56 protein-coding genes and 2 tRNA genes (2 of these 58 only partly in view) are annotated in these 55,987 nt (G+C 68.5%); 23 read left to right on the top strand and 35 right to left on the bottom strand.

Annotated features, from left to right (window positions below; genetic code table 11):
* Positions 1–1,088: the 3' portion of a CHAD domain-containing protein gene (locus OG555_RS25330; protein WP_329475034.1), read on the top strand. It extends 418 nt beyond the left edge of the window; only the last 1,088 of its 1,506 coding nucleotides appear in the window; its start codon lies off the left edge, out of view; the stop codon is at positions 1,086–1,088.
* Entirely contained in the window at positions 1,085–1,831 is a 747-nt protein-coding gene (locus tag OG555_RS25325) for a ParA family protein (protein WP_329475033.1), read from the top strand. The genes OG555_RS25330 and OG555_RS25325 overlap by 4 nt, the downstream gene beginning before the upstream one ends.
* Positions 1,832–2,188: 357 nt before the next feature.
* On the opposite strand, the gene OG555_RS25320 is transcribed toward OG555_RS25325, so the two are convergent.
* The 3 genes from OG555_RS25320 to OG555_RS25310 all read right to left on the bottom strand — a co-directional run bounded on the left by OG555_RS25320 (position 2,189) and on the right by OG555_RS25310 (position 4,060).
* Complete coding sequence (locus OG555_RS25320) at positions 2,189–2,908, bottom strand: phosphatase PAP2 family protein (RefSeq protein ID WP_329475032.1); 720 nt, start codon at positions 2,906–2,908, stop codon at positions 2,189–2,191.
* On the bottom strand, positions 2,845–3,552 hold the full coding sequence (locus OG555_RS25315; protein WP_329475031.1) for a phosphatase PAP2 family protein: 708 nt from the start codon (positions 3,550–3,552) through the stop codon (positions 2,845–2,847). The genes OG555_RS25320 and OG555_RS25315 overlap by 64 nt, the downstream gene beginning before the upstream one ends.
* Positions 3,553–3,625: 73 nt before the next feature.
* Positions 3,626–4,060, bottom strand: coding sequence for a VOC family protein (locus OG555_RS25310; RefSeq protein WP_329475030.1), 435 nt, complete (start codon positions 4,058–4,060; stop codon positions 3,626–3,628).
* 117 nt (positions 4,061–4,177) lie between these two features.
* Here OG555_RS25310 and OG555_RS25305 point away from each other — a divergent pair, with 117 nt between their 5' ends.
* On the top strand, positions 4,178–4,519 hold the full coding sequence (locus OG555_RS25305) for a GrpB family protein (RefSeq protein WP_329475029.1): 342 nt from the start codon (positions 4,178–4,180) through the stop codon (positions 4,517–4,519).
* 62 nt (positions 4,520–4,581) lie between these two features.
* Here the strand turns inward: OG555_RS25305 and OG555_RS25300 are convergent, their stop codons facing one another.
* The gene (locus tag OG555_RS25300) at positions 4,582–5,220 is read right to left on the bottom strand and encodes a muconolactone Delta-isomerase family protein (RefSeq protein WP_329475028.1); all 639 of its coding nucleotides are present in this window, start codon (positions 5,218–5,220) and stop codon (positions 4,582–4,584) included.
* Positions 5,221–5,326: 106 nt separating this feature from the next.
* On the opposite strand from OG555_RS25300, the gene OG555_RS25295 reads away from it, so the two are divergent.
* The 3 genes from OG555_RS25295 (at position 5,327) to dnaN (ending at position 8,149) form a co-directional block, all read left to right on the top strand.
* On the top strand, positions 5,327–5,908 hold the full coding sequence (locus OG555_RS25295) for an AAA family ATPase (RefSeq protein ID WP_329475027.1): 582 nt from the start codon (positions 5,327–5,329) through the stop codon (positions 5,906–5,908).
* 125 nt (positions 5,909–6,033) lie between these two features.
* Positions 6,034–6,888 (top strand): S1 family peptidase, encoded by an 855-nt coding sequence (locus OG555_RS25290; protein WP_329475026.1) that lies wholly within the window; start codon positions 6,034–6,036, stop codon positions 6,886–6,888.
* A gap of 127 nt (positions 6,889–7,015) precedes the next feature.
* On the top strand, positions 7,016–8,149 hold the full coding sequence (gene dnaN, locus OG555_RS25285) for a DNA polymerase III subunit beta (protein WP_329475025.1): 1,134 nt from the start codon (positions 7,016–7,018) through the stop codon (positions 8,147–8,149).
* 29 nt (positions 8,150–8,178) lie between these two features.
* Here the strand turns inward: dnaN and OG555_RS25280 are convergent, their stop codons facing one another.
* Positions 8,179–8,946: an alpha/beta fold hydrolase gene (locus OG555_RS25280; protein ID WP_329475024.1), complete on the bottom strand. Its 768-nt coding sequence runs from the start codon at positions 8,944–8,946 to the stop codon at positions 8,179–8,181.
* Positions 8,947–9,201: 255 nt separating this feature from the next.
* Here OG555_RS25280 and OG555_RS25275 point away from each other — a divergent pair, with 255 nt between their 5' ends.
* The 3 genes from OG555_RS25275 to OG555_RS25265 all read left to right on the top strand — a co-directional run bounded on the left by OG555_RS25275 (position 9,202) and on the right by OG555_RS25265 (position 13,841).
* Complete coding sequence (locus OG555_RS25275) at positions 9,202–9,951, top strand: GntR family transcriptional regulator (protein ID WP_329475023.1); 750 nt, start codon at positions 9,202–9,204, stop codon at positions 9,949–9,951.
* A gap of 163 nt (positions 9,952–10,114) precedes the next feature.
* A complete protein-coding gene (zwf, locus tag OG555_RS25270; protein ID WP_329475022.1) occupies positions 10,115–11,524 on the top strand; it encodes a glucose-6-phosphate dehydrogenase in 1,410 nt (469 codons plus the stop codon).
* 202 nt (positions 11,525–11,726) lie between these two features.
* Complete coding sequence (locus OG555_RS25265; protein WP_329475021.1) at positions 11,727–13,841, top strand: LuxR C-terminal-related transcriptional regulator; 2,115 nt, start codon at positions 11,727–11,729, stop codon at positions 13,839–13,841.
* A gap of 3 nt (positions 13,842–13,844) precedes the next feature.
* Here OG555_RS25265 and OG555_RS25260 read toward each other — a convergent pair whose 3' ends face one another.
* The 10 genes from OG555_RS25260 to OG555_RS25215 all read right to left on the bottom strand — a co-directional run bounded on the left by OG555_RS25260 (position 13,845) and on the right by OG555_RS25215 (position 28,278).
* Complete coding sequence (locus tag OG555_RS25260) at positions 13,845–15,398, bottom strand: GMC family oxidoreductase (protein WP_329475020.1); 1,554 nt, start codon at positions 15,396–15,398, stop codon at positions 13,845–13,847.
* 10 nt (positions 15,399–15,408) lie between these two features.
* Positions 15,409–16,743 carry an NAD(P)/FAD-dependent oxidoreductase gene (locus OG555_RS25255; protein ID WP_329475019.1) on the bottom strand — a complete coding sequence of 445 codons (1,335 nt, stop codon included), beginning with the start codon at positions 16,741–16,743 and terminating at the stop codon, positions 15,409–15,411.
* Positions 16,740–18,599, bottom strand: coding sequence for a glycoside hydrolase family 15 protein (locus OG555_RS25250; RefSeq protein ID WP_329475018.1), 1,860 nt, complete (start codon positions 18,597–18,599; stop codon positions 16,740–16,742). Before OG555_RS25250 ends, OG555_RS25255 begins: the two co-directional genes overlap by 4 nt.
* 63 nt (positions 18,600–18,662) lie before the next feature.
* Positions 18,663–19,703 carry a cytochrome d ubiquinol oxidase subunit II gene (locus OG555_RS25245; protein ID WP_329475017.1) on the bottom strand — a complete coding sequence of 347 codons (1,041 nt, stop codon included), beginning with the start codon at positions 19,701–19,703 and terminating at the stop codon, positions 18,663–18,665.
* On the bottom strand, positions 19,700–21,169 hold the full coding sequence (locus OG555_RS25240; RefSeq protein WP_329475016.1) for a cytochrome ubiquinol oxidase subunit I: 1,470 nt from the start codon (positions 21,167–21,169) through the stop codon (positions 19,700–19,702). The genes OG555_RS25245 and OG555_RS25240 overlap by 4 nt, the downstream gene beginning before the upstream one ends.
* 4 nt (positions 21,170–21,173) lie before the next feature.
* On the bottom strand, positions 21,174–23,519 hold the full coding sequence (locus OG555_RS25235; RefSeq protein WP_329475015.1) for a LuxR C-terminal-related transcriptional regulator: 2,346 nt from the start codon (positions 23,517–23,519) through the stop codon (positions 21,174–21,176).
* A gap of 259 nt (positions 23,520–23,778) precedes the next feature.
* Entirely contained in the window at positions 23,779–24,615 is an 837-nt protein-coding gene (locus OG555_RS25230; RefSeq protein ID WP_329475014.1) for a Gfo/Idh/MocA family oxidoreductase, read from the bottom strand.
* A 1-nt stretch (position 24,616) separates the two neighbouring features.
* A complete protein-coding gene (locus tag OG555_RS25225; RefSeq protein WP_329475013.1) occupies positions 24,617–25,663 on the bottom strand; it encodes a Gfo/Idh/MocA family protein in 1,047 nt (348 codons plus the stop codon).
* Complete coding sequence (locus OG555_RS25220; RefSeq protein ID WP_329475012.1) at positions 25,660–26,667, bottom strand: Gfo/Idh/MocA family protein; 1,008 nt, start codon at positions 26,665–26,667, stop codon at positions 25,660–25,662. The genes OG555_RS25225 and OG555_RS25220 overlap by 4 nt, the downstream gene beginning before the upstream one ends.
* Positions 26,668–27,240: 573 nt before the next feature.
* Entirely contained in the window at positions 27,241–28,278 is a 1,038-nt protein-coding gene (locus OG555_RS25215) for a LacI family DNA-binding transcriptional regulator (protein ID WP_329475011.1), read from the bottom strand.
* Between the two features lie 115 nt (positions 28,279–28,393).
* Here OG555_RS25215 and OG555_RS25210 point away from each other — a divergent pair, with 115 nt between their 5' ends.
* Entirely contained in the window at positions 28,394–29,182 is a 789-nt protein-coding gene (locus OG555_RS25210; protein WP_329475010.1) for a hypothetical protein, read from the top strand.
* A 182-nt stretch (positions 29,183–29,364) separates the two neighbouring features.
* On the top strand, positions 29,365–29,568 hold the full coding sequence (locus OG555_RS25205) for a cold-shock protein (RefSeq protein ID WP_132152442.1): 204 nt from the start codon (positions 29,365–29,367) through the stop codon (positions 29,566–29,568).
* A gap of 45 nt (positions 29,569–29,613) precedes the next feature.
* On the opposite strand, the gene OG555_RS25200 is transcribed toward OG555_RS25205, so the two are convergent.
* Positions 29,614–30,123, bottom strand: coding sequence for a GNAT family N-acetyltransferase (locus OG555_RS25200; RefSeq protein ID WP_329475009.1), 510 nt, complete (start codon positions 30,121–30,123; stop codon positions 29,614–29,616).
* 387 nt (positions 30,124–30,510) lie between these two features.
* Here OG555_RS25200 and OG555_RS25195 point away from each other — a divergent pair, with 387 nt between their 5' ends.
* The 5 genes from OG555_RS25195 (at position 30,511) to OG555_RS25175 (ending at position 34,063) form a co-directional block, all read left to right on the top strand.
* A complete protein-coding gene (locus tag OG555_RS25195) occupies positions 30,511–31,416 on the top strand; it encodes a class I SAM-dependent methyltransferase (protein WP_329475008.1) in 906 nt (301 codons plus the stop codon).
* Between the two features lie 104 nt (positions 31,417–31,520).
* The gene (orn, locus tag OG555_RS25190) at positions 31,521–32,135 is read left to right on the top strand and encodes an oligoribonuclease (protein ID WP_329475007.1); all 615 of its coding nucleotides are present in this window, start codon (positions 31,521–31,523) and stop codon (positions 32,133–32,135) included.
* Positions 32,136–32,216: 81 nt separating this feature from the next.
* A tRNA-His gene (locus tag OG555_RS25185) sits at positions 32,217–32,289 on the top strand.
* A 481-nt stretch (positions 32,290–32,770) separates the two neighbouring features.
* Entirely contained in the window at positions 32,771–33,259 is a 489-nt protein-coding gene (locus OG555_RS25180; protein ID WP_328522619.1) for a SigE family RNA polymerase sigma factor, read from the top strand.
* 15 nt (positions 33,260–33,274) lie between these two features.
* The gene (locus OG555_RS25175; protein WP_329475006.1) at positions 33,275–34,063 is read left to right on the top strand and encodes a hypothetical protein; all 789 of its coding nucleotides are present in this window, start codon (positions 33,275–33,277) and stop codon (positions 34,061–34,063) included.
* A 65-nt stretch (positions 34,064–34,128) separates the two neighbouring features.
* Here OG555_RS25175 and OG555_RS25170 read toward each other — a convergent pair whose 3' ends face one another.
* Positions 34,129–34,674 carry a DUF3592 domain-containing protein gene (locus tag OG555_RS25170; RefSeq protein ID WP_329475005.1) on the bottom strand — a complete coding sequence of 182 codons (546 nt, stop codon included), beginning with the start codon at positions 34,672–34,674 and terminating at the stop codon, positions 34,129–34,131.
* Positions 34,675–34,858: 184 nt separating this feature from the next.
* Between OG555_RS25170 and OG555_RS25165 the strand changes: the two genes are divergently transcribed.
* On the top strand, positions 34,859–37,153 hold the full coding sequence (locus OG555_RS25165; protein WP_329475004.1) for an FdhF/YdeP family oxidoreductase: 2,295 nt from the start codon (positions 34,859–34,861) through the stop codon (positions 37,151–37,153).
* 17 nt (positions 37,154–37,170) lie between these two features.
* Here the strand turns inward: OG555_RS25165 and OG555_RS25160 are convergent, their stop codons facing one another.
* Both OG555_RS25160 and OG555_RS25155 read right to left on the bottom strand, forming a co-directional pair.
* Positions 37,171–38,154: a cation diffusion facilitator family transporter gene (locus OG555_RS25160; RefSeq protein ID WP_329475003.1), complete on the bottom strand. Its 984-nt coding sequence runs from the start codon at positions 38,152–38,154 to the stop codon at positions 37,171–37,173.
* A 46-nt stretch (positions 38,155–38,200) separates the two neighbouring features.
* The gene (locus OG555_RS25155; protein WP_329475002.1) at positions 38,201–39,259 is read right to left on the bottom strand and encodes a hypothetical protein; all 1,059 of its coding nucleotides are present in this window, start codon (positions 39,257–39,259) and stop codon (positions 38,201–38,203) included.
* A 218-nt stretch (positions 39,260–39,477) separates the two neighbouring features.
* Here OG555_RS25155 and OG555_RS25150 point away from each other — a divergent pair, with 218 nt between their 5' ends.
* Positions 39,478–40,212 (top strand): lipoate--protein ligase family protein, encoded by a 735-nt coding sequence (locus tag OG555_RS25150; protein ID WP_329475001.1) that lies wholly within the window; start codon positions 39,478–39,480, stop codon positions 40,210–40,212.
* Between the two features lies 1 nt (position 40,213).
* Here the strand turns inward: OG555_RS25150 and OG555_RS25145 are convergent, their stop codons facing one another.
* Complete coding sequence (locus tag OG555_RS25145) at positions 40,214–41,926, bottom strand: aminotransferase class V-fold PLP-dependent enzyme (RefSeq protein ID WP_329475000.1); 1,713 nt, start codon at positions 41,924–41,926, stop codon at positions 40,214–40,216.
* Positions 41,927–42,018: 92 nt separating this feature from the next.
* On the opposite strand from OG555_RS25145, the gene tenA reads away from it, so the two are divergent.
* From tenA to OG555_RS25130, 3 genes are all read left to right on the top strand, one after another.
* On the top strand, positions 42,019–42,681 hold the full coding sequence (gene tenA, locus OG555_RS25140; RefSeq protein WP_329474999.1) for a thiaminase II: 663 nt from the start codon (positions 42,019–42,021) through the stop codon (positions 42,679–42,681).
* Entirely contained in the window at positions 42,678–44,225 is a 1,548-nt protein-coding gene (locus OG555_RS25135) for a phytoene desaturase family protein (RefSeq protein ID WP_329474998.1), read from the top strand. Before tenA ends, OG555_RS25135 begins: the two co-directional genes overlap by 4 nt.
* Before the next feature lie 59 nt (positions 44,226–44,284).
* Positions 44,285–44,357: transfer RNA gene (locus tag OG555_RS25130), tRNA-Lys, on the top strand.
* 75 nt (positions 44,358–44,432) lie between these two features.
* Here OG555_RS25130 and OG555_RS25125 read toward each other — a convergent pair.
* From OG555_RS25125 to OG555_RS25065, 14 genes are all read right to left on the bottom strand, one after another.
* Positions 44,433–45,857: a helix-turn-helix domain-containing protein gene (locus OG555_RS25125; protein ID WP_329474997.1), complete on the bottom strand. Its 1,425-nt coding sequence runs from the start codon at positions 45,855–45,857 to the stop codon at positions 44,433–44,435.
* A gap of 36 nt (positions 45,858–45,893) precedes the next feature.
* Positions 45,894–46,061, bottom strand: a complete 168-nt coding sequence (locus OG555_RS25120) for a hypothetical protein (protein WP_329474996.1) — start codon at positions 46,059–46,061, stop codon at positions 45,894–45,896.
* Positions 46,058–47,623 carry a replication initiator gene (locus OG555_RS25115; RefSeq protein WP_329474995.1) on the bottom strand — a complete coding sequence of 522 codons (1,566 nt, stop codon included), beginning with the start codon at positions 47,621–47,623 and terminating at the stop codon, positions 46,058–46,060. The genes OG555_RS25120 and OG555_RS25115 overlap by 4 nt, the downstream gene beginning before the upstream one ends.
* A 208-nt stretch (positions 47,624–47,831) precedes the next feature.
* Entirely contained in the window at positions 47,832–48,107 is a 276-nt protein-coding gene (locus OG555_RS25110; protein WP_329474994.1) for a hypothetical protein, read from the bottom strand.
* 91 nt (positions 48,108–48,198) lie between these two features.
* Entirely contained in the window at positions 48,199–49,221 is a 1,023-nt protein-coding gene (locus OG555_RS25105; protein WP_329474993.1) for a hypothetical protein, read from the bottom strand.
* Between the two features lie 2 nt (positions 49,222–49,223).
* Positions 49,224–49,496: a hypothetical protein gene (locus OG555_RS25100; protein ID WP_329474992.1), complete on the bottom strand. Its 273-nt coding sequence runs from the start codon at positions 49,494–49,496 to the stop codon at positions 49,224–49,226.
* The gene (locus OG555_RS25095) at positions 49,493–49,810 is read right to left on the bottom strand and encodes a hypothetical protein (protein ID WP_329474991.1); all 318 of its coding nucleotides are present in this window, start codon (positions 49,808–49,810) and stop codon (positions 49,493–49,495) included. The genes OG555_RS25100 and OG555_RS25095 overlap by 4 nt, the downstream gene beginning before the upstream one ends.
* Complete coding sequence (locus OG555_RS25090; RefSeq protein ID WP_329474990.1) at positions 49,807–50,025, bottom strand: hypothetical protein; 219 nt, start codon at positions 50,023–50,025, stop codon at positions 49,807–49,809. The genes OG555_RS25095 and OG555_RS25090 overlap by 4 nt, the downstream gene beginning before the upstream one ends.
* Positions 50,022–50,726, bottom strand: a complete 705-nt coding sequence (locus OG555_RS25085) for an FtsK/SpoIIIE domain-containing protein (protein WP_329474989.1) — start codon at positions 50,724–50,726, stop codon at positions 50,022–50,024. The genes OG555_RS25090 and OG555_RS25085 overlap by 4 nt, the downstream gene beginning before the upstream one ends.
* A 129-nt stretch (positions 50,727–50,855) precedes the next feature.
* Positions 50,856–51,452 carry a hypothetical protein gene (locus OG555_RS25080; RefSeq protein ID WP_329474988.1) on the bottom strand — a complete coding sequence of 199 codons (597 nt, stop codon included), beginning with the start codon at positions 51,450–51,452 and terminating at the stop codon, positions 50,856–50,858.
* A complete protein-coding gene (locus OG555_RS25075) occupies positions 51,452–51,676 on the bottom strand; it encodes a hypothetical protein (RefSeq protein ID WP_329474987.1) in 225 nt (74 codons plus the stop codon). The genes OG555_RS25080 and OG555_RS25075 overlap by 1 nt, the downstream gene beginning before the upstream one ends.
* Before the next feature lie 137 nt (positions 51,677–51,813).
* Positions 51,814–52,161, bottom strand: a complete 348-nt coding sequence (locus tag OG555_RS25070) for a hypothetical protein (RefSeq protein ID WP_329474986.1) — start codon at positions 52,159–52,161, stop codon at positions 51,814–51,816.
* A 112-nt stretch (positions 52,162–52,273) separates the two neighbouring features.
* On the bottom strand, positions 52,274–52,717 hold the full coding sequence (locus tag OG555_RS42950; protein WP_442914444.1) for a transposase: 444 nt from the start codon (positions 52,715–52,717) through the stop codon (positions 52,274–52,276).
* A complete protein-coding gene (locus OG555_RS25065) occupies positions 52,717–53,532 on the bottom strand; it encodes an IS701 family transposase (RefSeq protein ID WP_442914443.1) in 816 nt (271 codons plus the stop codon). The genes OG555_RS42950 and OG555_RS25065 overlap by 1 nt, the downstream gene beginning before the upstream one ends.
* 130 nt (positions 53,533–53,662) lie before the next feature.
* Between OG555_RS25065 and OG555_RS25060 the strand changes: the two genes are divergently transcribed.
* Positions 53,663–55,228: an IS1182 family transposase gene (locus OG555_RS25060; protein ID WP_329474985.1), complete on the top strand. Its 1,566-nt coding sequence runs from the start codon at positions 53,663–53,665 to the stop codon at positions 55,226–55,228.
* Between the two features lie 190 nt (positions 55,229–55,418).
* Here the strand turns inward: OG555_RS25060 and OG555_RS25055 are convergent, their stop codons facing one another.
* A complete protein-coding gene (locus OG555_RS25055) occupies positions 55,419–55,607 on the bottom strand; it encodes a hypothetical protein (RefSeq protein WP_329474984.1) in 189 nt (62 codons plus the stop codon).
* A gap of 301 nt (positions 55,608–55,908) precedes the next feature.
* On the opposite strand from OG555_RS25055, the gene OG555_RS25050 reads away from it, so the two are divergent.
* Positions 55,909–55,987, top strand: partial view of a GntR family transcriptional regulator gene (locus OG555_RS25050; RefSeq protein WP_329474983.1) — the beginning only. 767 nt of this gene lie beyond the right edge of the window; only the first 79 of its 846 coding nucleotides appear in the window; its start codon is at positions 55,909–55,911; the stop codon falls past the right edge of the window.

Below are 55,987 nucleotides of genomic sequence, written 5' to 3'. Positions count from 1 at the left end.
TTCGGGACGGCGCGCCCGTCGGCGTGCGGGCCACGGTCGAGTCTCTCCGCGGCTACGACAAGGACGCGGCCAAGGTGTGCCGGACACTGGACGCCATCCCCGGGTTCGGGCCGGCCAAGGAGCCGCTCTTCGAGTCGGTCCTCCGGGCCGCCGGTCTCCATCCGCGCAGCTTCCGGTCGAAGCCCGACCTGGAGTTCACCTCGCGGATCCCGGCCACCCAGGCGTTCGCCGGCACGCTCACGCAACTACGAGAGATCGTCCTCGACAACGTCGAGGGCACGCTTCGCGAACTGGACACCGAGTTCCTCCACAATCTGCGTGTCACGGTGCGCCGTGCCCGAGCCGTGCTGAAGTTCGCGCACGGAACGATCGACGAGGACATCCGGGCGAGGTACGTCGTGGAGCTCAAGTGGCTCGCCGACCAGACCTCGTTGAGCCGTGATCTCGACGTGTACCTGCTCGGCTTCGACGAGCTGGTCAACCACGTGTCCGCATCGAGCGAGCTCGAACCGTTCCGCGAGCAGCTCACGCGGCACTGCACCAGGGCGCACGCCGTACTCAACCGTGCACTGCGGTCCGAACGATTCGCCGCGCTGCTCGATGGATGGCGACGGGAGCTGACGGTCCCGGGGCCTGTCGAGCGCCCGGTGATCGAGGTCGCCGACGAGCTGCTGAGCCGCGCCTGGAAGCGCGTCGCCAAGCGCGGCGACGCCATCACCGACGCCTCTCCGGCCGAAGCCGTGCACGACCTGCGCAAGCGCTGCAAGGAGCTGCGCTACCTGCTCGAGTTCTTCGGCAGCTTGTACGGCGCCGACGCCCGAGGCGAGGCCGTGAGTGAGCTCAAGCTCCTGCAGGACATCCTCGGCGAGTTCCAGGACGCCGAGGCCCAACGCATCAGCGTCCACCAGTACGCCGTCGAACTCGCCGAGGCCGGGACGCCCCCGGCGACGCTGATGGCGATGGGTCGCCTCGAGCATCACCTGCGCCTTCGTCAGGACGCCGCGCGTGCCGAGGTGGCGGACAGCTGGCATCGGTTCAACCGGAAACACAACCAGCGTCTCTACGCAAGGATGGTGACCAGCCGATGAGGATCGTCGCGTCGTACAGCATCAAGGGCGGTGTCGGGAAGACGACCGCGGCGGCGAACGTGGCCTGGCTGGCGGCCGAGAGCGGACACCGGGTCCTGTTGTGGGACCTGGATCCGCAGGGCGGTGCGACGTACCTGTTCCGGATCCGGCCCAAGGTCAAGGGCGGCGGCGAGGCGATCGTCTCCGGCAAGCGTGACCTCCGCGACGCCGTCAAAGCGAGTGACTTCGACAACCTCGACCTGCTGCCGTCCGACTTCTCCTACCGCAACCTCGACCTGCTGCTGGACGCGCAGAAGAAGCCGACCCGCCGCCTCGGCCGGCTCCTCGACAGCATGGCCGACGAGTACGACGCCGTCGTACTGGACTGTGCGCCGAGCGTGTCGCTCGTGTCCGAGGGCATCGTGCGCGCCGCGGACCTGGTCCTCGCTCCGCTGGTGCCCGCTCCCCTGTCGGTGCGCACGCTCGACCAGCTGCGGTCGTTCATCGCCGAGGCCAAGGGGCCCGCGCCGGACCTGCTCGCGTTCCTGTCGATGGTCGACCGCCGTCGCCGGCTGCACCGCGACCTGTCCGAGCAACTCCCGAAGGAACACCAGGACGTTGCGAGCACCGTGATTCCGATGGCCTCGGTCGTCGAGCAGATGGGCGTACGCCGCGCCCCGGTGGTGGCCTGGGCCCGCACCTCCCCGGCGTCGGTCGCCTACCGCAGCCTGTGGGACGAAGCCCGGCTCCATGCGAAACTATGAGCCCGTTGAAGTCGAGCACGCTCTACCTCGGTGAATCCCGGTTCGCCGCGAGGCGCATCGAGCCAACGTTGGGTGGGCGGGCCTTCTCACGCCGGCGCCTCGTCGAAGGCTGGCCGAGCGCCGTCCGGACCCCAACGACCGGCGCGCGTCGCTCGTCGTACTCACCGAGGCCGGGCTCGCGATCCGGCCGATGTCCCGCAAAGCCGGAGGCAGTGTCGAGCGCACCTGGGCCGACCAGCTCGGCGAAGACCGACTGGAGGCTCTCCGGACGGCGCTGATCGAACTGGTCGGGTACGACGCAGAGATCTAACTGAGTAAGCCAGCACCTCGGGCTCCGACTACTCCGCTCCGGGTGGGCTATCCATCGTGCGGCGAACGGCGCCGGGTGGCGGCAGCGGGCTGCGGTGCACGGCTGCGTCGCCGACGAGCCGCGCAGTGGCGGTACCAGCCGTATGCGAGCAGGGCGCAGATGGCGCCGTTGATCATCCCCGCGCTGACGTCTGTGACGTGATGCATCCCGCGGTAGAGCCGCGAGAACCCGACGAGCAATGGCATCGCGAGGCAGAGAATCACCGTCGTCCATCGCAGCCACGCGCGTTCGATGCGCAGCGCGAGCAGCGCGAAGGCGAAGTACAGGCCGGTCGACGCACCTTCGTGCCCACTGGGGTAACTCGCGGTCGGTGGTGACGCGTCGAGCTTCTCCACCTGCGGACGATCGCGGTCCACGACTTTGGCCGCGATCAGGAAGTTCAGTCCCTGCATGGCGATCGCCACCGGTGCGACGAGCGCCAGGGGCAGGTCCCGGGTCCGCCACAGCAACAGGGACGACACCACGATGCAGACCGCTATGACCCCCGCGGTGTTGCCGATCTGCGACCAGACCGCGGTGATCGTGTTCCAGGTTCCCGTCCGGTCGGCGGCAAGATCCTTGTTGACCGCCTCCTCGGCGTGGGAGATCCCGTCGAGTGGTCCCTTCAGTGCGAGCCCGAAGCCGATGATGATGCCACCGAGGGCTACGCCGGGTGCGACGGTCCTGGTGAGGAGGTCGACGCCGTCTTGCCGATGAATCCGATCCATGAAGCGAACATAATGCCCAGACCGAGTACGTGCCCGGCGAAAATGTCGGACGGGAAGTGCGCGCCGATGAAGAGCCGGTCCAGACCGACGATCACAGGCACGACGATCGCGAGCGCGACGGCGATGCGGCGCTGGGTGGCGGACAGCAGCGGCCAGAGCAGGAAGACCAGGACGCCGGCCGCCAAGGTGATGTTCAGGGCATGGCCGGAGGGGAACGAGTAGCCCTGCGCATGCGGCACCGAATCGCTGACGACCGGCCGGGCGCGTTGGGCGATGGGCTTGGCTATGCCGCCGATTCCCCAGCCGACCATCATCGTGACGAAGGCCCACAACGCCCGCCCCTTGAGCTTCTTGGACCTCCAGGTCCAGACCACCACCACGGTCGCCACGAGGTACACGAAGATCGGCTGGCTGACGACCTGGATCACGGTCAGCGCCGGTATCAGCCCATGTCGAACGCTGAACCCGGTGGCCGCCCGGATGGCCGCCTCGTCGGCCCTGATCAGCGGATCGAACTGCTGTCGCACCGCCAGCCCGAGGAGCACCACAGGCAGCGCGAACACCAGCATCGCCAAGACACCACGGAGCAACCGCCAACTCCGCGTCCGGACGACCGCAATCACACCTGCCCGCCGCATCGTCATAACCAACCTGTACCCACCAAGTTCGGACTCTGACTGCAAGTCGACTCGCGCAGGTCCCAGGGTTCGGGGCCACTCAGTCGAGACAGAACTCGTTGCCCTCGATGTCCTGCATGTTCTGGCACGACTCGTTGACGCCATCGGCAAGCAGCAGTTGCCCGCGTACTGCGCCGAGCGCGACCAGTCGTACGCATTCGGCCTCGAGAACGGCCAGGCGCGCTTCACCCACGAGCCCGGTGCCCACCCGCACGTCCAGATGCACCCGGTTCTTGACGACCTTGCCTTCGGGAACGCGCTGGAAGAACAGTCGCGGGCCCACACCGGTGGGATCAATGCATGCGAATGCGGAACCCTGCCGCTCCGGCGGCTGCGCGCGATCGAAATCGTCCCACGTCGCAAACCCCTCCGGTGGCGGCGGTACGACGTACCCCAACACCTCGCACCAGAAACGAGCGACCCGCTCAGGTTCCGCACAGTCGAACGTGACTTGGAACTGCTTGACCGACACCATCGGTCCACCATAGAGGCGGGGTCTTTCGTCGTCTCCACGGGACCGGGGGATATTTCGTCGCGCCGGCTGCCGGTGGCTCGTAGCATGCGGCGGGCGGTTCGGCGCGAGACGGAGACGATGAGGGACATCAAGCTGACGGATTGGCAGGACGGCTGGGACGGCGACCCGTCCGCGTGGGACAAGCGCGTCTTCCGTCCCCCGGCGGGCACTCGGCCGGGCAACGTGCACGTCCGTATCACCGGCCGCCCGAACGAGCGGTACGCGCTGCTCTTCCGAGACTTCCTGACCGCGGACCGAGGCTGCCGCGAGGCGTGGGCGCGCTTCAAGCACCGGCTCTCGCTGGCAGTGAACGACTTCAACTCGTACGGCCAGATCAAGGACCCGGCGAGCGACGTACTGATGGCAGCCGCCGAGCGGTGGGCCGCCGAAACCGGTTGGCATCCTCCGCACGCCGGCTAGCGCCGTACAGCTCGCCTTCACATCCGTTGGTCGCAGGTTCGAGCGCTGCCGGGGCGCCTTTGTCAGGCGGCTGGGGTGGCGTGGGCCGGGTCGCTCGGGTGGGTGGTGAGGGGGACCAGGTCGGTCTGCAGCCACTCAGCCAGTGGGAGGGTGTCGAGGACCTTCTGGAGCTCCTCGGCGTCGTCGGACTGCCAGAGGCCGAGGGCCTGTCCGGAGGGAAGGCGCCAGAGGCGAACGAGCTTGCCCTCGGCAGCGAGACTGCGGGTACTGCTCGCCTCGGCCTCCAGCCTGGCCTCGGAGTCCGCGCCCTCCGGGATAGTCAGGGTGAAGGTTGTGAAGTACTCGGTCCAGTCCAGGTGGAGCGGAGTCGGGGACGCCGGGTCGTTCGAGTGCGGTGTGAGCGGCGTGACCTCGTCGTGGCGCCAGATCCGCAATGGCATGGACGCCAGCACTTCCTCCAACTGGACCTCGTCCGCCGCCTCGAAAAGGCCGAGAGTGCGCCACTCGCCAGGCTGGAGCGGTGGGCGCCACAGGCGGAGCAGGTGACCGGCGGCGATCAGCTCGCCGGACCGGACGGACTCACGGGCGCGGACCTCGTCAACCTCTGCTTCCGAGACTCCGGCGGGGACCTGCGTGGTCATCGTGACCAGGTACTGCATGTCGGCCTCCTGAGCGTTCTCCGCGACGGATCGATTCTCCACCTCTCAGCAAATTCCTAGGCAGTTCTCAGGCGTTCTGCGACTCGTTCGCGGAACGGTGTGCGTCTCACCTGCGTTGACGAACGAAAGTTCCGACGAGAGGACGCTGATGCTGGGGATCGCTCACAGGGTGCAGGAGCTGCAGTACCCCGCGCAGGCTTTGGTGGTGCTGGCCGGGATCCCGGGAGCCGGCAAGACCACTCTGCTCCGGCGCCTCTACCCGGTGGGCGGTGAGTACGACGGCGTGCGCGTCTTCGACTCCGAGCGGCTCCGGGCCCGCTGGATGCCGGTGCTCGGTGTCCTCCCCTATGCGTGGTGGAGGCCACTGCTTCATCTCACGTACTACGTGCTCGTCCTGACGGCGATGGGTCGACACAAGGGCCCCATGGTGGTGCACGACTGCGCCACGCGGCCGTGGGTTCGGCAGTTGATCGGATGGCGGGCCAAACGGGCCGGACTGCCTGTGCACCTCGTGCTGCTCGACGTACCGGGTGACGTGGCGCGCGACGGCCAGTGGACCCGTGGCCGGGTGGTACGCGCAGGGAGTATGGCCACCCACTGCCGCCGGTGGCCCTACCTGCTCGAGCAGGCGACGGCGAACCCCGGCCGGGTCGTCCCTGGTGCCGCGTCCGCCACGATCCTCACCCGGGGCCAGGCCAACCAGTTGACGAGGATCGCCTTCAACGACTGACCAGCGGTTGCTCGTAACTCTGCCCGGGCAAATACTCCTGAGTGTCGGCTGGTGGCGACATGTCACCGGCCTGACGGTTCGAGGGACCCCGCCCAAAGGTCCCGTTCACTCCTCAGGAGGAACCAGTGAGGATCGAACGCACGTCCGTCCGCCGCCGCCTGGCCCGGACCGCCCAGCTCCTGACCGCCGTCGGCGTGGTCGCCGCGTCGCTGTACGCCGTACCGGCCGCCGATGCGAAGCAGCCCTCTCCGGCGGCCAGGCTCGCCGCTGCGAATGCCGCAGTGGAGCGATCAGCTGTGAAAGGCATTGCCTGGTACACCGACTCGGCGTCCGGCAAAGTCGTAGTCACCGCGGACAGCACAGTCTCCGCATCCAACGTCGCTGCGCTGAAGCACGATGCCGTTCAGGTCAACCGCACGAGCGGCGTCTTCAGGCCACTGCTCGCGGCGGGTGACGCGATCTACGGCGGTCAGTACCGCTGCTCGCTCGGCTTCAACGTGTCGAAGGGTGGTACCTACTACTTCCTCACCGCCGGCCACTGCGGGAAGGTGGCGAACACCTGGTACACCAACTCGAACCACTCCACGCTGATCGGCCCGACGATCAACTACAGCTTCCCCGGCAACGACTATGCGCTGGTGCGGTACGACAACACGTCGCTGAGCCACCCGGGCGGCTACACCGCGGCCAACGCGGTCGTAGGTGAGACCGTCACTCGCAAGGGCTCGACCACTGGAACCCACAGCGGCAAGGTCACCGCGCTCAACGTCACCGTCCGGTATTCCGGCGGCGGCAGGGTCGGCGGACTGATCCAGACGACCGTCTGCGCGGAGCCCGGCGACTCCGGCGGCCCGCTGTACGACGGCACGAAGGCGCTCGGCCTCACGTCCGGCGGCAGCGGCGACTGCAGCAGCGGAGGTACGACGTTCTTCCAGCCCGTGACCGAAGCAGCGAGCGCGTACGGCGTGACCGTCTACTGATCCGGCTCACCGAAGTACGGCCGCGGCCATCCGGTCGCGGCCGTACTTCTGGCATCGCTGCACCGAGCCGGCGAAAAGTGTCGGTGGCGGCTGATTGAGTCGGGGGACGAGATGGGGAGGAGTGCGGATGAAGGTTCGGGTTGGGCGTGAGGTGCTGGCCGAGGCGGTCGGGTGGGTGGCCAAGGGGCTGCCGAGCCGGCCGAGTGTGCCGATCCTGGCCGGGATGGTCGTCGAGGCGGCGGACGGTCAGGTGACGTTGTCCGGGTTCGACTACGAGAGCTCCGGGCAGGTCAGCGTGCCGGCGGAGGTGGCCGACGAGGGGCGGGTCCTGGTGTCCGGACGGCTGCTGTCGGACATCTGCCGGAGCATGCCCAGGGACACGGTGGATCTGAGCGGGGAAGCGGCTCAGGTCCAGGTCAGCAGCGGGACGTCCCGCTTCGTGCTGCACACCTTGCCGCTGGACGAGTATCCGGCGCTGCCTGAGTTGCCCGCGGCGAGCGGCGTGGTCGATGGGGACGTGTTCGCCCGGGCCGTCGCGCAGGTGGTCAGTGCGGCCGGCCGGGATGACACGCTGCCGGTGTTCACCGGGATCCGGCTGGAGATCCGCGGGGCGACCATCTCCCTGCTCGCGACCGACCGCTATCGGCTCGCCGTACGGACGTTCCCGTGGGAGCCGGTGGATCCGGACCGCGAGGCCAACGCGCTGGTCCCGGCGAAGCTGCTCTCCGACGTGGCCAAGGCGATGGCCGGTCACGACCTCACGCTCGCGCTCGGTTCGACCCGCACAGGGGACGGGTTGATCGGGTTCGCGGGCGGCGGCCGGCGGGCGACGAGCCGGCTGATCGACGGCGACTTCCCGAAGGTCCGCAGTCTGATCCCCGCGGAGGGTGCGATCGCCAGCACGGTGACCGTGGACACGGCGGCGCTCCTCGAAGCAGTCAAACGGGTCGCACTGGTGGCTGAACGGACAGCGCCGGTGCGGATCACGTTCGCGGATGGCATGGCGGCGCTGGACGCGGGCAGCGGCGAGGAGGCGCAGGCGTCGGAGTCGGTCGAGGCGACGCTCACCGGTGAGCCGGTGGTGGCCGGATTCAACGCCGGCTACCTGCTCGACGGGCTCGCCTCGCTCGGCGCGCCGATCGCGCACTTCGCCTTCACCCAGCCGACCAAACCGGCGAACCTCACCGGCCTCCGCTCCCCCGACGAGACTCCGTCCGCGGACTCGGCGTACATCCTGATGCCCATGCGACTACCAAGCTGACGTCAAACTGCCCCGGGCTCCGACCAAGATCACGTAGTCAGGAAGTAGTCCGTCAGAGCCCTCGCGATCGTTTCCGGCGGGAGTGTGTGGAAGGTTCCGTCGTACCCCTCCGCCTTGCCGTGCGGCAGCGCGGCCGCGGTCTGCTTGGCAGACTCCTGCATCCACGCCGGGCTGGCGTTGCTGTACAGCGCCAGCGTCGGCACGTCGATCGACGCCAGCAGCTCGAGCGGTACGGCGCTGTCCCGCAACTGCAGGGCGTCGTACACGAGCGTGTGCGCGATGGCCTCCATCCCGGCCCACATCGGCGTCTCCCGGATCTGGTCGACCACCTGCTTCGGCTGTCCGACCGCCTCGACCATGAACAGCTCGGCCGCGCCACCCGGGTTCCCCGCCGCGACGAACTCCTGCAACCGCTCGACGTACCGCTCCGGCGGCTCCGGTGATCCTTCGACCCGGAACGGCGGCTCCATCACCGCCAGCTTCTCGAACGGCAGTCCGGCCTGGAACAGCACCATCGACCCGGACGAGTACGCGGAGGCGAACCGGGCCCCGGTCGCCGAGCGCACCGCATCGAGGTCCTCCCACTCACGCTCGACCGCGTACGGCAACGTGTCGCCGGAGTCGCCGCGACCACGCCGGTCGTAGTTCACCACGGTGAACGCCGACGCCAGCGCCTCGGCATCGGCCGCGTACCGCGAGCGCTCGGTGAAACCGCCGGCCACGAGCACAAGGCCCGGCCCGCTCCCATAGGCGTCGTACGCGATCTCGGTGCCGTCCTTCGAGGTGACCTTCTCCATCACCACACACCCTTCTCTCGGGATTCCTGCCTATCCGTCGAACGGGATTCACGGGAAACAGACATCCTGTGATCCACATCACACGACACTACCGACACCGCCGAGCCCCATCGGCACCCCGTCCCGGCTCACTACAGCTGGATTATGTATGCAGCCGACTGCACACCGCCGCAGCCTGGCCGGCAGCACACCTGGCACTCGGTAGACTGTCTACCAAGTGCCGTGCTGTTCTCCAGTTGTGTCGGGAAGGACCTCATGACCACCACCAGCCCGGGGGCGGGGCCGGAACCGGCCGGTGTGCGGCACGTCAAGCGGCCGACGCCGTTGCGCGAGTCCGTGTACGAGGCCCTGACCGAGATGATCATCGACGGCACGCTCGAGCGCGGCCGGCACCTCGTCGAGGTCGAGCTGGCCGGCATGCTGGGCGTCTCCCGGCAGCCGGTGCGCGAGGCCCTGCAGCGGCTCAGCAACGAGGGCTGGGTGGATCTGCGGCCGGGCTTCGGCGCGATGGTGCACGTGCCCGCCGAGGACGAGGTCGACCAGCTGCTCGCGGCCCGCGCGGCGCTGGAGTCGGAGTCAGCGCGGCTCGCGGCCCGGCACGCGACCAAGGACGACGTGGCCAAGCTCCGCGAGCTCTGCAAGGTCGGCACGGCGTACCAGGAGGCCGGCGACATCGACGCCACAGTGCGGACGAACGGCGAGCTGCACAGCCTGATCACGCAGATGTCCCGCAACCGTTTCCTGGTCGACTTCGCGGCCCAGGTGGATCGCCGCGTCCGCTGGTACTACACGCCGGTCGCACCCGTCCGCGGCGCCGCCTCCTGGCGCGAGCACAACCGCCTGGTGAAGGCGATCAGCGAGGGCGACGAGGACAAGTCGGCCCAGATCATGCGCGAGCACACCGAACACACCCGCAAGGCCTACCACGACCTCCAGACGGCGTCCGAGCCGATCGAAACACCCGACGAGGCCGCTCCCCGCAAACGCCGCCGTACGGCGAACTGACCCACCCGACGCCGTACGCCACGCCACTTTCACGGCAGCCGAGGACTCCGGAACGGCCGCAGGACGCCGAATCACCCGTCTGGGAGGATGCCGCTCGCCCGGACGGCGGATGAGGATGACCTGTGACCGCAGGTTGATCTCCCGGGCATCGAAGGAGGCCGGCATGACACTGACGCCGACGGGTTCGCAGGCGCCGGCCGCGGACGTGCTGGTGATCTTCGGGATCACCGGTGATCTGGCCAAGGTGATGACGTTCCGCTCGCTGTACCAACTGGAGGCGCGCGGTCTGCTCGACTGCCCGATCGTCGGAGTGGCGGCCGACGACTGGACCCTCGACCAACTGGTCGACCGGGCCAGGACGTCGATCGAGGGCACCGGCGTCACCGTCGACAAGGCCATCTTCGACCGCTTCGCGGACCGGCTGTCGTACGTCGGTGGCGACTTCACCGACGCGTCCGTCTACGAGCGGGTCGGCCAGGCGATCAAGGGCGCCAAGACACCGGTCTTCTATCTCGAGATCCCGCCCTTCCTGTTCGGCCGGGTGGTGCAGGGACTGTCCGAGGCCGGGCTGACAACGGGGGCCCGGGTGGTGGTCGAGAAACCGTTCGGCCACGACCAGCAGTCGGCTCACGACCTGGCCGACCAACTGCACCAGTACATCGACGAGTCGCAGCTGTACCGGATCGACCACTACCTCGGGAAGATGGGGCTGGAGGAGATCCTGTACCTGCGGTTCGCGAACGCCGTGCTCGAGCCGCTGTGGAGCCGCAACTACCTGGACTGTGTCCAGATCACCATGGCGGAGAGCTTCGGTGTCGAGGATCGCGGCCACTTCTACGACCCCGTCGGGGCGGTGCGCGACGTGGTCGTCAATCACCTGATGCAGGTGGTCGCAGCGGCCGCGATGGAACCACCGTCGCGCGGCGATCCGATCACACTGAAGGACTCGCAGGTCGCCTTGTTCCGCGCGATCGAGGAGGCCGATCCGGCCAACTACGTCCGCGGCCAGTACGACGGCTACCTCGCCATCGACGGGGTCGCGAAGGGCTCCACCACTGAGACGTACGCCGCGCTCCGGCTCGACATCGAGAACTGGCGCTGGGCCGGTGTGCCGTTCTTCATCCGCACCGGGAAACGGCTGCCGGTGACCCAGACCGAGCTCCGGCTGGTCTTCAAACGGCCGCCGCGGCTGGGCTTCGGACCCCGCGGGCACATCGCCGAGCCGAACCAGCTGGTGATCAAACTCGACCCGACGACCGGGGTCCGGATCCGGGTGGACGCGCACCGTGCGGACACGAGCCGGATCGCGCCGATCGAGCTGGACATGGAGTTCGCGCAGGAGGGCGGCGAGGGCCCCACGCCGTACGAGGTGCTACTGCATGCGGCGATGACCGGGCAGAGTACCCGGTTCACGCGCCAGGACGCCGTCGAGGAGCAGTGGCGGGTGATGCAACCGTTGGCCGACGCACCGACGCCGATCCACACCTATCAGCCCGGGACCTGGGGGCCGGCCGCGGCCGACGAAGTACCGGCCGGGTTCGGCGGTTGGCGGAAGCCCTGGATTCCGAGCTGACGCCGGGGTCCGAGCGGGACCCCTGGCGCGTTCAGCCGGCTGGCGTATTGTCGGCCGTGTGCAGGGGCCGGACACTGGTTCGGGTGCAGCCTCCGTTCCCGTTGCACCACCGACAGTGACCTCCGGGTTTCACGGCGTGGGGTCAGGAGTCCGTGGTGGGCGTGAGCGCTTGGTCGCGCGGACCGCAGTTATCAGTCGCTTGATGGAATCGCACGAGCCGGTGGTCGCCGTGGTGGCGCCACCCGGCTACGGCAAGACGACCGTGCTGGCCCAATGGATCGAGCGGTTCGGGTCCCGGGTGGCCCGGGTGTCGTGCGAACGCTCCGACAACGACCCGGTCGCCTTGTGGACGGGCATCCTCGACGCCCTCGACCAGATCGAGCCGCTCGGCGGGGACGCGCGCGCTGTACTCGCTGCATCCGGTGGCGGCGTGGACGTGGTACCCCGGCTGGTCGAGTCGATCAGCGCGTTGCGCTCGCCGGTGCTGGTCGTGCTCGACCACGTCGAGGAGATCACCAGTCCCGACTGCTCGACGTCGATCGCCGAGTTCGCGTTCCGGGTACCGGCCGGCTGGCGGCTCGCCGTCGCGTCGCGGGATGCCGTGCCGCTCCCCCTGTCCCGGTTGCGGGTCGACCGCCGGATCGTCGAGATCGGCGTCGACAACCTCGCGATGGACAACGCCGAAGCGGCCGCGCTCCTGCGCCTGGCCGACGCCGAGGTGTCCCCCGCCGAGGTCGACGAACTGGTACGACGTACCGAGGGCTGGCCGGCTGGTCTGTACCTGGCCGCCCTGGCGATCCAGTCCGGCTCGCCGGCGGCCGGCTTCAGCTTCAGCGGCGACGACCGCCTGGTCGACGACTACCTTCGGTCCGAGCTGCTGGCGCGGCTCTCTCCCGCCCAGGCGGACTTCCTCGTCCGTACGTCGATTCTCGACCGGATGAGCGGGCCGCTGTGTGACGCCGTCGTGCGTGGGAAGCAGTCGGCCCGGATGCTCGAGGATCTCGAACGCCACAACCTGCTGGTCGTCCCGCTCGACCGACGCGGCGAGTGGTACCGGTATCACCATCTACTGCGCGAGTTCCTGCAGGCCGAGCTCCGGCGCGGCGATCCCGACCTCGGCAGCGAGCTCCATACCCGCGCCGCCGACTGGTACGAGGCGAACGGGATGGCCGAAGCCGCCATCGATCACGCCGACGCGGCCGGTGACGCCGAACGGGTCGCGCGGCTCGTCCTCGAGCTGATGCAACCGGTCTGGGCCAGCGGCCGGGTCGACACCGTGCGCGGCTGGATGGAACTCCTCGACGGCCGCCCACGGGCACCGCACCACGCCGCGATCGCAGCGCACGGCGCGTTGATCTTCGCCTTGCTCGGCCGGCCGCGCGAGGCTGAGCGCTGGGCCGGTGTCGCCGAGAGTCTCCCCGTCGGCGGCACGTTGCCGGACGGCACCACCGTCGCGGCGACCCTGGCGTACCTGCGGGCCAACCTGTGCCGGCAGGGACCCGCGGCGATGCGTGCGGACAGCGTCCTCGCCCTCGACGGACTCAGTCCGGCCAGCCCGTTCCGCGCGACGATGCTGCAGTCGGAGGCGATGTCCTGGTTGCTCGAGGGGGACCTCGAGCGAGCCGACGCCGGGTTCAACCACGCGTACGACGTGGCGACCGGCTTCGGCATCACCCCACTGGCGGCCCTGGTCCTGGCCGAGCAATCCCTGATCGCGGCCGAACGGGGCGAGCGAGCCGCTGCCGACGCGATGATCAAGCGTGCCGTCGAACTCGTCGACACCGGACACTTCGAGGCGTACTGGACCAGTGCCCTGGTCTACGCCGTCGCCGCGCACGCTGCCGCCCGCCGTGGGGAGATGCGCGAGTCCCGCCAGTTCGTCCTCCGTGCCGCCGAGCTACGACCGCTGCTGACCTACGCCCTCCCGAGCGTGTCGGTCCAGACCCTGCTCGAACTCGCCCGGACATATATGGCCCTCGTCGACCCCTCCGGCGCTCGTGCTGTCCTCGAACAGGCCCACAACATCCTGCGCCGCCGGCCCGACCTCGGCACCCTGCCGGCGGCCGTCGGGCAACTGCACACCCGTGTCGACCAGATCACCGTGTCCGCGGCCGCCGGGATCTCCTCGCTGACGACGGCCGAACTGCGACTGGTCCGATTGCTGCCGACCCACCTGTCGTTCCCGCAGATCGCCGAGCGGCTGTACGTCTCCCGGCACACCGTCAAGTCGCAGGTGCAGTCGGTCTATCGCAAGCTCGGTGCCTCCTCTCGCGGACAGGCGGTCGAGATCATGGCCGAGATCGGCATGCCCCGCTGAGGTCTAGCCAAGGCGCTCCAGCAGGTGGTCACCGACCCGCAGCGCGTTCGCCATCGCGGTCAGCGCCGGGTTCACCGCGCCGATGCTCGGGAAGAAGCTGGTGTCGACGACGTAGAGGTTGTCGAGCTCGTGCGCCTTGCAGTCGCTGTCCAGCACCGAGGTCGCCGCATCGTGCCCGAACCGGACAGTGCCGGCCTGGTGTGCGCACCCGGCGACCGGGATGTCGTTCTTCATGTAGATGCTGCGCGGGATCAGGTGGTGCGGGTGCATGCCCAGCTTGCTCAGGTTCTTCTTGACCCGCTTGTACAACTGCTCCATCGGCTCGCCGTTGTTCGGCGTGTGCGCCAGCACCACGTTGCCGTCGCGGTCGAGCGTCACCCGGTTCTCCGGATCCGGCAGGTCCTCGGCCGACAGCCAGAAGTCGACGGCATGCTCGGCGACGTCGCGCAGCGCGAACGTCGGCGCCAGCAGGGTCTCGACCGGCTTCTCACCGCGGTACATCGGTGCCGACGACTTGCCCACCATCTGCAGGTTGCCCATGGGGTAGTCGAAGTCGGCGTCGCCGAAGTAGTAGTCGTTCATCCCGAGCGTCTTCTGGAACCGGGTGTCGTTCTTCTCGGTCGAGATCGCCAGGAAGGCACGGCTGTTGTGGAAGATGAAGTTGCGCCCGACCTGGTCGGACCCGTTCGCTAGCCCGTGCGGATGCCGGTCATCGGCACTCGCGAGCAGGATCTTGGCCGAGTTCACCGCACCGGCCGACAGTACGACGATGTCGCCGGCGAACCGTTGCTCCTCGCCGTCCACCTCGGCGACGACCGCCGTCACGGTACGGCCGGTCGCGTCGGTCTCGAGGCGCCGTACGAGGGTATTCCGCAGCAGCGTCACGTTGTCGTGCTCGATCGCGGGCCGGACGGCGATGACGTCCGCGTCCGCCTTCGCGTGGACCAGGCACGGGAACCCGTCGCAGGTCGCGCACCGGATGCACGCGCTGAACGCGGGCCGGCTCTCGTCGAGCATCACCCCGCACGGCGCGTGGAAGGGGTGCAGTCCGACCGCGGCCATGTCGTCGAACAGCTTCTGGATCCGCGGCTCGTGCGAGACCGGTGGATACGGGTACGGCGCCGACGCGGGCGGGTCCGTCGGATCCTCGCCCCGGGCACCGTGGACCTGGTAGAGCTGTTCGGCCTGGGTGTAGTACGGCTCCATCACGTCGTACGCGATCGGCCAGGCCGGCGAGATTCCCCCGTGGTGCTTGAGCTCGGCGAAGTCGCGCTCGCGCAGCCGGTACAGCGCGGCGCCGTAGAACTTGGTCGCGCCACCGACGAAGTAGTGCACCTGCGGCTGGAACGGTTTGCCTTCGCGGTCGTACCACTGGTCCGGCGAGACGTAACGGTTGTCGACGAACACGGCCTCGGCGTCCCAGTTCTCGGCCTCGCGCGGGAGCCAGTCACCCCGCTCCAGCATCAGGATCCGCCGTCCCGACGGCGCGAGCCTGTGCAGGAGGGTGCCGCCACCCGCTCCCGATCCGACGATGACGACGTCGTACTGCTCGGCCATGCTGTCCTCCTCAGTTGCCGTCGCCCGGCCTCGCCGAGTCGACGCGGATGTGCGGGATGTCGGCGGAGTCGTCACCCCAGGCGATCCGATGCGCCGTCGCGGACCACTCGACGGTTGCCGCGTGGTCGCGGTCGAAGTAGTCCCAGCCCCAGGCCAGGAACGCGTCGGTCTTGCTGTGCGCACCGCTCAGTAGTAGCGCGTGCACCCCGAGCCAGGCCGCGAAGGCGACCGGGCCCTCCACCTGGTGCCGATGCTTGCCGACCTCGGCGACGGCCGCGTTCCGGCCGATCATCGCCATGATCCCCTTGTCCTTGTAGCGGAACGGCTCGGCCTTCTCGCCGTGCAGCTCACGCAGGATGTTGGCGGCGGCCCACGCACCGGACTGCTGCGCGACCGAGCCCAGCTGCGGCAGGATCGTGCCGTCCTTCGCCGGGATGTTCGCAACGTCACCGACCGCGTAGACGTGCGGCAGCCCGTCCACCGTCAGGTCCGGCAGTACGTCGATCCGGCCGCCACGACCGGTGGTCAGCCCCGCCACGTTCCCCACCACCGAAGCGGCTGACTCGCCGCCGCCCCAGATGACCGTCCGAGTCCGGATCGACGAACCGTCGTCCAACTCGACCCGGTCCGCGTGCACAGCGGCGACTCCCGTCCCCAGTCGCGGCTCGGCGCCCTGTTTGGTGAGCCGCTTGTGCGCGTACTTGTGCGACTTGCGGGAGAACGGTGCGAGCAATGCGCTGCCGCGGTCGACCAGAGTGATCGTCCCAGGCTTGGGTATCCGTTCCGTGGCGACCAGCGCGGTCATCAGCTCGGTGAGCGCGCCGGCGATTTCGACCCCGGTCGGACCGCCGCCGACCACAACGACATCGAGGGCGCCCTCGTCCTCCGGCTCCGCTGCGGAACCCGCGTGGAGCGTGGACTGCAAGTGCCGCCGCAACCGCTCCGCGTCGACGACGGAATACAGCGGGAACGCGTGCTCGGCAGCGCCTGGAACACCGAAGAACTCCGGTCGCGCGCCGGCCGCGACAACCAGGTGCGTGCCTGTGATCCGATCGCCGTCGGACAGCGTCACAGTGAGGTTCCCGGCGTCGATCTCCGCGACATCGGCGGTGCGGATCTGGACCGTCGGGTAGTCGCGGAAGATGGTCCGGTGCGGCCGGGCGATGTCCTCCGCCGGCAACTGCGACGTGGCGACCTGGTAGAGCAACGGCTGGAACTGGTGGTAGTCGTTGCGGTCGACCAGTGTGACCCGGACCCCTTCGTCCCCGAGGCCGAGTGCGCACGCGACCCCGGCCAGCCCGCCACCGAGTACGACGACGTGCGGGCTCTCCATCTGCGCGGTCACAGCGCCAACTCCTCCCGGAAGTCGGCCACGACGATGCGGCCGGCCGCCCCGATCAGGGCCAGGTGCGAGAACGCCTGCGGGAAGTTGCCCAGGTGCCGGGCCCGGTCCACCTCGTACTCCTCGGCGTACAGGCCGAGCTTCGACTCGATCCGCAGCAGCCGCTCCAACTGACTCCGAGCCCGGTCGGTCTCACCGATCATCGCGAGCGCCGAGACCAGCCAGAACGAGCAGATCAGGAACGTGCCCTCCTTGCCGGACAGGCCGTCGTCGGTCTCGTCGGTCTTGTAGCGCAGCACGAACCCGTGCTCGGTCAACTCGTTGTCGATCGCCTCGACCGTCGCCCGCATCCGTTCGTCGGTGGCCGGCAGGAATCCGAACAGCGGGGCCAGCAGGGTCGACGCATCCAGCGCGTCGGTGTCGTAGTGCTGCCGCAGGACGCCGCGGTCGCTCACCCCGTGCTCGAGGATGTCGTCGCGGATCTCCTCGGCCACCTTCGCCCACTGCTCGGCGAGGTCTTCCTCGTCGCGGATCCGGGCCAGCCTGGCCGCGCGGTCCAGGGCCACCCAGCCCATCAGCTTCGAGGAGACGTAGTGCTGAGGATTGCCGCGGGCCTCCCAGATTCCCTGGTCGGGATCGTGCCAGCGCGAGATCGCGCACTGTGCCTGCGACTCGACCAGCGGCCAGAGCCGGCGCGGCAGCCGCTTGCTCCGGACGGTGTGCAGCAGCACCGAGTCCAGCACCGCCCCGAACACGTCGTTCTGCCGTTGGTTGTAGGCGCCGTTGCCGATCCGCACCGGCTTGGCGCCCTCGTAGCCGGTGAGGTCATCCCGGGTCGACTCGGCCAGGTTGCGGCGGCCGTCGATGCCGTACATGATCTGCAGCCCACCGTCCGAGTTCGGCTCCAGGTCGGCGACGAACTGCATGAACTCGTTGGCCTCCCAGTCCAGGTTCAGGTAGTGCAGCGCCTGCAGGGTGAACGTGGTGTCCCGCATCCAGGTGTAGCGGTAGTCCCAGTTGCGTTCGCCACCCGGTGACTCCGGCAACGAGGTGGTGAGCGCGGCGACCGTCGCTCCGGTCGGCATGTACGTCAGGCCCTTGATGGTCAGGGCCGAGCGTTCCAGCGGATGCCGGTACCGGTGGTCGGGGATCCGGGCCCTCGCCAGCCAGTTGCGCCAGAACCGGATCGTCGCGTCGATCCGTGCCTGCGCGTCGGCCAGGTCCGCCGGCGATACGAGACCGTCGGCCCACGAGAGCGCGCAGTACGCTTTCTCTCCCTTGTGCACGACATGCCGGGCCCGGGCGGAGCCACCCTCGATCCCGATCAGCATGTCGGTGGTCAGCCGGAAGGTCTGGCCGGCCCCGGTCGCGTCCGCCGCGTGCGCGTCGTCGCCCACCATCGTCCACTCGCCCGGAACCCGGCCGTAGTCGAAGGCGGGCTCACAGACGAGTTCGATCTCGACCGAGCCGTCGAGGCACTCGATGGTCCGGATCAGCATGTGGTCGGCGTCGTCGTCGGTCGGCGGCCGGGTGTGCGGGGTGACGGTGTCAGGGCCGTTCGAGGGACCCATCGTCAGCGCGTCGTGGACGAGCAGCCAGCCGGCCGGAGTGTGCCAGGTGGTCGTCATGACGTTCGTGCCCGGAACGTACATCCGGGCGGTCGGCTGGTTGATCCCGTACGGCCCGAACCGGAACGACCCGGCGCCCCGGTCCAGCAGGTTGCCGAACGCGCTCGGCGCGTCGAACGCAGGCAGGCAGAGCCAGTCGACCGATCCGTCCGGGGCGACCAGGGCACCGGTGTGGCAGTTCGACAGGAACGCGTAGTCGGCGATCGGCGGGAACGGCGAGGTCGAGGTCATGGCGGGGGCTCCTTCACAGTCGCGGGCCTACCTCCACCATCGGCCGGTCGAACCGAACCTCAATCACCCGCCAGTGATGATTGTGCGGTCACCGGCGTCCTCGGTCTCCTCCTCGCGGAGCAGCGCACGCTGCTCGAGCACGTAGAGCAGGACGAAACCAGGCACCACGATCACCAGTGCCAGCCCGACCGCCACGAGCAACGTCACCAAGGTGCCCTCGGGTGCGGCGGCCGCCGAGACGGTCAGGCTCTCCGGCAGGATGTACGGCCACTGGGCAATGCCCCAACTGACGATGATCAAGGCAACCGCCAGGATGGCGAGAACCCGCGCACCGCGAGCGGCGTACCGCATCAACAGCACCAGGGCACCGAATCCGCAGACCACACTGAGGATCGCGGTCGGGAGTGCTCTCGACGTCAGGCCGTCGAAGACGTGCGGTGCATCGGCGTTCAGGACGAACAGGCCGGCCACCGCGACCACTGCCGCGGCGACGGCGCTCACCACGGCCCGCCGGCGGAAGTACTCGGCCATCGAGAACTGGCGGAAATGCCTCGCGTCCCACACGAGGTACACCGCCGCCAGGTACGCCGCCACCACCACCCCGAGCACCCCGGTCACCACCGACGTCGGATTCAGCCAGCTGTCGACCGGGTCGCCGGCCTTCCCACCCGACGGCACGTGCCCCGATGCGATGCCACCCGCGATCGCACCCATGCAGAACGGGACGAGGACCGACGACAACGCGAACGCCCCGCCGAAGACCCGCCGGAACCGCAGCGTCACCACCACCTTGCGGAAAGCGAAACTCGCACCGCGCAGGACGATCCCGAGCGCCGCCAGGGTGAGCGGGACGAACAAGGTCAGCGCGATCGACTCGTACGCCGCCGGGAAGGCGGTCCAGGTGACGACGAAGATGAAGATCAGCCAGACGTGGTTCGCCTCCCACACCGGACCGATCGACCGCTCGATCACCGCGCGCGGTTCCGCGCCGCGCTCGGGTCCGCCCGCGGTCAGGTCCCAGAACCCGGCGCCGAAGTCGGCTCCGCCGAACACGGCGTACGCCACCAGGGCGAGCATCAGCACGACTGCGATCGCCGTACTCACGGTGCCCGCTCCTCGACCGCCTCGGTCTCCTTCCCGACCTGCTCCCGGCCCTCCTCCACGGCAGCCGCCGGCGCGGGCCCGTACGGCGTGTCGCTGTCGATGAAACCGCCCGACCGGCGGAAGCGCCGGCTCATTCCCCGCAGCACCAGGATCGTCGTGACGCCGAGCGCGGCGTAGAGCACGAAGACGGCGATGAACGTGATCCAGACGCCGGTGTTGGCGGTGGCCGCCTCCTCCACCTTCATCTGGTTGTAGACGATCCACGGTTGCCGGCCGACCTCGGTGACGATCCAGCCCGCCTCCATCGCGATCACCGCGAGCACGCCGGTGCACGCAGCGGCGCGCAGGAACCACCTGCTCTTGGGCATCCGCCGGCGGAAGAGCCACGTCAGCCCGTACCAGACCGACAGGAGGAACAGAGCGGTGCCCAGTCCGACCATGACGTCCCACGCCAAGTGGACGACGTCCGTGTCCGAGATCGTCGGCCGATCCCCGACCGGAACGCTGTCCAGGCCTTGGACGACGGTCGCCGTGCCGGTGCTCGGATCGGACAGCCAGGACGCCAGTCCCGGGATCGGGATCCCACCGGAGATGGTGCCGTCCGGGTTCAGCTTGCCCAGCAGGATCTCGGGTACGTCGGAACCCGTCGTCGGCACGAGCTCGATCGCGGCGAACTTCTCCGGCTGGTGGTTGTACACCCACCGGGCCAGCGCATCGCCGACTCCCATCTGGATCGGCGTCATGATCGCGGCGACCGTGAACGCGATGGTGAGCCCGATCCGGTGGTACCGGTCGTTGCGGCCGCGCAGCATCCCCGTCGCGTAGACCGACGCGACCAGGAACCCGCCGACCAGGTACGCCGCGATGACCATGTGCGCGGCCTGCAACGGCATCGCGTCGTTGAAGATCACCTCGAGCGGTTCGACGTTGGTGATCTCACCGTTCGCGTTCATCGTGAAGCCGGCCGGCGCGTTCATCCACGCGTTCGCCGCAACCACCGAGATCGAGCCGAAGACGCCGGCCAGCACGATCGGTACGCCGGTCCAGAAGTGCGTCCACGGTTTCAGCCGGCGCCAGCCGAAGATGTAGATCGCGACGAAGATCGCCTCGGTGAAGAAGAACAGCCCCTCGAACGCGAACGGGATCCCGAACGCGTCGCCATAGATGCCCATGAACCGCGGCCAGAGCAGGCCGAACTCGAAACTCAGCACGGTCCCGGTCACCGCTCCGACGGCGAACGTCACAGCCATGTACTTCGACCACCGTTGCGCCAGCACCAGCGCGTCTTGGTCGTCACGCTTGATCCCGCGGTAGTTGGCGATCAGCGTCATGAACGCCCACGACACCCCGAGCGGCACCAGGATGATGTGGAAGGCGAGTGTGAACGCCATCTGCGCCCGCGCCCACGGAACCGGGTTCACGGCGGCCGCGACGGCCACACTGGTGACGGTCTCCCGCACGATCATTTCGTCAGACCAGGTCGAGGTCCCACGCACGGCGGACGGCCTCGTTGCGGCTCGACACGGAGAGTTTCCGCAGGATGTTCCGGACGTGCGACTTCACGGTGTTGGCCGAGATGAACAGCTCGGCGGCGATCTCGCTGGTGGTGCGCAACTGCGCGAGCCATCGCAGGACGTCGAGCTCCCGCTCCGAAAGTTCCTCGACGATCGGAGCCGGGGCGTCCGCCGGACCCGCGGCCGTTGTCAGGTCCGGGCGCAGCCAGCCGGCCAGCGAACGCAGCGCCGCATCGTCGCGGATGATGGCCCGCAGCCGCGCGGGCGTGTGCGTGAACGGGCGGCGGATCCGTTCACCGCGAGCGAGCAACAGCGCCTCGACGATGCCTGACCGGCCACTACCGGCGTTGCCGTCGAGCCATTCGGCCCGCGCGAGATCCAGGAGGTCCTGCACCCGCTGCGATGCGGTCATCGTCCGGCGGTAGGTCACGTCGTCCCGCCCGGCCTGGTCCAGACCGACTCCCGCCGCCTCGGCCTCGACGTACCCGCGCAGCCAGCCGTCCGGCGGTGCCGAATTCCTCAGCGCACACCGGGCACCGACCCGGTCGCCCCGGTCCCGCATCAGCCGTACGCGCAACAGCGAGGACACCGAGCTCAGCAGGTTGTCGTCCTGCGTCTCGCGGAGCCGGCGAGCGCGGTCGAGGGAGTGCTGGGCCCGGGTGAGCTCCTGACGTTCGAGCGCCACCCACGCGTGCGCCAGATGTGTTGCGGCGGGACGCTCCGCCGCGGCGACGGACTCCGTGGCGAGTCGCTCGGCCGTGTCCGCGAGCACTTGTCCGCGGGACAGATGCCCACGGCAGGCCTCGGCGAGCGCCAGCGTGGCTAGGCATCGCAGCCGGAGATCCTCGCAGTCACCCGCAGCAGCCGTCCGGACCGCGTCGGCGAGCACAGTGCATGCGACATCGAGGTCGCCGCCGCGGAGGTACGCCGTACCCTCCGCACTCAGAACCAGCGCCTTCAGTACTGCGTTCCCGTGCGCGGCCAGTTCGTCCCGCCCCGCGCGAGCGGCGAGCAAGGTCAGGTCGATGCTGCCTGACTTGTCGTGCAGCAGGGTGGTCACGACAGCGGACGACACGGCCCAGCCGCTGCTGACAGGCGGGTCCACCGCGCAGCGCGCAAGGCTTGCCCTGGCCGCGGCGACATCGTCGTCGGCGACGGCGATCGCGGCGCGAACGAGCTGGACGTCAGCGGAGTCCGCGTCGGGCATGGCCGACAGACTGCGGGCCAGCTCCGAGCCCACCCGGGTCGGCAGCAGCAGGTCACCAACGCCCAGGCCGTTGACGACGAAGCCGGCGGCGCGTGCCCAGTCACCCCTCTCGGCGGAATGCCTGACTGCCTCGAGCGTTCGGCCGTTCGCGCCGTACCAGTCCGCGGCCCGCCGCTGCAGGTCGCCGATCGCGGAGGGCAGCGTGCGGTCCAGCCTGGCGCGGAGGAACTCACGGAAGAGCGGGTGGATCCGGTAGTGATCGGCGCGGCCGTGCGCCGGTTGGACGAAGGTGTTGCCGATCGCCATCCGGTGTAGCACCTCGTCGGCGTCCGGGCGATCCGCGAGCGCGGCACCGAGCTCCGGGGTGACGTCGTCGACCAGGCTGATCCTGAGCAGGAAGTCTCGATCGTCCCCGCCGAGATCACCGAACACCTCCGCGGCCAGGTATTCGGTCGCGAACCCCAGCGGCAGGGTCCGGTGGTCGCCGGCGCGGAGTGCGAGCGCTGCCAACCGTACGCCGGCCGCCCAGCCCTCGGTCCGGTCGAGCACGTCCCAGGTCGCTGCCTCCGGCTCCGTGATGTCATGGGCGCCGAGCAACTCCTCGACTTCCGCGCCGGTGAAGGCGAGGTCGTCGTACCGGATCTCTACGAGCGTCCCGTCCAGTCTGTAGCGGTGCAACGGCAGCGGCGGATCCACCCGGGTCGTCATCACTACCCGGAGCCGGTCCCCGGTCGTGTCGAGCAGCCGGACCAACTGCTCCAAGACCGACTGGCGCCATACCCGATCGGCGCCATCGAGAACGAGGACAATCGGTTCGGCCTCCGCGGTCCCGGCGGCGAGCGCGCTGCGCACATCCGGGATGAATATGTCGTCACAGCCGGCCAACGAGAGCCAGGTCACCGGTGTCTCTGGGTGACTCCTCGCCCACGCCGCGATGAGTGCCGTCTTGCCGGACCCGGCCGGTGCGCTGACCAGTGTCAGCGGAACCTCCTGGACGGCCTGCGAGATGCGGTCGAGCAACCGTGGCCGCTGGACGACGCGGAAGGGCGGCGCCGGCGGCTCGTTCCAACTGGGCGGGATGGCCGGTTCGATCACAGATCTCAGCGCGGGTGTGACCGGCGTGTGTTGTCCGATGCGCTCCGCCCGCGAATCCACCCTCATGCCCCCGGCCCCCTCCGCACAGCCTGCTTCGCACCGTCCGGCCAGGCCGGACGGTGCGTCTGGTCCCTTCTTTTCGACTGTGTGCTTCGCAGCCGACACCCGGCATCGCCCTAATAGGGTGAAACAGGAAGCCGAGCGCCGCGGTGACGCGGGGGTGTGCTCCGTCAATGAACTCGGGCGGCTACGGCTGAGGTCAGATCGCCTCGACGACGGCGTCGAGGAACTGCATCGGGCGCACGAGGTCGTCGTACTCGATCGGTGGCCGGCGGGTCTCGGCCATCTCCAGGAATACACGCAGGCCGGGTTCGACGTACGACTTGCCGAGGGTGAGCTCGCGGGCCGCGAGACCGTGCCGGCCGACGACCATGCCGTGGAACGGGACCTGGCCGTCCGGTCCCGGCCGCACCAGCTGGACCACGACCCGGACCCCACCGACGTCGGCGGTGGCGATGATCGTGTCGGCGACCTGCTCCACGCGTACGTCGCCGATGGCACCGGGCGCGAGCCTGAGGGCGACGTCGACCGGGTGGATGCCATAGAAGTAGATGCCGCCGTACTGACTGTCCGGATCCGCCGGTCCAGTGGTGATCACCGTCTGCGGAGCGCCGAGCGTCGCCGCCTGCCCGGCGAGCGCGTCCGTGTCCGGCACCCAGCGGACGGCAGACGACGAGGTCAACGGCGCATCGTGTTCGCGCGCCGCGGCAACGATCGCCCGGGCGTCGGCCTCGGTGCACGCAAGCGGCTTGTCCACGAACACCGGCAGGCCTTCGGCCAGGAACGGTACGGCGTGCTCCCGGTGCAGACCGCCGTGCCGGTCGGTGATGATCACCGCGTCGACCAGGCCGAGCAGGTCCGCGGGCGCGTCGACGAGCCGCTCGAGCTGCCCGGTGGCGCGGAGCTTCTCGTTCCGTGCGCTCGCACCGCCGCTGATGGCAACGACGCGGGTGTCCCCGGCTCGGCGCTCCACGTTCAGGTACTCGATGATGTGGTCGACGTGGGAGTTCTCCGTACCGATGATGCCGATGCGCACGTCACTCTCTCCCGGTGAGCCGGACCGGGGCACCGGTCCGGGCGGATTCGTAGATTCCGAGCACCAGTTCGAGCGCACGCCGGGCGTCCCGGGTGCCGATCGCCGGCGGGCGGCCGTCGCGCACCGCCGCGATGAAATCGAGGTACTGGTCGCGATGGGCGTCCGCGACCGACCGCGAGACGCTCGCCTCGCCCGCAGGCTCCTCGGCGAGGTTCGGCTCGGCCCCGCTCGCCTGGTCCGTGGGTTCACTGTCGGCGGTGTCGAAGGCAACGAGGTCGTCCTGCTCGATCACGGCGCTGCCGCGGTCGCCGTACACGGACAGCCGAACCGGCCGGCCCGGGTACGCCGCAGTCGTCGCCAGGATCGATCCGATCGCCCCACTGCGGAACCGCACGGTCGCGGCCACGGTGTCCTCGACATCGATCCGCTCATGCGCGAGCAGCTCGCTGTACGCCTGCACCTCGACGGGCTCGCCCAGCATCCACAGCAGCAGGTCGACCACATGGATGCCCTGGTTCATCAGGGCTCCGCCGCCGTCGAGCTCGACAGTGCCGCGCCAGCCGCCGGAGTCGTAGTACTCCTGCGAGCGCCAGAAGGGCGACTCGGCGATGCCCGCGGTGATCCGGCCCAGCCGGCCCGCGGCGACCGCCTGGTGGACGAAGGCGGGCGCGGGCTGGAACCGGCGCTGGCTGATCACCGCCACGGTCAGCCCGGTCCGCTGCTCCACGTCGATCAGTCGGTCGGCCGCTGCCAGCGTCACGTCGATCGGCTTCTCCACGATGACGTGTTTGCCGGCCTCGAGCGCGGTGATGGCGGCATCGGCGTGCAGCCCGCTGGGCAAGCAGATGCTGACCGCGTCGATGTCCGGCCGGGCGCAGGCCTGCTTCAGGTCGCTCATCGGCTCGCCGCCGTACTTGCCGCTCAGCGCGACGGCCCGGTCCGCCTCCACGTCGACCAGCGCGACCAGCTCCGCCTCTCCTGGCAGAGATGCGATCAGGCGGGCGTGGGTCTCACCGATGACTCCGGCACCGACCACTGCGAACTTCATCCGGCCTGTCCTCTCAGTTGTCCGTTGGTCCACGGCACCACGACTCCGCCCGCGTCGGCGCTCTCCTGGGCGAGCAGCGCAACCCGCGTCGCGGCGAAGCCCGCCGCCGTACTGATCTCGGGCTCGAGGCCCGCCGCGAACGCATCGAACGCGTCGGCCGCCGGACGCCGGCGCGGCGGCAGTTCCACCTGCCAGGGCGGACGTTCAGTGGTTGCCGCGATCAACTTGTTCTGCGCCCAGAACAACTCGGCCGTGCCCTCGGTTCCGGTCAGCCGCATCCGGTAGTCACCGTGGTACGGCGATGCCGCGGGCGTCAGCCAGTTGACTTCGATCGTCGCGGCAACCGGCCCGGCTCTGAGCAGCAGGGAGCCGGACAGCGCGAACTCACTGCCATCCACCAGCCCGGTGACCGTTCCTTCGGTTGCTCCCGACAACAACAGGACGAGGTCGATGTCGTGGACCGCGAGATCGCCGAGGATCCCGCCGTACCCCTTCCTGGTGAGGAACCAGTCCGGCCGCGTCGGCCGGTTGAGTTTGTGCGGCCCGGTCGATGCGACCTGGACGAGCTCTCCCAGCGAACCGTCGGCCAGCAGCGCACGAGCCGCGACGGTTTCCGGATAGTTCCGCTTCTCCAGCAGCAAGGTGACGATGCGCCCGGTCTCACGCTGAGCGGCCTCGATCGCGTCGAGCTCGGCGAGCGTCGTACAGAGTGGTTTGTCCGCGAGCACATGGGCTCCGGCACGGAGTGAGTCGACGATCGCCTCGGCGCGGTCGGCGTAGACCCCGGCGACCATGACGACGTCGGGTCGCAGTTCGGCGAGCAGTCGGCGGTGGTCGTCGTACGCCGGTACGTCGAACTCCGCGGCGTACCGGCCTGCCGTGGCCGGATCCGGATCCGCGACGGCGACCAGGTCCAGGTCCGCGCGCAGGGGCACCTCGTCCAGCGCGTACCTGACATGGGCGTGGGCGGCGCCGATCACGGCCAGCCGGAGGGATGCGGGCATGGATCGAGTCAACCCCGCAACCGGACCGCCAGCAACTCGAAGTCCGGCAGACCCTAGCGCGGACCTCCCGCGATCGACAGTAACCCGCGGGTCGCGACCTTGGCGGACGTGGGGCACTCACTAACCCGGTCCGTCAGCCGCCGAGTGCTCGCGGCCGAGCGGGGCCCGTGTGGCATCGTGCTGTGAGTGGTGCAGGTCCGGTCAGCGGCGCGGCATCGCCCAACCCGCCACCACCGCCGGGGCGGGGTGTGGGTGGACTTCCAGGCCATCACAATCACCGAGACGCTGCGATCGTCCGCGGGAGGCCATCGTCGTCGCCTCGTTGTGATGGCCTGGCGATCCGGTCGACGGCACGGGCAACACCCACCGAACCGACCGGGGCGCTGGATATCCGCTTGAATGGTGGGTTCTCCGCTCGTACACCACGGGAGAACCCACAACGCGCGGGGACAACCACTCAAACGGAAGGCTCTCCACTGGTGCGCCACCCGGACGCCCGTGACCCCTGAAATGGCGTTCGGGGTGAGATGCGGGAATGGCGTGAGGGGTCAGAGGCGGGAATGGCCTGGGGAGCTAGGGGCGGGGTCGGGGCGGCGCGGTGCTGCGGCGGACGATGAGTTCGGTGGGGACGGCAACCGGGGCGTGGTGATGTTCGCCGGCCCGGATCTCGGCGATCAACGCATCCACGCTTCGGCGGCCGACCTCCGCGAACGTCTGGCGGACGGTGGTGAGCGGCGGCCAGAAGTGGGCCGCCTCTTCCATGTCGTCGAAGCCGACCACGCTGACGTCGTCCGGCACTGCGCGACCTCGCTCGTACAGCGCTCGCAGTAGGCCGAGCGCCATCTGGTCGTTGGCCACGAAGACCGCGGTCACCTTGTCGTTGACGGCGAGCCGGCGGCCGGCCTCGTACCCGGAGCTGGACGTCCAGTCACCATCGAGCACCGGCGGCACATCCCGGCCGTGGTCGATCAGAGTCTGCTCCCAGGACCGGCGGCGTCGGTCCGCCGCGAACGACGTGGGTGGTCCGCCGAGGTGCCACACCGTCTCGTGACCCAACTCCAGCAGGTGCTCGGTGGCCAGCCGTGCGCCTTGCGCCTGGTCGGTGTCGACGATCGGGTAGTCGTAGTGCGCGCTGGAGTCGACGACCACGACGGGCAGCCCGTCGGGTAGCAGTACGCCGGCCTCGTCCAGGGTGTGCGCCTCGATCAGGATGATCACGCCGTCCACCGCCTGCTCGTCGAGCCGGCTGAACGCGTTCGTCACCGCGTTCTGGGTGACGTCCAGCACCGGCAGCAGGTTGATCGCGTACCCGCTGATGGTGGCTGCGGTCGCGATCGCGTCGAGGGTGCGCGTCGTACCGAAGCTGGACAGCTCGAAGACGATCACGCCGATACTGCGGAACTCGCCGTTGCGCAGCGCGCGGGCGGCACTGTTCGGCCGGTAGCCGAGCTCGCGCATCGCGGCCCGGACCCGGTCCCGGGTGGTCGCGTCGACGTTGAGCCGGTCGTTCGCGACCCGGGAGACCGTCTGCCCGGACACGCCGGCCAGCTGGGCCACGTCGGCCATCGACGGCCCGCGCCGTCGCCGTACCGCTGATTCGTCCGCCGGCATAGACCCCTCCTCGACTTGTGCCTGAGTGTAGACATGTTGACGTAAACACGCAGCACGACCGTGCCGCATGGGATTGCCTCGGTGAACGCCCCATTGTGTTGGCAAGATGGGGCGAATGAGCTGGCCTGCGATGGTGTGGATCGGTGGAGCTCCGGGGGCGGGCAAGTCGACGATCGCGCGCGACCTCGCGCGGCGCTGCGATCTACCGCTGCACCCGATCGACCTGTGGACCTACGACCACGTCGGGCGGATGCCACCGTTGCGGCCGTTGGCCGAGGATCTCGCCGAGGGACCGCAGTTCGCCGCCGAGGCGTTCGTGAAGATCGCGCGGGATCGGCTGGAGCTGGTGACCGCCGATGTCGAGGCACGCGGGCTGGGCGACGTACCGGCGCTGGTGGAGGGACCACAACTGTTCCCGTCGATGGCTGACGAGGTCGCCGCGGCGGTGTGGTTGGTGCCGGACGCGGAGCAGACCCGGCGGGCCCGGGAGCAGCGGCTGGCCCGGGCGGAGGACCCGGCGGGCCGGGCTCGGTTGGACGGCCTGCTGGCACGGGACGCCGTACTGGCCGACCTCGTACGGCGTGAGGCGGCGGAGCGCGGGCGGATCGTCATCGACGTGCCGGCGGATCCGGATTGGGCGGCGATCACGCGTGCTGTCGAGGACGCGCTAGGGCCGTTGCCGAGGCTCGAGGCCGGACCGGCGCTGCGCCTGCAGCGGGAGTACGAGAACCAGGCGGCCTGCCGGCGGGGGCGGCTGTGGCAGGCGGACATCGGGCTGGCCGAGCTGCCGCCGTACCCGTTCGCGTGTGAGTGCGGGCGGTCGGGATGCTCCGCGACCTGGCCGGGGAGGCCGGACGAGTACGACGTACTACGGCGAGCCGATGGGGCGGTCATGGTCTGCTGACCGTGCTAGGGTTGTCGCTTGGTTGCAGTTTTGCAGTTCCACGTTCGTTTCGAAGCGCCCGCGGAGATGTAATCCGCCGGGCGTTTTTCTCATTTCAGGCCACTGGTCTGTGTGGGTGGGCTCGTGCCGCAACCCGGGATCCGGCACCTGCCGGGTCCCATCCCCCACTGAAGGAGCAGATCATGGCCAGCGGAACAGTGAAGTGGTTCAACGGCGAAAAGGGCTTCGGCTTCATCACCCAGGACGGCGGCGGCGCCGACGTGTTCGTGCACTACTCGGCGATCGCGACGGACGGCTTCCGGTCCCTGGATGAGAACCAGAAGGTCGAGTTCGACGTAGCCCAGGGCCCGAAGGGCCTGCAGGCGGAGAACGTTCGCCCGGTCTGAACCACCGCGCACAGCAGGCCCGGCCGATCACGGCCGGGCCTGCTGTCATGTGGTCCAGAGATATTCGCCGTCGTCCAGCTGCTCGGTGCGGGTCAGGCCGGCGGCCGCGGTGACCGCGGCTGACGCGGCGTGGTCCGGGTGGACGTGGGCGATGATTCGCTCGAGGCCCTGGGCGCGCAGCCAGGTGACGAGACCCTGCGCGGCTTCCTTCGCGTAGCCGTGGCCCTGCCAGTCAGTCCCGACCACCCACGCGATCTCCGCCGTACTGCCGGTGACTGTCGTCTGCACATAGCCGACCAGCTCGTCGTCGTGCCGGATCACCCAGTTGAACCATTGCTCGTCAGTCCGGCCCGGACCGTCGAGCTGACGGCGGTAGCGAGCTTCCAGGACGTCCACACTCGGCGGCTCACCGCCGGTGAAGGTATAGAGGTCCGGATCGGACAGGACCTTCGCCATCTCGCCGGCGTGCTCGACCTGCAGCGGCTGCATGCTCAGGCGGGCTGTGGCAAAGGGCGTGATCGACCGCGGCGGTGGGGTGGCAGGTGTTTTCAACACTGTTCGACAGTAGCGCCGGACGGCTCGACCGCTCCCTCCTCGAGTGGCCCGTCCGGGACCACGCCTCGTCCAGCCTCGCTCTGGACCACCAGGCCGGCCAGGGAACAGTGCTACCCCTGATCTCCCGCTGGATCGTGAAAATCTCCCGTCCGCCCGGGACCATCTCCCGACTGTCCAGGGAAGACGGGCCCATCTCCCGACTGTCCAGGGAAGAGACGTACCGAAGGACGGGTGGTAGTCGCCTCCGCGCCCGGTCGCACCGACGCTTCACGCGGGAACCACCGTAGTGGCAGGCACTACTACCCGTCCTTAGGTACGCCCGAGCCGGAATTGCTGGATCAGCAACAAGATGCGGGGGTCGGCCGTGGGCGGGCGGAAACTGGCGCCATGATCGAGATCGATTGGGCGGGAGAGGCCGGGCGGCTCCGGACCGCGGCCGAGAGCGAGAGCGACTGGAACAGGACGGTTGCCACCAGCCTGGTCCGCGACAGCGACAAGGTGGCAGTGGACGTCGGCTGTGGCGGCGGCGGGATGGCCAAGGCGCTCGCCGAGGCCCTGCCGGCCGGTACGACGGTGGTCGCGATCGACGCGGACCCCGACGTACTGGACCAGGCCCGGCAGCACACTGCCGGCGCGGTCCGGTGTGAGCTGGCCTCGATGGACGACGGCGCGGAACCGTTGCGTAAGGCAATCGACGCACCGGCCGACCTGATCTGGGCGTCGGCTTCGGTGCATCACGCCGGCGACCAGCAGGCCGCTGTCGACGCACTGGCGTCACTGCTGGCACCAGGCGGTCGGCTGGCTCTCGCCGAGGGCGGTCTGCCGGCCCGAAGCCTGCCGTGGAACCTGGGCGTCGGCGAGCCCGGCCTCGAGCTGCGACTCGACCTGGCCCAGGACCGCTGGTTCAAGGTGATGCGAGACTCGCTCCCCGGCTCGGTGCCGATGCCGTACGGCTGGACCGAGGCGCTCACGCGCGCCGGGCTGAGCGACGTCACCACCCGAAGCATCCTCAGTGAAACCCCACCACCACTCTCCCCCGACCGCCTGGAGCATCTGGTCTCCGCGTTCCGCTTCCGAGTCGACCGTCTGACGGCTGAGCCCGCGGAGGACGGGCACTCGCATGGACACGGTCATGGGCATCTGGTGCCCGCCGATGGCGAGTGGTTGAGTGCTGACGACGTGGCGGCGTGGAAGCAGTTGCTGGACCCAGCCGGCCCGCACTACCTCGGCCACCGGACCGACCTCGCCGTACTGTCCGTGCGTAGCGTCCACCTCGGCCACGCACCGCGCTGACCACGCTCCGGCCTCGGCGTACGGCGTACTGGAGACGAACGCCACGCCGGGGCTTGGGCTGGTGGTGGCCTGGGTGTCGGTGGCTCGCCGTAAGGTGGGTGCCCATGAACGACCGGCTGGTGTGGATCGACTGCGAGATGACCGGCCTCGACCTGGCGGCGGACGCCTTGATCGAGGTCGCGGTGCTGGTCACCGACTATGAGCTGAACGTGCTCGGTGAGGGGATCGACCTGGTGATCGCGCCACCACCGGCCGCGCTGGAGCAGATGGGCGACTTCGTCCGCGACATGCACACCGCCTCCGGTCTGCTCGCCGAGCTCGAGCACGGGATCCCGCTCGCCGACGCCGAGCAGCAGGTGCTCGAGTTCATCTCCGGATACGTGAAAGAGCCGCGCAAGGCCGCCCTCGCCGGGAACTCGGTCGGCACCGACCGGACCTTCCTGGTCCGCGACATGCCGCGGGTCGAGGCGCACCTGCACTACCGCAACGTCGACGTCAGCTCGATCAAGGAGCTGGTCCGCCGGTGGTATCCGCGGGTGTACTACGCCACCCCTGCGAAGACCGGCAACCACCGTGCGCTGGCCGACATCACCGAGAGCATCGCCGAGCTCCGCTACTACCGCGAGACCGTGTTCGTCCCGCAGCCCGGTCCGGACTCCGACACCGCCCGGGCCGCCGCGACCCTGATCACCACCCCGGACGCCCCGCCGGCCCCCTGATCCAGGGTGTGGGTGGGCCGATTTCTGGTCCACGGGGTTCATCGCTATGATTGCTCAGCCGTCGCAGTCAGGGCGGCAATGGTGGGTGTAGCTCAGCTGGTAGAGCACCTGGTTGTGGTCCAGGTGGTCGCGGGTTCGAGTCCCGTCACTCACCCGAAGGCGAAGGCGATCTGTGTCCGCGGAAAGCGCGGACCTGGTCGCCTTCGGCATTTTGTGCGGCTGCGCTTCGCTTGCCGCGGGTGGGGGCTTCGCCACCCACACCCCCTGCGCCTTCGCTTCGCTCGGCTCCGTGGCTGGGGTTGCCGTTCGGCTTTTGTCTGTGGCTGGGGTCGCTGTTCGGCTTTGTCCGTGGCTGAGGTCGCCGTTCGGCTTTTGTCTGTGGCTGAGGTCGCTTTTGGGCTTGTCCGGGTTGGGGTTGTCTGCGGCCTTCGCTGGTGGCTGATGGGAGGATGCTCGGGTGAAGTCTTCTGGGAGTTTGTGGTTCGGGTATGGCGTGGTGTTGGTGGTCACGTTTGTGGTGGGGTTCTTGGCGTTCGCCGTCTGGGTGCTCTCGATGGTGTTCTGAAAAGTCGGGTGTGATCTTCCCGGCGGGTGGGTGCGTCTCTTGAGGCAGAGGCATCGACCGAGAGGCTGCGATGAGGGCAACTGAAGACTTCGAGGAGTTTGCGCGGGCGCGGATACCGCAGCTGTACCGCACCGCCTGGCTGCTGACAGGTGATCGGCACCACGCCGAGGATCTGGTCCAGGACACGCTCGCGAACATGCTGCGGACCTGGCACCGGGTCGAGAATCCGGCGGCGTACGCGCGGGCCGCGCTGGCGCGGACGTTCATTTCACAGCGGCGGCGGAAGAGCTGGACCGAGCGGCCGACCGCGGAGGTGCCGGAACGCGCCGAGCGGGCCGGTGATCCGGAGCTGCGGATGGCGCTGCAGAGCGCGTTGGCCGAGTTGGCGCCGTTGGATCGCGCCGTGCTGGTGCTGCGGTTCTTCGAAGATCGCAGCGTCGAGCAGGTCGCGCTCGATCTCGGCAAGAACGCCAGTGCGATCACCACCCGCACCGCCCGAGCCCTCGACCGCCTCCGCGCGGTCCTCGGCGACGGCGCCGCCCAGCTGATCGCGCACTGAACCCGAGGAGCACCCATGAACAACCAACTCACCGATCTCATGCAGCGGGCCACCGAGAACCTCGAGCCGGTCACGCCCGACCTGCTCGAACGGAGCGTCCAGCAGGGCCTCCACCTCCGGCGTCGTCGTACGACGGTCCTCAGCCTCACCGGAGCCGGAGCCGTCGTGGCCACCGTGGGCCTGATCGCCGGCGGAGTCCAGCTGCTCGGCGGCCCGTCGGAAGCAGCAGTCGCCGGTACGCCGGCCCCCTTGACCGCACCGCCGGCAGCCAAGCCGAGCCACGTGACCCCGCAGCAGACTCTCATCACACTCCGGTCCCTCGTCGAGGCACCCGGCCGGACTCTCACCAAGCCCGAGACGTGGGGCGAATCCAAGGACGGCTTCGTCGCCGCGGCGTACGTCGTCGACGACGGCAAGGGCGCCTCCCGCGTCGACGTCCTGCTCTCCGCCGGCGGAGAGGAGAACCCCTGCGCCACCGCCTCGACCGGCTGCACCAAGTTGCCCGACGGCTCGTCGGTGTTCGCCATGGCCGAGCAGCCCGAGTACCCGGGCAACCGCAACAAGGACGGCGTCACCAGCAACTACGTCGCCCTGTACCTGCGCGACGGACGCTTGATCAGCATGACCAGCTACAACGCGCCGGCCGAGAAGGACTCGCGGCACACCCGCCAGAAGCCGTTGTTCACGGTGGCGCAGCTCACCTCGATGGTGAAGAGCAAGACCTGGAAATTCCCACCGGCGAACCCGGTCAAGCCCAGCGGTACGGCGGTCAAGCCGTCGTCGAAGGTCCAGCCCAGCAAGTGAACGCAACGGCCCGGCTATCTAGGTGGATAGCCGGGCCGTTGGCGTCGCGGCCGTCGGGGCGGTGTCTATCCTTCGGCATGGTGGTGTTTGTCGGGGGCGGCGGGGCGTCGAGGGCCGAGAAGGCGGGTGCAGGCCGTCCAGCCGGCAAGTATGGCGATCAGGGTGGTGCCGCCGATCGCGATCAAGGCGGCGACGGCTGATGGAGTTCCGCTGTCGGTTGCGAAGTCCTCGGCATCGACCGCGGCGATGACCTGGGTCGGGTCGTCCGGCTTGTAGAGGATGCGGAGCGGGGCGGCGTATCGCGTGCCGACCGCCGGTGGGTGGCGGCCGTCGGCGTTGCCCTCCGGATCGCCCAGGTTGTTCCACAGCGTCGCAAGGTGACGTTCCCCCGCCACGACGAACGTCACTTCGACCTCGTCGATGTAGCTACCACCCTTGCTGTACCGGACCCGCAGCTCGACCTGATCCGCCACGGTCTCGACACCCGTGTCCTGGTACTCCTGCCCCACGGCTCGCTGGTGGCGGATGTCGAGAAGGGCCACGAGACCGAGCACGGTGGCCACCAACGCAAACGCGCCCACGACCGAGGCCCAACGCGGAATGGACGGCACGATCAGGCCTCTTTCGGTCGACGACGACAGAGTCGCCGACCAGGCTTCCCGGCACACCTTCGCCCGTCGTCCCGCGAGAGTACGACGGACTCACTCGTAGTATCGCCGTCCGGCACCGCGCGTTACACGCGTCCGGGTGCAGACTCGTAGGCAGACAGTGGGCCCGGAGTAGGGAGCACGGATCATGCGCGACACGGTGGAGCCCGGCGGTGACGGACCGGAGGTCGAGGAGGCCTGGTCGCAGGAGGACTACCACCACCCCGCTGCCGGCTGGGGTGCGGCGGTGTCGGTCGCGAGGGTGCTCACCCGCGAGCACGCGGTCGTGTCGGGTACTCGCGCGATGCTCAAGATGAACCACGAGGACGGCGGGTTCGACTGCCCCGGGTGCGCCTGGCCCGACGCCACCGACGGGCTCAAGCTCGACCTCTGCGAGAACGGCATCAAGCACGTCGCGTGGGAGATGACCTCGAAGCGCGCCGGCCGCGAGTTCTTCGCCCAGCACACGGTGTCCGAGCTCGCTACCTGGACAGACTTCGTTCTGGAGGATCAGGGCCGGCTGACCGAGCCGATGGTGTACGACGCTGCCACCGATCGCTACCGGCCGATCGAATGGCAGGCCGCATTCGACCTGATCGGCCAGGTCCTGCGCAGTCTGGACACCCCCGGCCAGGCGGCGTTCTACACCTCCGGCCGGCTCAGCACCGAGGCGACGTTCCTCTATCAACTGATGGCCCGGGAGTACGGCACCAACAATCTGCCGGACTGTTCGAACATGTGCCACGAAGCCTCCGGCCGAGCACTCCAGGCAGCGCTCGGCACCGGGAAGGGCACGGCCGATCTCAAAGACTGGGAGACCGCCGAGGCCCTGTTCATCCTCGGCGTCAACGCCGCGTCGAACGCACCGCGGATGCTGACCGCGCTCTCGGACGCGTATCGCCGCGGCGCGCAGATCGTCCACATCAACCCGCTGGTCGAGGCCGCGGCCCGGCGCACGATCGTTCCGCACGAGGTCGTCGACATGGCGCTGTTCAAGTCGACGCCGACCAGCACCCTGAACCTCCAGGTCCGGCCGGGCGGCGACCTGGCCCTGCTCCGCGGCATCGCGAAAGCCGTACTCGAGGAGGCGCGCACCGATCCGAAGGCGCTCGACGAGGTCTTCCTCGAGCGGCACACCGACGGGCTCGCGGCGTACCAGAAGTTGTGTGAGGCAACGGATTGGCGGGAGCTGGAGCGGCAGTCGGGACTGTCCGAGGCGGACATCCGACGCGCGGCGGAGATCTACTCACGGTCCAAGCGCACGCTGATCAGCTGGTGCCTCGGCCTCACTCAGCACGAGCACGGCGTCGACACCGTCCGCGAGATCGTCAATCTCCTGCTGCTGCGCGGGAACCTGGGCCGCGAGGGCGCAGGACCGTCGCCCGTCCGCGGGCACAGCAACGTGCAGGGCAACCGCACCTGCGGGATCGATCACCGCCCGACGACCGAGTTCCTCGACCGGCTCGCCGCCGCCTGCGGCATCGACCCCGCGCGCGAGCACGGCCTCGACACGGTCCGCACGATCGCCGCGATGATCGACGGATCGGTCAAGGTCTTCGTCGGGATGGGCGGCAACTTCGCGCTGGCCGCTCCGGACACCGCGGCGACGGCGGACGGCCTGCGGCATTGTGAGTTGACCGTGCACGTCAGCACGAAGCTCAACCGAAGCCACCTGGTGCGCGGGCGGAAGGCGCTGATCCTGCCGTGCCTGGGGCGGACCGAGCTGGATCTGCAGTCAGCCGGACCGCAGTCGACCTCGGTCGAGGACTCGATGAGCATGGTTCATTTGTCGAGGGGCCGGAAGCGGCCGGCCTCGCCGTACCTGCTGTCGGAGCCGGCGATCATCGCCGGGATGGCTCGGGCGACGCTGCCGGGGAGCGCGACGCCGTGGGAGTGGTACGTCGAGGACTACGACCGGGTGCGTGATGTGATGGCGAAGGCGCTGGACGGGTTCGAGGACTTCAACCGGCGGGTCCGGGGGCCGCTCGGGTTCCGGCTGCGGCAGCCGGCCCGGGAGCTGGTGTTCCGCACGCCGTCCGGGCGGGCCGAGTTCTCCACCGCCGACCTGCCGGACGTCGTGCCCGCGGACGGCGTCCTCGTGTTGCAGACGATGCGGTCGCACGACCAGTGGAACACCACGATCTACTCCGACGACGATCGCTATCGCGGGGTGAAGAACCTCCGCACGCTGATCCTGATGAACCGCGACGACATGCGGTCGCGCGGGATCGGGCAGGGTGCCTTGGTGGACATCACCGCGACCGCGCGGGACGGGTCCACGCGCGTACTGCGGAACTACCGGGCGCTGCGGTACGACGTACCTCGTGGCAGCGCCGCCGGGTACATGCCCGAGATGAACGCGCTGGTCGCGGCGAGCGACTACAGCACGCAGAGCGATCAGCCGTTGATGAAGAACATCAAGGTCCGCGTCGTCCCGGCCTGAATCCGGCGGCGAAGCGGTCAGGTGACGGGGTCGACGTACCAGTCCGGGAGGGGGACCGGGCGGAGGTCGGTCGGGTCGCCGGGGCGGCTCAGGGTCAGCACGGCCCGTTCGATCTCGGGGCGGGCGTTCAGCGCCTCCTCGATGTCGTTCAGGCGGATGGCGACGGCGGACTCGGGGTCGTTGCCGATGACGTCGACCGCGGCGACCAGGAAGATCTTGTCGGCGCCGACCCACTCCATGTGCAGGAAGCTGACCCGTTCGATGTCCTTGTGATCGAGCAGCGCCCGCAGCGCCCGGTTACGGGCCAGCGGCGTGACTGCCTCACCGGTGAGGAAGTCCATGTTCCGGCTGATCAGGAACAGCGCGACCCCGCCGAGCAGCAGGCCGACGACGATCGACCCGATCGCGTCCCAGACCGCGTTGCCGGTCAGCTGGTGCAGCAGGATCGCCAGCGTCGCGATCACGATCCCGATCAGCGCCGAGAGATCCTCGACGAACACCGCCCGCAGCACCGGGTTCGAGGTGATCCGCACGTACCGCAACGGCCGCAGCATCCGCTTGAGCGCACCGGCCTTGGTCTGCCGCAGCGCCTGCGCGAACGAGATCCCCTCGAGCACGAACGAGATCGCGAGGACGACGTAGGCCCACGTGTAGGACGGGTTGCCCTCCCCGTTCTGCAGCGACTGGATCCCGTGCCAGACCGACACCGCCGCGCCGACGGTGAACAGTCCGAACGCGGCGAACATCGACCAGATGTAGCCCTCCCGCCCGTACCCGAGCGGATGCGTCCGGTCGGCCGGTTTCCGGGCCCGCCGCTCGCCGACGAGCAGGAAGATCTCGTTGCCGGTGTCGGCCCAGGAGTGCGCGGCCTCGGCCGTCATCGAGGCTGAGCCGGTGATCACCGCAACGGCCGTCTTCGCCACCGCGATCAACAGATTCGCGGTCAGCGCGACCACCACGGTCAGAAAGCTCTCGCCCCCCGCGTTATCCGAGCTACTCACAGCACGACAGTAATCCCCCGCCCTCGCCGGTCACCGCAACCTCGCCTCAGGTGCCGCGGATCACGAAGCTCTTGCTGTAGCCGGCCTGGAATCGCCCGCAGGTCGGGAAGTACACGCGGTAGATCACGTTCCCGACGTACGGCGGCTGGGCGAGCACCGTGAACCGCCCGCTCTGCCGCACGACGTCCTGGCTCACTCCGCGCCACGCCGTCGCGCCGGTCAGGCGCTGCAGGACCACCGCGCACTTGGAAGGAGCGCCCGCCACCGTGCCGTTGACCGGCACGATCGTGCCGACCGGGACACTCGTCCTGGAGAGCGTCGCGCCGACGATCCCCGGCCGGCTGACCGACCAGCCGAGCCCCGCGGTGTCGAACGCACGGCCGCGCAGCCGGACACAGTTCAGCGCGTCCGCTGCAGCGGCCGGATAGACCCGTTCGGCGATCCCGGCGGTGTTGGTGAGATAACGGTCTCCGTCGTGCTCGACGCAGAGGTTGTCCCAGGTGATCTGGACGTTGATCCGGCTGCCGTACGGCTTGCCGGTGGCGGAGTCGGTGATCGCGACCCGGGCTGTGTACGCCGAACCGAACGGCACCACCTTCGGGATGATCGAGACGCCGATCCTCGGCAGGTGGAGGCCGGTGACAGCGATGCTCGGACCGGCGAAGGGGGTCGGGGTCGTCATGCTGCCGGTGGAGCCGTCGATGATAGTGCCCTCCATCACCCCGGTGACCTTGAACGTCCCGTTCGCCGTCGACGGCACGTACAGCGAGCCCTTCCAGGTGCCGCTCTGAACGGTCCCGGAGACCAGCCCGAGGAGCGCCGCGACCATGTAGCGCGCCGGCCCGGTGCCGCCGGTTCGATCCAGGAACACGTTGAGAAACACGGTGCCCGGCTCGGTCGTCTTGTACCCACCGACCACGGTGACCGGAACGGCCACGGTGTTCAGCCCGGAAACGGCGACCGCCGCACGCCCGAGCGTGACGCTGGTGACCGTCAGGTTCGGATCCGGCGAAGTCGCCGCCTCGGGTACGGCGGTTGCGGCCGGCGCGACCGCCACCGCCACCACCAACGAAACCGCCGCAGCCAGCAAACCCCTTGTGCCCATTGCCGCAGAATGGCACGCAAACCCACCACTGCCTAGCACCGGAAACCCTTTATTTGTTGACGAAGACCGAGATGTCACCGCGCCACAACAATCACCGGACGATCCGCCGGAGATCGCAACTTCGGCGCCCGAACCTGCATCTTCAAACGCCGCACTCCAGCTTGCCCAGCGCCGCGGCTCCGAAGAGACTCCACGTAGTGGCGTGACACGATTGGCAGGTGCGGATTTTCTCTGGCGGGGTGGACGGCGACCAGGCCGTCGAGCTGGCCTTCGGGCACGCGTTGGTTCGGCGGGCGTCGGCCGGCGAGGTGGAGGAGGCGCTGCGGGTCTATCGACCGTCAGGCCCGGTTGTGGTGTTTGGGCGGCGGGACACGCGGTTGCCGGGCTTCGGGGCGGCGGTGCGTGCGGCTCGGGCGGCCGGATTCGAACCGCTGGTGCGGGCAGTGGGTGGACGCCCGGTCGCCTACACGGATCAGGCGTTGGTGGTTGATCACGTCAAGCATGAGCGACTGGCGCCTGACGGGATGGAGACCCGCTTCAAGCAGTACGGGTCGCTGTACGCCGACGTGCTGCAGACGCTCGGGATCGACGCGCGGGTCGGAGCGGTGCCGGGCGAGTACTGTCCGGGCGCTCACAGCGTCAACGCGCGCGGTGTGGCGAAACTCGTCGGCACCGGGCAGCGCGTCGTACCCGACGGGTGGCTGTTCAGTGCCCTGGTCGTGGTGGGCGACGACGGGCGCCTCCAACCACTGTTGGCCGATGTCTATCGACACCTGGAGTTGCCCTTCGACCCGGCGTCCGTCGGCTCGCTCTCGACCGAAGTGCCGGGCTTGACGGTCGAGACCGTGGAGCGCCATCTACTCGACGCGTACGGCGCGACAGACCCGCAGGCGCTCGACGACGCAACCCTCGAGCTCGCGAAGTCACTCGCCGCCGATCACCGGGTCGCCTGAATCAGTCGTGGGTCAGACAGCGGGACGGCAGCTCGAACCACCTCAGGTGATCGAAGTCCGTGTTCACGCGGCCCTCGGAGTCGGTGCTCTGCTCCTGACAGGTGGACAAGAGTTCGCGGGCTTCGTTGAGGTAGTCCTCGAGAGCTGACTCCGGTGCGGTGTGATCGTGGCGTGGGTACCTCAGCTTGCCGTCTGCGTCGTACCCGACCTGCGACAGCCGCATCGGCGGCTCGACCGGACCACGATGGTGCCGCCACAGACCCGTCGCCGGGTCGAAGCGGTAGTCGCCGAGCAGTCGCCATCCGTCACGCGCGACCAGCTTGACCGCCTCCACGACGTACGAGAAGACCGCCTCCGAGATGAAGTAGTTGAAGTTGACCCGCACCCACCCGGGCTTGATCCCCTCGCAGCCGTGCAGGATCTCCTCGGCGAACTCGTGCGAGCGCACCAGGTCGATCCCCAGCAGCGTGTGTCCGTACGGACCCGCGCACGAGCACCCGCCCCGCGACTGGATGCCGAACAGGTCGTTCAGCAGGGCGACCACGAAGTTGTGATGCAGGTAGCGCCCGGACGGCGCCTTCACCTCGAACGAGACGATCGACAGCCGCTCGGAGTCCAGATTGCCGAGGATCTGCAGGTGCGGCTCGTCCTTCCACACCTCGACCGCGCGGCGCAGGTACGCGTCCTCGTGCGCGCGGATCACCTCGATCCCCACCGCCTGCTTCAGCTGGAAGGCCAATCCGGCCCGGATCGACCCGATGATCGCCGGCGTACCGCCCTCCTCCCGGTGCACCGGGTCGTCGAGATAACGGTGCTCCAACGGATTCACGTACGCGACCGTCCCACCACCAGGCACGTCGGGGACCCGGTTGCGGAGCAGCTCACGCCGGGCCACGAGTACGCCGGGAGTCCCCGGACCGCCGATCAGCTTGTGTGGACTGAGGAAGATCGCATCCTTGTACGACAGCGGGTCAGCGTCGCGGCCGCCGTACATGTCGATCTCGACGTACGGCGCCGCGGCCGCACAGTCCCAGAACGACAGAGCGCCGTACCGATGCAGCAGCGCCGAGACGCGTTGGGTGTTGCTGACGATGCCGGTGACGTTGCTGGCCGCGGAGAACGAGCCGATCTTGAGCGGGCGATCGGCGTACTCGATCAGGCGCTCCTCGAGCTGCGGGATGTCGATGTGGCCGTCGTGGTCCTGACTGATCAGGACGACGTCGGCGATCGACTCACGCCACGGGAGCTCGTTGGAGTGGTGCTCGTAGGGCCCGATGAAGACGACCGGGCGCTGGTCGGGTGGAATCTGGTCGGTCAGGTGATAGGTGTCGTCCAGTTCGGCGGGGATGCGCAGGCCGAGGATGCCGATCAGCTTGTCGATCGCGCCGGTCGCGCCGGAGCCGCAGAAGATCAGCGCGGTCTCGTCGTCACCGCCGACGCTCTGGTGGATGATCCGGCGGGCGTCCTCGCGCAGGCGGGTGGTCTGCAGCCCGGTCCCGCTGGACTCGGTGTGCGTATTCGCGTACCGCGGCAGGACCTCCTCGCGGATGAAATCCTCCAGGAAGGTGAGCGCGCGACCGGACGCGGTGTAGTCGGCGTACGTGACCCGGCGGGGACCGTACGGCCCCGGCATCACCTGGTCGTCCCCGATCACCGACGCCCGGATCCGCCGCAGCAGCGGCGTGTCCGGCGGCATCTCCCCCTGGCTCCTCATGCCTCAGAGTAAGGCGACTGAGTGACGTTCGTCTCGTGCCGTCGCGGTGAGCTGTGGATAAGGTCGGTCCCAGTCGACGGCGAGGAGTTGGGATGACGTTTTCCGGCGAGCTGTGGGACCGCGGTGGGGCGTCCAGGTACGACCAGATCGTCCGGCATCCGTTCATCACCGGGCTGACCGACGGGACCCTCGACCACGATGCGTTCCGTTACTTCGTCGTCCAGGACAGTCACTACCTGCGGGCGTACTCGCGGGCGCTCAGCCTGGTTGCCGGACGCGCTCCGGACGAGGACGCGGTGAGCATGTTCGCGCTGCACGCCGCCAACGCGATCGCGGTCGAGCGCTCGTTGCACACCTCGCTGCTGGAGTCTCTGGGGTTGACGGTGGCCGATGTCGACGCAGCCGGGTCCGGACCGACGACAACGGCGTACATGTCCTATCTGACCGCTGTCTGCGCCACGGGCACGTACGCCGAGGCTGTCGCCGCCGTACTGCCCTGCTACTGGATCTACCGCGACGTGGGCCGCGAGCTACTGAAGCGGTCGTCGCCGGACCCGCTGTACCGGCAGTGGATCGCGACGTACGGCTCGGACGAGTTCGACGCGGTGGTGGAGTCGGTGCTCGCGGTCACCGACGCACTGGACGTGAGCGCGTCCGAGCGGGAACGATGTCATCAGCACTTCGCCACGACGTGCCGCTATGAATGGATGTTCTGGGACGCCGCGTACCACAAGCTCGATTGGCCGGTGGGATGAAGGACTTCTACGACGTCGTGATCGTCGGCGGCGGGCACAACGGCCTCGTCGCCGCCACGTATCTGGCCCAGTCCGGGCTGTCTACGCTCGTACTGGAGCAACAGGCCCACACCGGCGGCGCAGCGGTCAGCCAGCAGGTGTTCCCGGGTGTGGACGCGCGCCTGTCCCGGTACTCGTACCTGGTCAGCCTGCTGCCCGACAAGATCGCCGCCGACCTCGGTCTGTCCCTCGAGCTCCGCTCGCGCGCGGTGGCGTCGTACACGCCGGTACGCCGTTCTGGACGCGATCTGGGCCTGATGGTCGAGCGGCCGGAGGGGGCGGCGACCCGTGCGTCGTTCGAGGCCCTCACTGGTAGCGGTGCCGACTACGCGGCGTGGACCTCCTTCTACGGCGCCGTAGGCTCCCTTGCCGCCGCCATCGCCCCCACACTGCTCGAACCCCTGCAGTCCGGCGCCGTACTGCGCTCACGTGTCGACTCGGCGCTCTGGGACGAGCTCATCGAACGACCTCTGGGCGAAACCATCGAGCGACGCTTCGCCGACGACACCGTGCGCGGCGTGGTCGCGACCGACTCGGTCATCGGCACGTTCGCGTCACTCCACGACGAGTCACTGATCCAGAACCGGTGCTTCCTGTACCACCTGATCGGCAACGGCACTGGTGAGTGGCGGGTGCCCGTTGGCGGTATGGGGGCTGTCACGGACGCACTGGCTGCTGCAGCCCGCCGCGCCGGCGCCGCACTGGTCACCAACGCCGAGGTGACGACTGTGGAGGCCGACGGTGTGCGCGGGTCTGTCACCTGGATGGGTGGCGACGGCGAGCGGTCAGTTGACTGTTCCTACATCCTCGCGAACGTCGCACCGGCCACGCTGGATGCTCTCCGTGGTCGCCATGTCGAGGTGCGGCCTGAGGGGTCGCAGCTGAAGATCAACCTGCTGCTGCGCCGGCTGCCTTTGTTGAAGTCCGGCGACGATCCGGCGCGGGCCTTCGCCGGGACCTTCCACATCGACGAGGACTACAGCCAGCTGGAGTCGGCCTATTCTGAGGCGGCTGCTGGCGGGCTGCCCGCCGTACCTCCCTCAGAGGTCTACTGTCACTCCCTCACCGACCCGTCGATCCTGTCGCCGGAGTTGGTTGCCTCCGGCCACCACACGCTGACCGTCTTCGGTGTCCACTTCCCCGCCCGGCTGTTTGCCGACGACAACGACGCAGCCCGGGACCTGGCGACTCGCCGGGTGCTGGCCGGCCTGGAGTCCTACCTCGCCGAGCCACTGGAGGACTGCATCGCCCGCGACGCGGACGGCAACCTGTGTGTCGAGGCCAAGACGCCGTACGACATCGAGGAATCCGTCGGCATGCCCGGCGGCCACATCTTCCACGGCGACCTCCAATGGCCCTGGGCCACCGACGACGCCGACGCCGGCCGCTGGGGCACCGAGACCGACGTCGCCAACCTGCTGATCTGCGGCTCCGGAGCCCGCCGCGGCGGCGCCGTCTCCGGCCTCGGCGGCCACAACGCCGCCATGACCATCCTGACCGCCTAACCGATTTCGCATCTCCCCCGCCCCCCTGCTACGATCCTCATCGTTCGAAAGCACCACAAGCGCCGCTAGCTCAATTGGCAGAGCAGCTGACTCTTAATCAGCGGGTTCGGGGTTCGAGTCCCTGGCGGCGCACAAACATGCAGGTCAGAGGCGGGTTCCGCCTCAGCGAACCCACCCCAGGTGTGACTTATGGGGTGGGTTTTGTCGTTAGAGATCATCGGCGATCGTCTCCAGTGCGTCGGCGGCGGCCGGGTTCTTGGCCTTGCGTCCCATATAGACGTCCTGGGTCAGCGAGGGGCGCGCGTGGCCGAGCTGGTCGGCGATCTGCCGAGCACTTTGGCCGGCGTCGTCGAGGATCGTCGCCGTCGTCTTCCGGAACGCGTGCGATGTGATCCATGCCATAGCGTCGGCCGCGACCGGCGTTGACGCCTGAGCCGTGATCTCGATGACCTCCGATCGGCGACCGACCGGTGTGCCGTAGGCGTCGAGGATCGTTTCGACCTCCTGGACCTCGATCCGCACCCGGCCGTTCTCCATTAGACTGATTCGGTTCTGAGCGCACCCAATCACCTCCGCGGCTTCCTTTTGGGTGAGGCCGGCCAGCTGGCGGCAGTCCTTCAGCGCCCGACCGAGATTCCGCCGAAGTTCCGAGCCGATCGGCGAGCGAGCATCCCGTAAGGAGCGGCGGGTGTTCGAGGGGTCACGAAATCCACCGGTGCTGTCGGGGAAGACCGGATCGGTCAGCCGGACACCCTGGACGAAGCGAGCCCGCAGCATCGCCACGCACCACGACGGGATCTTGAGCACCCGCTCCCCCGCACGAGACTTGGTCCTGGTCCGGAGCAGCCCCTCGCCCTTCGACCGGACGATCTGGTGTGTGATGGCAACCTCACTGCTGAAGAAGTTGATCTGCTCCCAGATCACGCCCAGCGTTTCGCCGATCCGAACACCAGTGCCCAGCATGAACACCGTCAGATCGAAGAGATCGGCCTCGACCGCCTTCGGGTCGGAGTTCAGCATCTGGAACCACATCCGCCGCTCATCGGCCACCAATGCACGAGGATTGCGCTTGCTCTTGACGCCCTCGATCCGCTCGATCTCGCGGACCGGATTCGACTCCATTGCTCCATGACGAACGGCCAGCCCGCAGACTCCCGAGATCACCGAACGGCTCGTCTGGGCAGTTGGTACGCCGACCTTCGTCTTGATCTGCTTGATTACCCTGTCGACGAGCGGGACGGAGAACTCGCCGAATCGGACCTCCTTGAGAGCTGGCAGCACATGGTTGCGAAGCGCCCGCTCGTAGGCATCACGGGTGCCGGTCGAGCGGGTCCCGTCCTTGACCTTCTGGAGCACTTCGTCGTACCAGAGCTCGGCGCCAACAGAGAAGCGGTCCATCGAGGTCAGGCCCCCGCCGCTTCGCGCCCTGACTCGCTCGCGGAGTCTGTCCTTCAGGTTGGACTCGGCCTCCGTCTTCGTCCGGCCATAGGCTGGCACATGTCGAGTGATCCCCTCGAAGTCCCGGAAGTACGTCTCCGCACGGTACCGATCCGGCTTGCCCTTCTTGCCCTTGTGAGACACGTAGGTCCGGACCGAGCCCCAGGTCCCGAGCGGCAAAGGCTTTCGTCCCATGATCAGCGCTCCCTCACGACGCCAACCGGCGAGACTTCACCCAATCGACCACCTCGTCCGGGTCGTACCGCAGATGCTTGCCGATCCGCACACCGCAGCAGGCCCGACCTTCTTGAGACGCCATCCATAAAGCGTCTTGACCGGAACACCCAGATACGTCGACACGTCCTCGATGGTCCACAGCGGCTTCACGTCCACAGTCATGCATTGATCCCTTCATTTAGGAGTTGTTCGAGTTGGTCTTTGACAAGGCGTCGGTGTTCGCGGGCTTTGGTGGCGGCGGTGGTGGCGAGGAGTGCGTCGCCGATGGTTCGCCAGCCGGTGTTGGCGTAGGTGAAGTTGCCGACGATGAGGGTGGTTTCGGTGTCGGCGGTGTGTTCGGCGGTGCGGTGTCGTTCGCGTCGCCAGTTGGCGCGGGCTTCACGGAGTGCTTTGAGGGTGGTGGAGTACTGGCGTGACTTGGTGGAGAAGTGGCCGCCGAAGCCGAGCATGTGTGCCCACCGCTGCAAGCGGCGGTAGGACAGACGTCCGGAGTTCTTCGCGGCCTCGTCGGGGTCAAGGTCGGAGTCGGGTCGTCCGATCCGCCAGCACGCGTCGACCAATCGGCCGGCATGGGTGTGCCGGGTCGCGTAGCGGCGGACTGTCGCGTTGGTGAGCCTCGCTGATGAATGCCCGGTGGCCTCCGCTGCCTTGGTGGCGTATTTGGCGAGGTATCCGGCAACGGCGGTTTCGGTGATCACGCCGTCGACAGCCTTACGCACGGGGCGTACGTCGAGTTGGGTGCCCCACTCGATGAGCCAGCCGTCAGGCTGGTCGGGGTGTGGCAGGGACCGGAACCGGGTTCCGGTGACGGCGCGGCGGATCGAGGCGGCCAGGAGGGTGAGGTCGGCGGTGAGGTGCGGTATGGCGATGGTGTGGGGCTCGAGCGGGTTGGTGCCGTCGAGGCGGAGCAGGGCGTGGAAGTGGGCTACTCCTCTGGCTTGCATTTCGGCGACCTTGCCGTAGGAGAGCTTGATGGTGACGCCGTGTGCTTTGGCCCAGGCGCGGAGGATGTCTTTGGCGCGGTCCATGGTGCGGCGCCACAGTTCGCCGGACAGGGCGTTCCAGACCACCTGGTGGTCGTGGTCGTAGCAGTCCAGACACAGCGGCGTGCCGAGGATCTTCTCGCCGTCGTGGTGGGTTTGGTGGCAGCGCAGGTCGATGCCGTGCGGGCAGGGATCGGGTTTGCGGCGGGGGCGGCAGGTCTGGTTGCGGAGTTGCCCGTCGCGGCCGCGGTGCTTGCGGGCGGAGTGCACGGGGCCGAACGAGGGTGCGGTGAAGGTGACGAAGGCGCAGGGGTGCTGGGTGACGGTGGTGGGGATGCCTTTGCCGCCTTGGAGGCCGGCCAGGACGAGTTGGTAGGTGTCGCCCCGGTAGACCTCCGCGCAGGATGGGCAGACGGCGGCGCGGCGGTTGCCGCAGGCTTTGTAGATGACGCCGTCGGGCATGTCGTCGGTGGGGCGGGTGGAGATGATCCGGCCGGTGCGTTCGGACACGATGTGGGACTCGCCGCGCAGCTGGACGGGGCGGACGCAGCCGCCTGCGGAGGCGGTGTGTTCGAGCCAGCCGTCGTAGTCGGCGGTTGAGGCGGCGCGGGCGATGGCTTCTTCGAGCCCTGAGGCGGGGTTGTGGCGCTTCCCGGGGTCGAGGGTGGGTCGATGGGTCTCGATCGTGAGGAGCGGGTCTTGGGCGCCGCCCACGGCGGGGGTGGTGGCGGTGGTCGTCATGTGCGGGCTCCTTTCGAGACCGTTGGTCCGTTTGATGTGGTTGGGGTAGGGCACCTAGGAGGTTGGCTGGCTCCGTTCTCGGATGGGGGCCAGCTCGGCGTTGGCGGCTGGGGAATCAGCGTCGGGCCGCAGGTCCTTCCGGCCGGCCAAGCGGGGCTGGGGAGGCAACGGGGAGCTGCCCGGGGGACCTGCGGTTTCCGGCTACGTGTCAAGCGATGGGTGTGGGGGCGGGTTCGAGTTCGGGGGTGCCAAACAGGTGGTAGCCACAGCCGATGCAGTACCGGCCGATCACGCGGTAGGGGGTCGGGTCGGTGGCGGGGTTGATCTGGATGACGAGGGCGTAGTCGTCGCCGGGTTCGAGGACGGTGGGGCACCAGTCGTGGCCGCCGAGGTGGTCGGAGGCGACCCAGTCGCAGAGGAACTCGTGGTCGGCGGTGGCGCGGTGGGCGGTGATGTTGGCGTAGGCGTTGATGTCGATGCTCATCGGTGTGTCCTCTCAGGTCGGGGTGGGTTCGGTGTTCGCCCTCACCCCCGGGGTGTTCGCCCAGGGATGGGAGCCAGCAACGAACCGGTGACTATTCGTCGGGTTCGAAGGTGGAGTCGCAGACGCCGCAGGTGATCTCGCCTTCGGCGAGGACTGCTTTGGCGACGCGGATGCGGCGGGGGCACTGGCAGGCACAAGCCACCGCGTTGTTGTTGTTCTTCTTGGCCTCTCCCCCGCTCATCTCGGGGTGGCGGTAGGCGATGAGCGCTGCCTTGAGTTCGGCCAGCACGCTCTTGTAGGTGGTCGCGGTTTCCTTGCGGAGGGTGCAGGGTGACCAGCCGATGCGTGGATCTTTGGTGGCGTCGAGTCCGAGCTCGGAGGCGAGTTCGGCGAACTTCTGGTTGTGCCACCGGCCTTGGCGGCTGGTGTCTTTGATCTCGCGGACGTTCGCGAGAGCGTGTGCTGCTTCATGGAGCAGGGTGGTGAAGACCTCGTCGACGGGTCGTTTGAGTCCTTCGCCGGAGATGAGGACTTCGGCCAGGCGCTGTTCGCCGTGTTGCCACCGAACGGGTGCGAAGTGTCCGTACTTGGCGTGTTTGGTGGCGGTGCCGGAGCCGACGATGATCACGACGGCCGGCACTTCTTGGTGGTTGGCGCGGATCGCTGCCCACGAGGTTTCGAGGGCGAGGACGAGTTCCGCGGTGGTGTACTCGCCTTGACGCTTACGTGTCAGTCGCGCTTTGGGCGACCCCGTTCGGGTCGTCTTGGTGGCCGCGGTTTTCTTGGCCCGCTTGATGGTGACCGAGACTGCCGGATGGCTGCCGCCGGTGCTCAACTCCTTGAGCTTGTTGCGTACGGCAATCAGTGACACGTAGCTGGTGGCCCGTCCGCCTTCGACAGCCCGGATCTTGTCCATGCGAGATTGGACCGAGTTGTGTGCGGCGGTCGGCGTGCCGTTGTAGACGGCGGTCGTCTTGGTGACCGTCCAGCCAGTGATCCCGGTCAGTGCGGTGGTGTTGTAGTTGCTCAGGCCGGTGAGCTTCGTCGTGGTCGCGGGTTTCGTAGCGACCGGTGCCGGGGTGATGTGCAGTTGGGTGGTCTCGATGGTGGGCATCGTCAGTGCACCTCCGGGGTCGGTTTGGCGACCGGGCGCAAGGCGCCGTAGGCGCGGAAGCACGCAGGGCTCCATTCATAGCTGTCGCAGCACTCGCGGACTTCGGGAGCGTCGATGACGATGTGCCATTCGTCAGGACCCGTTTGGCCCAGGACGGTTCCCCGCAGCCAGGGCCAGTCCAATTCCCAGTAGGCGTCGCCGTCAGGCAGCGGGTACGGCGTCCAGACATGCATGTCGGTTGGGAAGCGTCCGTCGTTGGTTTCGTACATGCTCATGGCTGTTCTCCGGTCCACTCGTCGGGTACGTAGACCTGGTCTTGGGTCCAGGTGTCGGTGTTAGCGGCGTGCTGGACCTGGTGGTCCTCCAGGAGCGCGCGGGCCTCGTAGAGGGCGTCGATCAGGTCGCTGATCGCGGTCACGGAGCCGGTGACGAGTTCGATCTCGATCGGCGCCGCGCCGAGGTCGATCACGACTCGTGGGGTTTCGCCGCTGCAGACGAGGTTGATGCCGGCCAGTGCGTCGTCGGTGAAGTCGTAGCCGATGATGATGCGGTCTTCGCGTTCGTCGCCGGAGGCGTCGTAGTAGGTCATGTCCCCTCCTCGTGGCGGATGAACAGTTGGTGCCAGGTGCCGTGGTTGGACAGGGCCTGGCGGCGGTTGCTGCGGCATTCGAGGCAGCCGCTGGGGGTGGTGTGGCTGTAGACGATGTAGCCGCAGTCGTGGACGTAGGCGTACTTGTTCGCCTGGAAGTCGAGTAAGGCTGCGTAGCCTGTGTCGAAGTCGGATTCGACGCCGATGGGGTTCATGCGGCCCTCCTGAGGTGGGCAGCCCGTCGGACGAGCTTGTGGACGTGGGGGTCGGTGAGGAAGGCGCTCTTGATGCGGCGGGGGATGCCGCCTTCGGCCAGGAGCAGTCCGACACCGAGGGCGTCGGGTGAGATCTGCTTGGCGGAGTAGCCTTCTTTGGCCCAGCCGGTTCCGAGGATGATGTCGCTCGAGCTATCGGTGGTGCAGCGGAACGCGAGCCGGTAGGAGAACAGGTCCCGCAACGTGGTGGGGACGATGTCGGCGCTGGGGCGTTGGGTTGCGGCGACGACGATGATGCCTGCGGCGCGGCCACGGGCGACGAGGTCACGCACGAGGGTGACGAATTCCTTCTGCTGTTCGGGTGTGCCGACGGTGACCGAGAAGTAGGCCAGTTCGTCGATGGCGAGCAGCGTGGCGCGGTAGCCGTCTTTGGGGGTGATCTTCTTGCGGCTGGTTTGGGCAAGGTGCAGGTAGCGGTTGTCCATCTCGGCCTGCAGGCCGCGGAGCACCTTGAGTGCTTGGGTGATGTTGTTGCCGACGAATTCCTTGGCGATGGGCGCGTAGGGCAGCAGTTCGACGAGCTTGCCGTCGATCAGGACGAGGTCCACGTCGGTGCACAGCGCGGCGTGGGACACGATGTTGCCGAGCGCAACGGACTTCCCGGAGCCGGGTTCACCGCCGAGCAGGACGTTGCGGTACATGAGCGGCAGGTGCACTGCCCGGCCGCGGGTGTCGACGCCCAGGTAGGCAGGCGTGTAGATCGAGAGCGCACCCTTGGGTGCGGGGTGGCCCCCGACTTGCGCCGGGGGAACACCTTGCGTGGGTTGAGGCTAGACATAGTCGGACACGTCTTCTCCGTTGGCGCCCAAGATCACCGTGTGGTTGTCGCCGGTGGCTGCGGTGGTCTTGGTCCGGGTGGTTTTGGTGCGGCCCTCAGCGGGTGCGCCGGTTCTGGCCGGCGGTTCGCTGGTGACGGGCTCGGGGGCGTTCTCCGGGGTGATAAAGGCCAGGAGAGCGTCGTCGGCGACTGCCGCTTCGGGCAGGCCGCTGGTGTCGTCGAGCAGCGGCGAGGTGATGTGGGTCTTCGCCAGCGGGTCGCGCCGGTCGACATCGACGCGGATCAGCGAGGCGTAACGGTCGCTGCGGGAGATCGCTGCGGTGCGTGCCCAGCACGCGGCGGCGATGGTCTCGGCCTTGTTGTCCAGGTCCTCGGCCGACAGGCCGGGACGCATCCACAGATAGACGGCTTCGCCGGTCTTGGTCGAGAAACAGGCGACGATGAACGGCAGGTTCCCCGAGTAGTTCAGGGTCCGCATCTCCGTCAGGCACGCGCGGATACGGTGCCGGGTGATCACGCACCAGACCCGGTTGCGCAGGAACCGGCGGACCGGCCGGACAGCCAGCACCACCGGCGCGGGTGCGGCCATCACGAGTACGGCGGGGACGGGATCGAAGTCCCAGCCGCCCGGGTGATCAGGTGGTAGTAGACGACCGCCAGTGCGGTCAGGCAGGCGAGCTCCCAGCGCCAGCGCCACAGCGTGAGCGCGATGATGACGGGCAGCGTCTTGGACGGCCGGGTGATGGTTTCGACCGGACCTCGCGAGGTGCTGCGTACTCGACCGGTCGAACGCTTGCGGGTAGATTTGGGCATGACAAGACCTCCCGATCAGGGGGTTGAGTCAGGAAAGACACGAAGCCAGGACGGTTTCTGAGGCCTGTGACCCGGCTTCGTGTCTCGTTTCCAGGGAGCGGCCCTTTCGAGGGCCGTTCTTGGTTTCCAGCGGTGTTCTAGCGGTTGTTCAGCGGCGTTGACACGTAGGTGTCAGCCGCGGCGGCCTCGGGCGAAGCCGACTTCCAGACCGCGTACGCGTAGTCGCGGGCGGCGTACAGATCACGACGCCGGTTCTCGGCCTCGCGGTACAGATCCAGCAGTTGCCAGAACGCGTCGGACGCGTAGACGGCAAGCACCTCGCGGTGGTCGGTGACGACCGGTTCGGCAACCTGAAGGCTGCGCACGAGGGCGGTTTCGAGGTACGTCAGTACCATCTCGATCTCGACGATTTCGTTGCACTTGGCCACATACTCGGCCCGTGCCTGATTCGCTGTGACGGTTCGATGTTCCATCGGTTGCGACATGACTACCCCCTAGTAGTACTTTGTTAGGTCGGGTAGTGCTGGTGGCAGGTGGGGCAGGCGCCGATCCAGTACGCCAGGAATTGCTGCAGTTTGTGCAGTAGGGCGTAGAAGGTCAGGCCTGCCCATGCTCTTTTGGGCGGGTGAGTCGTAGTCGGGTGAGGAAGATGTGGGCGGCGGTGGCGATGGTGGCGTGGTGGTGCCAGCCTGTCCAGCTGCGGCCTTCGAAGTGGTCCAGGCCGACGCCGGTTTTCAGTTCCCGGTAGTCGTGTTCGATGCGCCAGCGGATCTTGGCCAGGCGGACCAGGGTGGCGATCGGGGTGTCGGCGGGCAGGTCAGAGGTCCAGTAGTCGGTGGGCTCGGTTTTGCCGGGTGGCCATTCGGCGATCAGCCACCGTTCGGGCAGTGATCCGTCGTCGGCGCGGTCGATCTCGCGGCTGGCGGGCCGGATCCGTATCGCGATGAACTTCGAGCGCATGGCCGCGGTCCGGTTGCCGGGGCCCGTTTTGGTGCCACGCCGCCAGGTCACCTGCCGCAGCGCGCGGCGGCCGGCGTTCATCACGAGGTCCTTGCAACTGACCGGGGGTCGGGGTAGCGGGCTATGGGTGGGCGGCCCCGGCCGGAGTAGGGCGCGGTGACCGGCTCGGCGGCGGCCGGGTAGGCGCTGGTGGCGCCCTTGATCGCCACGACGTAGCCGATGCCGCGTTCTTCCAGGCCGAGCCGGAACGCGGTGGCGTCACCGTAGCCGGCGTCGGCCACCACGACCGGGGGCTGGTGCCCCCATTGGCGGAGTTCGTCGAGCATCTCCAACGCCATCTCCCACTTGCGGCGGTGCCGTTCGGTGTCGGGGATCCGGCACTTGAGCCTGCGGCGTCGCACCGCCTCGGCCGCTTCGCCGGCGGCAACCAACTGGTCGTCCCAGCTCTCGGGCATGAACAGCCGCCAGTCCAGCGGCGCCGACGCGGCATCGGTCACGCCGTGGACGCTGACCGCGACCTGGCAGTTCCCGACCTTGCCCAACGTGCCGGAGTACTGCCTGGCCACGCAGGCCGACGAATCGCCGTCCTTGGCATGCCCGGTGTCATCGATCACCCATGCGTCCGGCTGAACCACCGCGGTCGCCAGACCCACCAGTACCCTGCGCACCGGCACCACATCCCAGGGCGAGTCAGTGATGAACTGCTGCAACCGCTGATGATCCACCCCCAGCCGCGCCGCCATCGGCTGCATCGACTTGCGACGCCCATCCAGCATCAGACCCCGCAGATACAACCCACCCACCCTCCGCTGATCCGACCGCGCGAACGACGCGAACACCTGCCCCACAAAGGAATCCAGGCGATCACCCACCGCAGCGAAATCAGCAGCATCCACACCCCGATCCAACACGAAAACCCCTGCAAAATAACGCAACCACGCCGACCTAACAAAGTACTACTAGGAGACCGCTGAATAATCGGAGTGTCGTCCCGGCGGTTGGTGAGCTGTTCGGGAGGATTGTCTGGTGCAGGGTGTGGAGCGGTCTGATCGGGAGTTGCTGGACGCGCGGGCGCTGGTGGGTCATCTGGTTGCTGATGGCAGCATGTTCGCGTTCTTGGCCGAGCATCGGCGGGATCTGTTCGCCGACAGCGAGTTCGATGACTTGTTTGGGTCGGGCCGGGGGCGGCCGTCGATCCCGGCGTCGGTGATGGCGTCGATCCTGGTGCTGCAGACGTTGCACGATTACTCCGACCGGGAGACCGCGGAGGCTGCACGGTGTGATCTACGGTGGAAGGTCGCGACCGGGATGGCGTTGGATCACAGGGGTTTCGATGCCTCGACGCTGGTGTATTGGCGCCGCCGGTTGGCGAGGTCGCGGCGGCCGCATCGGATCAACGACGCGGTCCGTGCGGTCGTGGAGGCGACGGGGGTGGTGCGGGGCCGGTCGAGGCGGGCGGTGGATTCCACCATCCTGGACGATGCGGTGGCCACGCAGGACACGATCACTCAGCTGGTCTCGGTGATCCGCCGGGTCGGGCGGCAGGTGCCCGGTGCGATGGAGCTGATCGCGGCGGTGTGCACCGGCCACGACTACTCCGGGCCGGGCAAGCCGGTGATCGACTGGGACGATCCGGCCGCGCGGGAGGCACTGGTGTCGGCGCTGGTCAACGACGCGAACGCGCTGGTTGATGCCCTGAGCGGGACGAAGCTGGACGACGATGCCGAACAGGTGGTGGCGTTGCTGGCGTTGATCGCCGGCCAAGACGTCGAGCCGGCAGACGGCAGCGACGGTACCGACGGCAGGTGGCGGATCGCGCGGCGAGTCGCGCCGGAGCGGGTGATCTCCACGGTGGACCCCGAGGCCCGCCATACCCGTAAGTCGCCCCGCAACACCCGCGACGGGTTCCGGGCGCATGTGGCGGCCGAGCCGCAGACCGCGATCATCACCGACGAGTCGCTCACCGCGGCTGCCGGGGCCGACAACAGTGACGCCGCCGTGGCTGGCAGGTTCCTCGACGCCGAGACCGAGATCCGCGAGTGGTATGGCGATTCTGCCTACGGCACCGGGGATCTGCGGGGCGCGATCGAGGACGCCGGGCATGCAGCGGTGATCAAACCCGGCCCGGTGAAAACCGCGATCGAGGGCGGGTTCACCATCGACGATTTCACCGTGGACGAGGCAGCCGGGCAGGCCAGTTGCCCGGCCGGACACACCCGGGCGATCACCAAGACACGCGCCGTGGCCTTCGGCGTGCTGTGTCGCGACTGCCCGCTCCGGACCCGCTGCACCACAGCCAAGGACGGCCGCATCCTCCACCTGACCGACCGCGACGCGCTACTGCGCCAAGCCCGCCGTGACTGGTCCGGCAACCCCGACCTGCGCCGCGACTACCGCACCTTCCGACCCAACGTGGAACGGGTCATCTCCCAGATCGCCAGCCAACGCGGGCGCCGCGTCAAACTCCGCTACCACGGAACCACCAAGAACAACGCCTGGCTCAAACACCGCACCGCCGCCCTCAACCTGCGCAACCTCATCGGCCGAGGACTGACCCTCACCGCCGGCACCTGGACCCTCACCACTGACTGACACACCACGCAGGCCCCCCCACGCCACGACCCCCAGCACTCCCGGCACACAACCCGACCAGCCGGCCACACACCCAGATCCGGGAACCGACACGCCCCGGCCCAGACCCCCCGTCGACACCGAACCCAAAGCGCCCTAATTCAGCGGGCTCCTAGCTGAGCAGCACACGAATCACGCGACGAGTGGAGAACTACTTCGCGGAACCCGACGCGGCGTTGAGGGTCTTGGCCCGGTACGCGACACCGTTCCGCCCATTGGTGGCCCACGGCATGGCCTCCAGCTCGACCGGCGCGACGACAGCGCCAACGTTGACCTTCGGCATGGCATTGCCCGCCAGAGTCACATTGATCACCTCGCCGCCCGTCTCGTCGAGCGCCATCACCTGAACCGACCAGAGCAGCTCGTTGGTGTTCCGGTCAGCCTTTCTGCCGGCCGTTCTGGTCCTTCTTCTCCTCCACACCCTTGGTGACCGTGAACGTCTTACCCGTGGTATCGATGTTCAGCTTCATGAGGAATCGCCCCTTTCAGGCGTCAGAGTCGGCATCCCAGCGATGCCTCCAAATCGAGCTAGGCTGACTAGCCAGCTTCTGTAGAACCCAAGCTACCTATCCTGGCTAGTCAGGTCAACCACCTAGACGGGTGATTCCTAGGCTGCCTAGCCAGGCGCTAGCATCGAAGACATGGAGCTTGACCCGAACGACCCCCGACCGCCGTACAAGCAGGTCGCCACCACCCTGCGCGCGGCGATCCTCACTCACC

Origin of the sequence: Kribbella sp. NBC_01484 (assembly GCF_036227145.1) — a bacterium.
In the GTDB taxonomy this organism is placed as follows: Bacteria; Actinomycetota; Actinomycetes; order Propionibacteriales; family Kribbellaceae; genus Kribbella.
This window is presented reverse-complemented; position numbering and strand designations above follow the sequence as displayed.

Excerpts from the sequence above, each read along its gene's own strand:
- OG555_RS25080 (WP_329474988.1), bottom strand. The coding sequence starts at position 51,452 with ATGGCCGCACCCGCGCCGGTGGTGCTGGCTGTCCGGCCGGTCCGCCGG.
- OG555_RS25260 (WP_329475020.1), bottom strand. The coding sequence starts at position 15,398 with ATGGCCGAGCAGTACGACGTCGTCATCGTCGGATCGGGAGCGGGTGGC.
- zwf (WP_329475022.1), top strand. The coding sequence starts at position 10,115 with ATGACACTGACGCCGACGGGTTCGCAGGCGCCGGCCGCGGACGTGCTG.
- OG555_RS25205 (WP_132152442.1), top strand. The coding sequence starts at position 29,365 with ATGGCCAGCGGAACAGTGAAGTGGTTCAACGGCGAAAAGGGCTTCGGC.
- OG555_RS25325 (WP_329475033.1), top strand. The coding sequence starts at position 1,085 with ATGAGGATCGTCGCGTCGTACAGCATCAAGGGCGGTGTCGGGAAGACG.
- orn (WP_329475007.1), top strand. The coding sequence starts at position 31,521 with ATGAACGACCGGCTGGTGTGGATCGACTGCGAGATGACCGGCCTCGAC.
- tenA (WP_329474999.1), top strand. The coding sequence starts at position 42,019 with ATGACGTTTTCCGGCGAGCTGTGGGACCGCGGTGGGGCGTCCAGGTAC.
- OG555_RS25280 (WP_329475024.1), bottom strand. The coding sequence starts at position 8,946 with ATGGAGAAGGTCACCTCGAAGGACGGCACCGAGATCGCGTACGACGCC.
- OG555_RS25110 (WP_329474994.1), bottom strand. The coding sequence starts at position 48,107 with ATGAGCATCGACATCAACGCCTACGCCAACATCACCGCCCACCGCGCC.
- OG555_RS25165 (WP_329475004.1), top strand. The coding sequence starts at position 34,859 with ATGCGCGACACGGTGGAGCCCGGCGGTGACGGACCGGAGGTCGAGGAG.
- OG555_RS25310 (WP_329475030.1), bottom strand. The coding sequence starts at position 4,060 with ATGGTGTCGGTCAAGCAGTTCCAAGTCACGTTCGACTGTGCGGAACCT.
- OG555_RS25075 (WP_329474987.1), bottom strand. The coding sequence starts at position 51,676 with ATGCCCAAATCTACCCGCAAGCGTTCGACCGGTCGAGTACGCAGCACC.
- OG555_RS25135 (WP_329474998.1), top strand. The coding sequence starts at position 42,678 with ATGAAGGACTTCTACGACGTCGTGATCGTCGGCGGCGGGCACAACGGC.
- OG555_RS25305 (WP_329475029.1), top strand. The coding sequence starts at position 4,178 with ATGAGGGACATCAAGCTGACGGATTGGCAGGACGGCTGGGACGGCGAC.
- OG555_RS25105 (WP_329474993.1), bottom strand. The coding sequence starts at position 49,221 with ATGCCCACCATCGAGACCACCCAACTGCACATCACCCCGGCACCGGTC.
- OG555_RS25125 (WP_329474997.1), bottom strand. The coding sequence starts at position 45,857 with ATGGGACGAAAGCCTTTGCCGCTCGGGACCTGGGGCTCGGTCCGGACC.
- OG555_RS25155 (WP_329475002.1), bottom strand. The coding sequence starts at position 39,259 with ATGGGCACAAGGGGTTTGCTGGCTGCGGCGGTTTCGTTGGTGGTGGCG.
- dnaN (WP_329475025.1), top strand. The coding sequence starts at position 7,016 with ATGAAGGTTCGGGTTGGGCGTGAGGTGCTGGCCGAGGCGGTCGGGTGG.
- OG555_RS25275 (WP_329475023.1), top strand. The coding sequence starts at position 9,202 with ATGACCACCACCAGCCCGGGGGCGGGGCCGGAACCGGCCGGTGTGCGG.
- OG555_RS25055 (WP_329474984.1), bottom strand. The coding sequence starts at position 55,607 with ATGGCGCTCGACGAGACGGGCGGCGAGGTGATCAATGTGACTCTGGCG.
- OG555_RS25315 (WP_329475031.1), bottom strand. The coding sequence starts at position 3,552 with ATGACGATGCGGCGGGCAGGTGTGATTGCGGTCGTCCGGACGCGGAGT.
- OG555_RS25120 (WP_329474996.1), bottom strand. The coding sequence starts at position 46,061 with ATGACTGTGGACGTGAAGCCGCTGTGGACCATCGAGGACGTGTCGACG.
- OG555_RS25180 (WP_328522619.1), top strand. The coding sequence starts at position 32,771 with ATGAGGGCAACTGAAGACTTCGAGGAGTTTGCGCGGGCGCGGATACCG.
- OG555_RS25085 (WP_329474989.1), bottom strand. The coding sequence starts at position 50,726 with ATGTACCGCAACGTCCTGCTCGGCGGTGAACCCGGCTCCGGGAAGTCC.
- OG555_RS25195 (WP_329475008.1), top strand. The coding sequence starts at position 30,511 with ATGATCGAGATCGATTGGGCGGGAGAGGCCGGGCGGCTCCGGACCGCG.
- OG555_RS25115 (WP_329474995.1), bottom strand. The coding sequence starts at position 47,623 with ATGACGACCACCGCCACCACCCCCGCCGTGGGCGGCGCCCAAGACCCG.
- OG555_RS25215 (WP_329475011.1), bottom strand. The coding sequence starts at position 28,278 with ATGCCGGCGGACGAATCAGCGGTACGGCGACGGCGCGGGCCGTCGATG.
- OG555_RS42950 (WP_442914444.1), bottom strand. The coding sequence starts at position 52,717 with ATGAACGCCGGCCGCCGCGCGCTGCGGCAGGTGACCTGGCGGCGTGGC.
- OG555_RS25175 (WP_329475006.1), top strand. The coding sequence starts at position 33,275 with ATGAACAACCAACTCACCGATCTCATGCAGCGGGCCACCGAGAACCTC.
- OG555_RS25095 (WP_329474991.1), bottom strand. The coding sequence starts at position 49,810 with ATGACCTACTACGACGCCTCCGGCGACGAACGCGAAGACCGCATCATC.
- OG555_RS25320 (WP_329475032.1), bottom strand. The coding sequence starts at position 2,908 with ATGGATCGGATTCATCGGCAAGACGGCGTCGACCTCCTCACCAGGACC.
- OG555_RS25295 (WP_329475027.1), top strand. The coding sequence starts at position 5,327 with ATGCTGGGGATCGCTCACAGGGTGCAGGAGCTGCAGTACCCCGCGCAG.
- OG555_RS25145 (WP_329475000.1), bottom strand. The coding sequence starts at position 41,926 with ATGAGGAGCCAGGGGGAGATGCCGCCGGACACGCCGCTGCTGCGGCGG.
- OG555_RS25070 (WP_329474986.1), bottom strand. The coding sequence starts at position 52,161 with ATGTCGCAACCGATGGAACATCGAACCGTCACAGCGAATCAGGCACGG.
- OG555_RS25210 (WP_329475010.1), top strand. The coding sequence starts at position 28,394 with ATGAGCTGGCCTGCGATGGTGTGGATCGGTGGAGCTCCGGGGGCGGGC.
- OG555_RS25090 (WP_329474990.1), bottom strand. The coding sequence starts at position 50,025 with ATGAACCCCATCGGCGTCGAATCCGACTTCGACACAGGCTACGCAGCC.
- OG555_RS25250 (WP_329475018.1), bottom strand. The coding sequence starts at position 18,599 with ATGACCTCGACCTCGCCGTTCCCGCCGATCGCCGACTACGCGTTCCTG.
- OG555_RS25240 (WP_329475016.1), bottom strand. The coding sequence starts at position 21,169 with ATGATCGTGCGGGAGACCGTCACCAGTGTGGCCGTCGCGGCCGCCGTG.
- OG555_RS25225 (WP_329475013.1), bottom strand. The coding sequence starts at position 25,663 with ATGAAGTTCGCAGTGGTCGGTGCCGGAGTCATCGGTGAGACCCACGCC.
- OG555_RS25100 (WP_329474992.1), bottom strand. The coding sequence starts at position 49,496 with ATGAGCATGTACGAAACCAACGACGGACGCTTCCCAACCGACATGCAT.
- OG555_RS25220 (WP_329475012.1), bottom strand. The coding sequence starts at position 26,667 with ATGCCCGCATCCCTCCGGCTGGCCGTGATCGGCGCCGCCCACGCCCAT.
- OG555_RS25265 (WP_329475021.1), top strand. The coding sequence starts at position 11,727 with ATGGAATCGCACGAGCCGGTGGTCGCCGTGGTGGCGCCACCCGGCTAC.